This is a genomic window from Halorhabdus rudnickae (assembly GCF_900880625.1).
In the GTDB taxonomy this organism is placed as follows: Archaea; Halobacteriota; Halobacteria; order Halobacteriales; family Haloarculaceae; genus Halorhabdus; species Halorhabdus rudnickae.
Window position 1 is genome coordinate 55719 of the sequence record NZ_CAAHFB010000002.1, and the last position, 57671, is coordinate 113389.

Here is a 57671-nt window from a genome sequence, read left to right on the forward strand (position 1 = left end):
GCTTGTGCCTCGGCCTCGATGGTGTGGTCGAGTGCGCCTTCGGCGACCGGGTGGTCGTCGCCAAAGAGCTCTGCCGCCGTGTCAGCGTCGTCGGGGACAGCGAGATACTCGACGCTCCCGGTCAGTCCCTCGATGTCTTCGACACGGTCGCGCTGCGTGGTCAACTCCTGCGGTGGTGCTTCGTACGGTTCGTGCGTATCCCCTTCCGGCTGGAACAGGTACTCGAAGAGCTCGTTCAGGAACGATAGCGGCTCGTCCAGTGTCCGGAAGTTCCCGGAGAGTTCGAGTGCGGTCGGACTCTCGGCCTCGCTGTCGGGGACGTCGTCGACAGCACGGGCTTCGTTGACGGTCTGGAGTTCTCTGCGTGCATCCCCAAACGTCGTCACATCGGCGCCACGGAACCCGTAGATACTCTGTTTCTCATCGCCGACCAGGAAGACGTTCGACGCCGTCCCCTCGTCGACGCCCGTGAGGAGTTTGACTAACTCCCACTGGCGCGGGTCCGTGTCCTGGAACTCGTCGACCATCACGGCCGCGAACTGCTCTCGTAGCCGCTCTGTGACGGCATCATTAGCTCCCAAGAACTCGAGCGTCGTCTCGATCACGTCAGGAAAGTCCAGCGTATCGCGGCGGTCCTTCTCGGCAGTGTAGGCTGCGAGGACATCGTCGAAGACTCGCATCAGGGCGAGCGCGTAGTGAGCGCTATTCGCTTCCAGTTCCCCCGGCGTCGTCTCGACTGCATCCGCGTGTGGTTCGACGGCCGCGATGACCGCGTCGATGGCGTCCTTGAGATCGTCGTAGACGTCACCGTACTCACCCCAATCGTCCCGGTCACCGACGACGTACCCCGAACTGCTGTACAGGCCGCCGTTCTTCTTCTCACAGGCCTCGTATAGCTCGAGGATTGCCCGCTGACAGTCGCGGGGATCGCTTTCCTGGGAATTGTCAGGGAGTGTCGTCGCGACCTCGGTGAGGGTCCGGTAGGCCCGAAGGCCGTCCCCGTCGTCGATAGCGCCCTCGCGGTCGACGCGGTCCGCGACCGTGCGTAGCTGTTCAAGGAGTCCCTCCGCATACAGCGTCTGTCGAGCGTCGGCAACGTCGAGATCGCAGACGACCTCCCAGCAGATATCGACGTAGTCGTCGACGTCGGCGTCACGCCACGCCTCGAGAACGGACTCGCTCTGGGGGCGCTCATCGAGTAATCCAGCGAGTACATCGACCAACTGGTCGCGACCCCAGAGCTGGGCAAGGAGCGCAACATCGTCATCGTCCTGATTGCGTTCGAGGAACTCCGTCACGACTTCGCGCTGGAGTGTCGCGGCGCCGTCTTCATCGAGCACGTCGAAGCCGAGCGGGACCGGAGCCTCGACGGCCCGTTCTCGCAAGAGTCGCGTACAGAACGCGTGAATTGTGTGGACGTAGCCGTCCTCCAGGTCGTCAAGGACGTTTCGCCAGCGGTTGTAGGCCTCTGGTGAGTCGACAGCCTCGAGCCGGTCGTACACCTCTTCCCGAACGCGCTCGGTCAGTTCGGCAGCCGCCTTTCGCGTGAAGGTGATCGTGACGATGTTCTCCGGCGTGAGCGATGGGTTTTCGGCCAGGATCGTCACGTAGCGCTCGGTGAGTGTTGTCGTCTTCCCCGTCCCGGCGCCGGCAGTGATCGCGACGTTCCGGCCTTGGACGAGCGCGTCCTCCTGTTCCTCCGTGAGCTGAATCTCCTCGGGGTCCTCAGTCATCGCTCATCACCGCCTCGATGTCCTCGTCGTCGCGAACACGGAGCGGGACGTACGCACCATCGTCCTCGTGAACCTCGTCGACGAACTCCCGCTTGCGGTGGTGGCGGACATCGCACGCCCGTCGGTAGTCACAGTATCGGCAGTTCGCACCACGGGCCGACAAGAGCGTCGTATGGAACCGTCCGTTGGCGATTGCCTCGTCGATCTGTCCCAGCCACTCCGGAACGACGTCATTCAGGAAGCGACGAAGGTCGACCTCTGAATCAAACTTCGACTCGACCCCGCGTGGAACCTTGAGGTCGTTGGGGGGTCGCACCTGGTAGTACGTCGCTGAGAGCGAGCCCTGCTCGAATAGGTCACCGTCGACAATCTCGGCGGCAGCGAGTAAATAAATGGGGAGCTGGAACTTCGTGCCGCCGGTCGTCTTCGTCATATACGGTGCTCGACCAGTCTTGTAGTCGTACAGCGTGAGCGTCGGTTGCTCACCGTCACGGCTCACGTCAACGCGGTCGATGTACCCACGAATCGAGACAGTCGAGCCGTCCGGTCGCACAACCGTGAACGGCCCAGCATCCGAGTCGGGAAGTCCCTCGCCGAACGGGGCTTCGAACAGGTGTGGGCGGCCGGCGCCATCCCGTGAGAGTTCGTTGTTGAGGAAGGTAGCGAACAATCCTTGTTCCGGTGCGTCGTGGGGTTTGCTCCCGGCATCGTACGGGGCGGTCTCATCGTCAGTGAGGCCCGCGAACAACTCCGCTTTCCACCGTTCGTAGAACAGGCCGTCGTACTCAAAGTCAGTATCCCGGAGTTCCTCGACAGCGATCTCGCGAAGGTGCGTCGCCAGGTCGTCCCGGTCGAACGCAGCGAGATCGACACCATCCTCAGTCTCGTCCTGCAGATCCGCGAAGAATCGTTCGAGGACATCGTGGACATACGACCCGGTTTCGAGGGGCGTGGGGACAACTTCGACGTCGTCGGGGTCCTCGATTCCGAGTACCTTGTCGGCGTAGAACTTGAACCCACACTCGACATATCGCTCGATTCGACTCGCGCTGTAGGGTTCCCGTTCTGACGAAGGGTATACCTCATCGACTGTCTCGGGTTCTAACACGCCATCGTGTTCGGAGAGGCTAGCCGTTCCCCTGTTGTCCGCACAGTGGAGTCCACGATCTGTACGCTTGGTCTGCTCGGGGGAGAGGTCACCTCGGTCGCCGGCGCGGCTGACTGCCCCACGCCGGTCGTCCGTCGTAGCGACGCGCCGCTGGAGATCTTCGCGGGAGCCCACGCGGTCGTCGACGCCGTCTTCGGGGTCGATGCCAGTCACGCGCTGGAGTTCGTCGAGGACCGGCGACCGCACGACGGCTGATTCGTCGTCGCCTGTCTCCGGTGTGGTGATCGTGAGCTCGTCGACGTTCGCGAGGAGCGTCGCGAAGAGATAGCGGCCACGGAGGCGCTCGTCGCCAGTGTCGAACCGTGGGTGGGCGTCGGTCATCTCCTCGAAGAAGGCCGGGCGTTCCGGCGTCACCGGGAAGTGCTCGCTCGTCAGGCCCACGAGGAACACCTTCTCGAACGACCGCATCCGGGCGTCGAGCAACCCCATCACTTCGACGTGGCCGCCAGCAGCACGCTGCGGAACCCGGATCGGCACGCCGTCGAACGCACGGGTGAACAGTGCCAGCGGAGAGAGATCACTATTGACCGCCGCCAGCGACTCGAACGAGGAGAGAACCTCGTCCACGATGTCGTAGGCTCGCTGTTCGACGGCTTGCTCGGCGCCGCTGGCGTAGTCCTCCGTCGCCGCCTCCAAGTCGAAGCGGTCGTCAATCAGCCGTCGGAGAATCTCGGTTGCGTCCTCGACGTCGCCCGTTCGGAGGGTCTCCAGCGTGGCCAGCAGCTCTTCCACCAGTGACGTGACCTCGCCGTCGACGTCGTCGAGCAGGGGCGACACAGAAACGGTGTCGCGCCGACGAGCAGCTGCCGTGACGGCGTTGGCCTGGTCGGTGTCGACGATGTCGACCAGCGGATTCGCCAACAAGGATGTGAGATCCTCAGCACGCGGATCAGGTTCGGCCAGATTCAGCAGATCGTGAACGACGCTCCCGGTAAACGTCTGGTTCAGCTGTGATGCGGCTGTCGTGACGTGGGGAATGTCGAACGTATCGAACGTGTCCTCGACGTACCCCGAATAGGCCTCCGTCCCTGGGACAACGACAGCCAGGTCGTCGGGATCGCGACCATTAGCCAACTCAGTCCGTAGCTCGCGAGCGACGAAGCGAATCTCGCGCTCGGGCGTCGGGAGTTCCCGCCACCGGAGACCGTCTGGAACAGAGACGGTGGCGGGATCCGGGCGGTAGAGTGACTCGGTGATCGTACCGAAGGCCCGCCCGGACTCGTTGACGGGCTCAATATCCACTCTCTCAAAGTCAAGTGCTTCGTAGACTTCCAAGGCGTCCTCCGCAACAGTGTCGACTCCGCCCCGACCATCCTGGTGGAGTGGCAGCAGCGCAATCACCGGGAGTTCGTCGACGATGCGTTCGATGAGGCGGCGTTCGACAGGACGGAATTCATGATACCCCGATAGGACCACGACGTCCAGTTCCGGAGAGAGGGCTGAGAGTGGCTTCTCTGTCGTCGCGACTGCAGCGAACATCTCTCCCCGGGTACAGACCCACTCATCAATGTAGTCAGCATTGAGGTCCTGGTAGTAGCGGTACGCGTCGACGGTAGCTGTCGCGATACGGTCATCGAGGGGTGAGCCCTCGAACTCCGCCGCCAGTGCGTCGGCAGTCCCGACACCGGCGTCATCGAAGAGTGAGAAACGGCTACTGAACGAATCGGCGAGAGCAGCCGAGGCGGGTTCGCCGACGAGAGCCCCATCTGTATCGGCTGTCGTTCTATCGAGCGCGTACTCCGCCAGCCGGCGATTCAACTGCCCGGAGAGTGGTTGGACCGGGCCCAGGAGATCCTCGTACCACTCTCGAACGACCGCATCGAGCGTTTCGGCACGAAGACGGAGCGGATCGTGCGACGCGGCCCAATTGTCCTCAACTTCACTCCTACGAGCGTCATTCCGGGTAATATATAGAACTGAACCAAGAATGTCATCAGCCACCTGGTCCGCCCGTTCAAAAGCAGCTTGTTCCAAACGTGAATGTTGGGGACCAGTTAGAAGCGTTTTGTGCATCGAATACAATCCAACAAGAGGTTCGCCCCACTTCACTTTTAGCGAGACAATTCATGAAAGCGTGGCGGCATCCGCGGTGATACGAGAGGAGGGACAGTACTCGGAAGCAGTCATCTTTCAAGGCTGGCGGAGACAACGATCCGGCAACGGTTGTACGGACTTTTTAAGTTCGCCGGTTCCAAATCCACCGTTGAATGCCGGACGGCGAGAAAATTTATTCGGTCGACAGGGTTGCCGGGGGATTCCGGAGGAGTGGGTATTCGATATTTGAGGACAACCGCGAGAAAGACATTGTGCTGTGGCAGCCCGGGACAGTCGTCGAAAACATCCGGTCGCTACCCAGACCAAAGGGGGCAAAACAGAGGGCGGAGTCGTTCCTAAGTCTGGCTGGCGACTCCGACCTCGCGGTTGCCCCCGAGTGGAGTTACAGCGTGGAGTGGGTGTGCGAGCACGACGAACTGTTCGCCGACGAGAGCCCATTGTTCGTCCTCGGCTGTCGCCCGGTGGAGATCGAAACGATGCAAGAGACAGTTACGGACCTCCGCGAAGACTTCCGCGTGATCGGGGAAGACGTCCCAAACGACCACAACAAAGAATTCGTCACCCCGACAATCGTCCCGCTGCGAGCGGACGCACTGGCCGACATCGACAAGCCGACAGTCGTGATCCAATATAAGACCCACCCGATGAGTGAGGGGGCGAACCCGAACGAAGCCGACAACCTCGCGACGGGCGACCAGATACACCATATCGGGCCATCAAGCGGAACCGGAATCGTCGTCTGGACTTGTTCGGACCTACTGGACGAGGACCTCCAGGATCAAGTTGTCACCTACGCCCGGAGAGGGAACGTCGTCGTTCACCCACAGTGTAACCCGAAGCCGTTTCACTCCGAGTGGACTGACTTCCGCTCACGCATCTTCAGTAATAGGAATGACGTGACGTACGTTTGTGCCAACTGGGGTGCTATCCCTGGAGTGAGCGGAGAGGATGTACTGTGGGGGTACTCTGGCGTGTACACGAAGGCGAGAAAATGGTCATCCCTCGAGAACTACAACAGTACATACAACAACAGTGGCCTACAGGGTGTGAGCCCGTCTTATTGCGCTGAGTACGTCTGGACACTGGTCGACGACGGGGTGAGTAGACTGCGTGTGCGACGCAAGGGGAATGGTCCCGCCCCGGCACAGGGACTTAGACCGGAACCACAGATCCTAAGTACACGTGTCTGGGGCGATTCCACGTATGACAAATCGCCGGAAGGGATAAACGAATGCGGATGTGGGGTTTGCGATGACTGCGACTGCCAAATGTGCTCAAACTGCAGGCGTGTGGAAAGGCAGAGTCGACTTCCCGACAAGCCTCGTGACGCGGAGCTAGTCACTGCGGTCACACTTTGGCGCCTCGAAGTAGACGAGATGGACGGTCTCGATACAAGATGGGACGTGCCGCTGGCGGCACTCAAGAATCTCCGGGGGAACAGAGATGAGGAACTGGGGCACTCGTTCGCGGTTCACGAACACCGCCGCGGCAACAGTGTGGAAAAGAACTCGAAACGACTCATTGAGACGTTCCAAGCAGCCAGCAACGGATATGATCGTTCCATTGATCCAGCAGACCAATGTGGACCATTAGATATCCCGATTAATGCCACCGACAACGGTGAACGTGGCGTCGATATTTCGCTCTCGCGACTTGACGATCCGACAGCTGGGGCACGCCGACAACGTCTCACTGACATCGCTAAGTTAAGAATTAGTCAAGAGAAGAGGAGTTTCAAACCGCTTGTTTTGATGGTATCGGCCACTGAAACTCAACTGAAAGGAATAGACGGACTAGAGGACGTGACAAATGGCAAAGTTGAACCAGAAGACGTCACTGCGAATGGTTCGCAGGTCGAATTTGTAGAGGTGAATCGATGACCGATGTCCCTGCGGAGCTGGGAGAGATTGGAGAAGTAACCCCAGTCCACCCAACGAAAGACAGCGATGGCGAGCCAAAACGTGCTGAGAGCACGGACTCGCTGTACCGGATAGAACGGACTCGCGAAAAGGGGTTCGATGATGAGGTGTTTTTCGTCCGGCTGCTGGGGAGTAGCGATCACGACTGGGAGGCGCTACTGGAGACCGACACCCGACAGCTCGAACTGGAGTTCTACGACGACGACACGCCGAACCAGTGGAATATTCAGCTATTTTGGGCTTACGAAGACGAGAGTGAGCCAGACGACAAGATTCGTCGCGAACTCGAAAAAGAGACGAAGTTCGCAATCCGGCGGTGTGTTCCTCGCGAGTCGCTAGGGCAGTTCCTCCGCCCGTTGGAACGCAGCCGCAAGACGCTGTCCGAAGTAAATGCCGAGTTCGGGCGCGACACGCTTGTCGAGCGGGTAACAGGTAACGGTTTGGGATTCCTGTTCGATCAGAGTAGCAACCGCGACCAGAAGTTAAACCGACTACTGGAGATAGATGTAGATGATTCCGGTGGCGCTCGCGGCCGGTCGTCGCCGACGACCAATGACCGCCCACCAGCCGTCGAAACTGTCGAACTAGGAGACTTCCGAAAGGGCGCATCCAGAAGGCACCTCGACACGTCACAGTTCACACTCCTGTACGGCCGTAACGGGACCGGAAAGACGAGTATCCTCGACGGGATCACGATGGGACTCGTCGGCCAGACCCGACGTGACGACGACCGTGTCTACTCCTACGACGGTCTGGGTGTCACACTGGAGGGCGATGACGAACCGCTGCCTACGGACTCGAAGTCGATCAACGACAGAATTGCCGACTGGTTCGGATTCCGGCCGCAGGGGCGAGCGAGACGGCACGTCGAGTTCTACCGGGTCAACTACCACGAGGCCGGCGAGACGACACGACTGCTTGAACCATCGACCGACTTGGAGATCGAGCGGGTATTCAAGAACTTTCTCTACGGCGAAGACCTCGCGTACGCCACGAAAGAGAAGGACAAACTTCTAGACCTGCTTGATGGAAAGGTCAAAGATGCAAAAGAGAATATCGAGAAGTTCAAATCGGATCGAGAGGAGCTCATAGATCGACGAAACAAGGTGAAAGAAGCACTCTCAACGCTCGGAAGCGCCCGACGTGACCTTTCGCCGGCTGCATCTGCGCTCGTGGAGAACGACGATTCGAGAGACGGAGAAGAATGGAAAGACGAGGAGCCGCCACATGAACAGATCTCACGGTGGCGAGACTGGATGCGACGGTTCGGACGACTTGAGATGGCACTTGACGCCACGATATCAGACTTGACCTGGGAAACTGCCCGCGACCTGCGGTCGGAGCTTCACAACGAGATTGACATCCTTGAGCAGGGCAAGAGAGACCTCAAGGATCTTCGGGAGCTGAAAGACGAACATCGCCGGGTCTTCGAAGTTTCGAAACACGTCAGGTCTGAAACGATGACAGAACTGCCGTTCTCGACGTTCTTCACGGGACTCCTCTTCGTCGCCAACGGAATCGGGCGCCAAGACGTACGTCGACTCGTCCGGGGAATCGGGGAAGCAAATCTCAAGGTCGACGAGATCGAGTCGGTACAGTCTGCCGAGTCTTGGTACGCGGCTGTCGAAGCGGCATTGCGCGAACGACACGAAGACTTAGAGGAGACTCGAAACCGACTGGCTGAACTCGGTGATCTGGAGGAACGTCGGCAAGAACTCCGTGAACAGATCCGTTCGGATACGGAAGAGTACCTCAAGATCACCAACGACGAAGACGTTCAACACTGCCCAGCCTGTTACGTCGAACAGTCTGCCGAGGACATCCGGACACGCAAGGAGCCCGAGCACACACACGACGCGGGCGGCGTTCCGGAGAATCTCATCGAGTCGCTAGAGAATATTGAGCAGGCACTGGAGGTAATCGAGAATTCCGACCTGAGGGCTATCGACGATGACATTCGTCGGTATGACGACAACCTGTGTGGCCTCGACGACATTTCGCAGCTGTTCGGTCTCGTGGCGGACGGTAAGGAGGAGTTTCTGTCCTCCGATGTGACTCTTGAGATGGTGGCGGGGGTCGCCAGGCTAGGACAGAGTCAGACTGTTCACAATCGGTCAGCCGATGCAGTGCTATCGACGATGATGGAGAAGATCGAGGGCGACATCGAAGAGCAGACCTCAAAGATATGTGAATTCGATCCCAGCACAGAGGTATGGCGACAAATCGACGACTACGAGGACCGACTGTCAGCCGTTCAGCGGGGACTCGACGTACTAGATGATCAGTGGCCGGAAGAGCTGCTCGACACCAGTCTCGCGGTCGATTCCGACCGTCGGATGCTCAAGTTCGCAGTTGAAGAGGCAGCGGATGGGGCCGTGTCGAAGCCTGCCTCGAAGTTGTCGACCGAAATCGACACAAAGACGGACGAGATCGACCGTCTGAAAGATCATATAGAGCAGCTGGAAGAGGCCCGCGATCACCTCAGAGGGACGTTCGAAGGTGTTGAGGAAAGTCTCGACGAGGTGCTCGGAGAGTACACAGAGATTGTCACGACACTGTTCAAAGTGTTCCAGCGACCCTACGAGTTCAAGCGCGTAGAACTTACCGACGACAACGAGGAACTCCAAGTCATCCGGCGAGAAGGTGAGAAAGTGGCAGGAATCGATGAAATGAGTTCCGGCCAGCGGACGGCGCTCGTGCTGGCAATCTTCGTCACGAATAATCTCGCTCACGACTCTGCGCCACCGCTGATGCTACTAGACGAGCCGTTCGCGCACTTAGACGAACTCAATACGCTGTCATTTTTCAATCTCGTGATTGAGCTTGCGGTCCGAGGAGACCGACAGATCATATTCTCTACCGCGAACGACAATCTCGCCTCGCTTCTAGAGCGCAAGGTTGGCGAGACCGAGTCTTTCAAGCGGATCAATCTGGAGAGCCGTCCGAGTTAGGTGTGGAGCCTCGCTGATAGCCAGCAGATTGCAGAAATTCACGAATATGCTCAACCCCCTGCTTCCCCTCAGAAGAGCTCGCGCCGAGTAGTTCTTCAACCACCTGCTCTCCATCCTCGCAGAGAGTGATTGATTCGCTGAAGAGAGTATCCTCAAGGGGATGTCGTCGCTCATCGACAAGGATCGGCTGCCGACCACCTTGGTACTGGTATCGATAGAGGGTGATCGTACGGACGGTATCATCGTCGACGAAGAAGCGTGTTTGTTCACGTTTGCTGGCGACTGCGAGCTTCCCGCTTTCGAGATCTTTAGCGAACTCTTCATAGTTGTGGAACTCAGCAGGAACCGGTCCATCGATGACGTGGGTGATAATACCCGGCCAAGTGAAACCGTAGACACGTTCAAAGAAGTTGACAGCATTGTCGTCGGGAGGATCAAACATCAGGAGAAGATCACCAAGCTGGAGTTCAGTACCGTCTACGCTGATATGCGACGAATAGGGATATGCTTCGCCGTCGTCAAGGACTTCAATGTCCGGCTTCGGCATACTGTTCGTGTCTAAACGAAGCTACATAGAGCTGGCTAAAAGGCACATAAATTAGAGATGGGACGATACAGAGGGACAATACTACCGTTTATTCATAGGATGGTCATGGAAAAGTCATTTTAACATACCAAATCACTAAGTCAACTGTCTGTATACATCGTGATAAGCTACTGTGCGCGAAGCCCAGTGGACCGGACATTTCGTGATACAATTATGCCGATGATACGGGTACAGGACTGGACGAAAGAACAGCTAGAGGAGATCAAGGACGAAGAAGACCACACGTCCCTCGATTCAGTAATCAAGACGCTCCTTAAAGAACGCGCCAACGAAACCACATTTACCAACGAATGAGCGATACGCCCACAACCACTGGCACGACGAATCGGACGCCGAGTATTTTCGACACCTGTGAACCTCGTCAGGACGTTCTCACCGGAGAACTTGCCGAGGACCAATTCGCAGCCAGTCTCGCGGACGTCGCCCACAGCGACGACGCTCCTGATGTCTACGCTGACCCTCGGCTCTTCTTCGAGAAAACCTACCCCACTAGCGGTCTACAGGAGCTTCTCACACGTCTCGCAACCCGTTTCATCGGCGCGCATAACGACGACTATACCGGCACCAACGGGATTCTCCGGCTCGATACCAGCTTCGGCGGCGGGAAAACCCACAACCAAATCGCCGCATATCACCTCGCAGAATCGCCGAGTGCCGTCCCCGATCTGTCTGACTTCATCCTCGACCAGGACATCGCTGACGAGTATACTGACGCCGCTGCACTCGGTCTCGACGTCAACTCGGCTGTCTTTGTGGGTACACACGTCGACGCCGAGGACGCCCGCTCGAACTACGACGACCCTGACGCCCCTGCGACGAAGACGATGTGGGGCGAAATGGCGTACCAGCTTTTCGGACGGGAAGGCTACGAGTTCCTGCGCGAAAACGACGAGAACCGAACGCCCCCGGGAACTACCAAACTCGAGCGTCTCTTCGAGCGGAACGACAATCCGTCGCTCATCCTTATCGACGAGATCGCCGCATATCTCGAGCAAGCTGCCGCTGTCGAAATCGGAGATTCGACTCTCGCAAAGCAGACGAATACCTTCCTGATGTCGCTGCTGTCCGCGACACAGAACAACGACAAGGTTACTGTTGTCCTCAGTATCGCGGATACCGCCTTCGCCGACCAAGCCGAAGACGTCCGCGGTCTCGTCTCCGAGACCATCTCTGAGTTCAACAGTATCAGCGACCGTGTCGAGAGCTCCATCACACCGACGGAGGACAACGAAATTGCAGCTGTCCTACGACACCGCTTGTTCGAGAGGGTCGCAGAAGATGGGCGCGATGCGACCGTAGATGCCTATATGTCCCTCTATACGGGTGATCGTGACTCCTTCCCCGATAGTGCGACAAACCCGGAGCATCGAGACCGCCTCGAAGACAGCTATCCGATTCATCCGACGGTCATCGATACACTCACAGAGGAACTGGATTCCCTCCCGTCGTTCCAGCGCACTCGTGGCGCGCTTAAACTCCTCTCTCGCGCCGTCTATCGCCTCTGGCAGCACCAGAGCGACTACCAAGAACGTCACTTCGTCCGTCTATTTGATATGCATCCCTCCGATGGGGACGTTCGTTCGACCCTTCTCCGACTATTCTCGTCGGTTGACATGGACTTCGAGGCCGCAATCAAAGCCGACATCTTCTCGGAAGATGGCACGGCAAACGCAGAGGAAGAGGACCGGAATTGGGTCAAGAACGGACACCCCCCACTCGGAACACATCTGACGACGGCAATCCTCTGGAAAAGCATCGTAAAGGGGGCCGACGGTCGCGGCACTACACGCCGGCCTCTTCGGCACGCGATTGCCAACACCGAGGTCGAGTTGGCGCACTACGACGATGCGCTGAATAACCTTCTTGGAGAGGGGCGCCGGTCTGCGTGTTTCTACCTGCACGGAGACAGCGGTGAGAAAATACAGTTCAAGTCAGAGCCGAACCTCACGAAACTCATCGATTCCGTCGTCGAACAGCTGCAAGACGGGCTCGCTCGCCGGCATCTCGAAGAAGCCCTCGACGAAGCGCTCGGTCAGGGTAGTCTGAGCGTGATTGTCGGTCCGGAGGAGCCGCACGAGATTCCGGATACAGCCGACGAAGCGCATCTGTGCGTGATGGACTTCGATACGGTCACCATCACGGACTACGAGACCGTCCCTGAGGCAATCCAAACGCTGTTCAAGAATACAGCATCGTCGAGCGGAGGGCAGAAGACGCCACGGGTGTTCAAGAACAACGTCGTCTTCCTCGCAGCGAGCGCGAACGACGTGACTGACGCAAAGCGGACCGCAGAGCGCGTTGCCGCCATCAAACACATCCAGAATAATCTCGACGACCAGTACGAACTCAACACTGAACAGCAAGACAAGCTCGAAGAGCGTCTCCATAGCGCAAAGGGCACGCTCGATCAGGACATCAAAAAGGCGTATACGCATCTTTACTTCCCGACCGAAAGTGGACTCGGCCATCGGAATGTTACCACCGACAGCACCATCCATCAGAGTGTCATCGAGAAGCTCGATGAAGCAGGTGCGATCATCCCCGAAGGAGAGGACGCCTACGGTGTTGATTGGTTTGAGGCGACGATCTGGAACGTCGGTTCGGCCTCAATGACGACGCGAGCGATAGAAGAACAGTTCGGGAAGCGTCAGGATGCAGAGATTCTCCTGTCACCGATTCCCCTGCGAAAGACGATCGCCCAGCTCGTCCGTGAAGACGGGTACGCATACTGGGACGAGGAACAGAAGACCGGCTATTACACGCCTGAGACGACACTCACGTCGACCGATCACGAACTCGACGACGCGAAGAATCTGCACGCGGGCCTCAGCTATCAGGACGTGAAACTCTCTCAGTCGCACACACTCTATACCTCGCTCGATGAGCTGGTCGACGACGTCGGGAGTGAGATCGACTGGGAGGAACCCGACGAAGACGAAGAGCAAGAGGACGAGACTACTGACGACGATGATGAGCCCACTGGCGGGGGTGGGGGCATTTCAGGTGGTGATGACGAGCCTGAACCGTTCAGTAAACTCATCGAAGTTCGCACCTCCGAGCCTGCACACGTCTCCCGAGCCCTTCAGGAAATGCGGGCTGACATCGCAGACGAACTTACCAGCGCTCGTGAGGAATACGGCGGACACCCTGACGAACTGACGCCTATCGTCGAATGCGTCTGGATTCATCTGGACGGGGCTGATGCGTGGAAAGGTACGTGGTTCACTGCGAACAAGCTCAGCAACTCAGATGATTTCGCAGACGACACCACAATGGACTTCGATTATGAAGCCAACGACGGTGCTGAATCGAAATCGGAGTTCGAAGTCGATTTCGAAGGCAGCCCGGACGTCTTCGCGAACCATCTCCGGTTCAATATGGAGCCAGAGGACCTCGCGAATCCGGATGGTGGTCGTACCGCAGAGGCCGAGTTTGCCATCGACTTCAAAAGGGATGACGACCGAATTTATGGGGAAATGTTCGATGCGCTCGACGAACTCCTCGCTGTCGACAACGCGTTCACCGTCACGATGCACACCCAGATCCGTGTGATCGAATCCAGCGAGGTCACCAAAGTATGAGCCAGGGGATCGCTGAGGGGAATTCGTTCGCCTTTACCACTGGCGCGTACGGGAATCGACCGACGTTCGTGTTGACGCGTGATCGAGTCGATGACCAGCACGAAATCACGCTCTACGAGCTGGCGCCCCGTGATATCGCAACGGCTCGGCGAGAACGGTTCGAGAGAACCCAAAAAGCAGTAAGCGTCCCAGTACACGAACTGGAAGAAGCCATTATCGGCGACCGTTCTCCGTCCGAGCTCCCCGGGGCAGATGACGCGGCATACGACTGGGATGACTGGTGTGCGATTCGTATCGCGACGTTACGCGGTGGGGCGTTCAACGAGGTGAGCTTCCTCATCGAATCCACCTTCCGGGAGCTAAGTCTTGATCCTGAAACCGTCTGTACAGGAGAGCCAGCAAGCGTGAGTCTCCCCGAAGCTGCCGGTGTTCGGCTTTCGATCGCGTTCCGAGCGATGAAGCCGATGCGACGCCGGGATCGTCTCCGTGAAGTCGCAAAGGGAATCGATCAGATGAGCCTGGGCGAATGCTACTACTGGCACGCCAAGGCTCGCTCGCCGTCCTCACCCAACGGTACGAAAGCACTTCGCGTCCTACTTGCCGACCACATCTAAAGTTACCAATGTCTGAGAAATCATTCCTAGACGAAGCAGAGGTTCCTGAGAACGTTGCAATCGAGTCACAGCTCCCCCTCAATGCAATCGACATTGAGAGTCAGAAAGATATGGAATCCGGGCGCTATCACGCGCTTCGGAGCCTCCACAAATGGTTTGCTGCGCGACCTACACCAGCAGTCAGACTGGCCGTATTGGCTTCTGTCTACCCCGGGGAAATCGACTCTGACGAACTCCTTCGTCTGATGAAAATTGGGCCGAAGGAGATGGACACCGGTATTGCGGACTACGTCGAAGAGAAATTCACCGAAAAGAAGGGAAACGGCACTCTCGACGACCATTACGATTATCCGAACCCCAATACCCAATCTCCGACAGAGGCTGAAATCAAGAATCTCCAGTCGAAGCTTCGAGAAGCGTGGGGTGGAGAACTACCAACAATTCTTGATCCGACCACAGGTCGAGGGATTATTCCATTTGAAGCGATTCGGTACGGAATTCCGGCGAAAGCGAACGAGCTGAACCCAGTTCCATCGCTTATTCTGAAGGCGGGTCTGGAATACGCACCAGAGGTGGGTTCGCTCGATCCAGCCATCCGTGAATGGCGAGACAAGATTCTCGATACTGCCAGAGAGAATATTGAGCCCTACTATCCCACAGAAGATCCGGGTCGCCAAATCCTCAACTCGGCGATGACCTATGTCATACAATGTGAATCCTGTGGGGGAGAGATACCTCTCGTCTCCAAGTGGTGGCTGAATAAAGACTCGGACGGTGGCGATGCGATACTTCCCGTGTACGAAGACGGAGAGGTGCGATACACATACACCCGAGTAGAGGATGCGCCAGACACCTATGACCCAGAAGATGGCCCACTACGAGGGGAGAGCGCTGAATGTCCCCACTGTGACGTTGTTAACGAACAAGAAGATGTACAGGAGAAAATCCATGATGGGGATTTTGAATTCAGTATATACGGAGTGAACTACGAAACATCGACCGGTGAACGAAAGTATCGAGCGGGTAATGAATACGACCAGAAGGGAATGGAAAAGGCCAAGCAACGTGTGGAATCTGATTTTGACCTCCTAACATTCCTCAGCGAACCTGTTGATGTGAGTAGTCGAATAAGTGATCCCAGTAGTTACGGGATGCATGAGTGGCGAGATATTTTCACACCCCGCCAACTCGTTGTTCAGTACGAGTTTCTCCAAGCATTTGAGGAATACAAACCAAAGATAACGGATGAGTATGAAGAACAACGGGCGACTGCAATTCTAACAGTATTATCTCTGGCAGCGAGCCGTGCGATGAACTACAATTCTCGACTAAATCAATGGCGTGATTCTAGGGGATATGGCAGTCATATATTCACAGATAACAATCTAATTATGAAAAAAATGTCTGTTGACAATAACTTATCTGCTCCTCGTAGAGGATACCGCAAACACTCAGAACATGTTATTGATGCGTACGAAAAACTGGTGAACTATCTTCCAGACACAAATTCGGCAGAAGTTGTATCTATGGATGCTGGTCAGTTAACGACTGAATTTGAATCCGGATCTGTTGATGCAGCGATTGTTGATCCTCCGTATTATAGCAGTATTATGTACGCAGAACTCTCAGATGTGTTCTACGTCACCCAGAAAGAGTATCTGGAGGATATCCATCCCGACATTTACAGCTCAAGTCTAACGGACAAAGATAACGAAGCAGTTGCGAACCCTTATCGATTCGAGGAAATCGCAGACGACGAACAATCGAAGGACGATCTTGCCGACCAGCATTACGAGAGTAAGATGGAGGAGATTTTCGCAGAGGTCCAGAAACTCCTCAGTTCCGGTGGGGTGATGACGGTGATGTTCACCCACCGAGAAATGGATGCTTGGGACACTCTCACCTCTGCCCTCATCAGTGCGGGATTCACCATCACGGCGACGCACCCAATCAAGACAGAAATGTCGGATCGGATTGGCGTACAAGGTAAAGCAAGTGCGGATAGCTCCATCTTCCTAGTGGCGCGTAAGCAGGATACGGAGTCACCAGAACGGACACTTTGGGAGGATGTCCAAGATGGGATCCGACAAGCAGCACGTAACCAAGCCGAAGAGATTCTTGATTCTGGATATAACATTTCTAAAACCGACACGGCGATTGCTGCATATGGCCCAACGCTTCAGAAATACGCAGAAGCCTTCCCAGTAGTGAATAAGAAGGGGGAAGAGATTCGCCCCCGAGAAGCTCTTAGTCAGGCGCGGGAAGCAGTGACGGGCGTTCTTGCTGAACGCTTCCTCAAAACTGAGGGGCTTGAGCAACTTGACTCTCTCACACGTTGGTATATCCTCTCTTGGCTAATCTACGAAAACGATACTATCCCCTATGACGAAGCCCGGCAGCTAGGTGTCGCAGCAAACGTTGATATTGACAACATCAAGCGTACGACGAAAATCTGGGGAAAGAGTCAGAAAGATATCGTCCTGAAGGACCATACCGACCGAGTGCAGGATATCGTCTTGCTGAAGAGCGATAGCGCCGATAACCCCTCTTCTCGCAAGTACCCCGTAGATCCGACTGATACGAGGTTTACCTACACAATTGACACGGTCCACGGAGCGATCCATGTATACGAGCGTGAAGGCCCTCGATCTGCCTGGGAGTGGCTTTCCGACAGGGATCTCAAGTCGAATCAAGAGTTCGAAGCCACGGTTACGGCCCTTTTGGAGGTCCTCCCGACCGATTCGGATATGCGAGAAGTCCTGGTGAACCTTGTCTCCGGTGAAACCGGGGATTATCTGGACATCAATCTTGACCACATCGATATGTCCGGCGAAGACAGGCAAACCGAACTCGGTGATCACCAGTAATGTCGCTACAGGACGTCTCCTGGGAGCCGGTGTACGAGAGCGAGTTCCGGACCAACCGGACGCTCATGGAGACGTTCTACCGGCCATTCCTCAACAGGGTCATCCGCTACGATCGACTCGCCGGCTATCTCAGTCTTCGGAGTCTCGCACACGCTCTCGAAGGGATTGACTCTGTCCTCGAAACTGATGGAACAGTGCGTGTCATCGCTGGAGCCGACCTCCAGAAGCGCGAGAAGGGAGCGATGTTCCCTGACGCAGATGAACCCCTCGAACCCTGGGTTGAGTCCCAACTCACCATCATCGCGACTCTCCTCGACCGCGGCGACCTCCAGATCAAGGTCGGCGATCCCAAAGGCGGTGACGGACTCTTTCACCCGAAGCTCGGGATCGGTGTCGATCGCGAGGGCAACAAGATCAGCTTCGAAGGGAGCATCAACGAGACGCTCAGCGCGTGGCAGTACAACTACGAACGCTTCAAAGTCCATCGCTCCTGGACCCGCGGCGAAGCGAAGTACGTCGAGGAAGACGTCTCGACGTTCAACGCACTCTGGAACGGCTTCCACCCCTCTGTTGATGTCTTCGAACTCGATGAAGCTGCACGCCAGGACCTCATCGACTGGAAGGACACCGATGGAACGCTCGAGGAACACGTCGAACGCGTCAAGAATCACAATCCCCAGACGACGGTACCCGAAGACGATACCGCCGGCGTCGTCTCGATTGCCGGACGAACACCGGGAGGAATCCACCTCGCAGAGGAGATCAGCACTGTCACACCCTGGCCCCACCAGCGAACGATCTCCGATACCGCAGTCAGTGTCTACCCGAATAACCTCCTGTTTTGTGACGAGGTAGGGCTCGGCAAAACCATCGAGGCAGGCCTGACACTCTCACGCCTGATGCAGGTCGGGGAAGTTGAGCAAGCGCTGTTTCTTGTTCCCGCAGGGTTAGTCCAGCAGTGGCAGGGCGAACTCCTCGACCGTTTCAATATCCACGCATACTATCACGAACGGTCCTACGATGGCGATTACATGATCGGCCCTCTCGGAGACGCAGAGAATCACCGCATCCCCACATCTGGAGCGGTCGACGCCGACGCGTGGGAGAAGACGCCGATTGGTTCGTTCGTTACGGCGAGGGATGAGCCAACCGTTGTAATCGAGTCGTGGCATACCGCCCGTCGTGAAGGTAACCAAGCACACGTCGCCCCCCGCATCGACGAAAACATGTGGGACCTCACGGTCGTCGACGAGGCTCACAGTGCTCGCGAGGAGACAAAACTCTACGACCTGCTCGGACAGGCGGAAGAGGCCTCCCAGTGTCTCTACGCTCTCACAGCGACGCCCATGCAGCTGAATGTTGGCGAGCTCTACGATCTCCTTCGACTGTGCGATCTCCCAGAGGGGTGGGACGACAAAGATCGATTCGTCGAGTTCTTCGAAACACGGCAAGTACTCGAGGAGAGCCTCAGTACCGTCGGGTCTCGCTATCAAAATGTCACTGATGGACAGCAACAAGTCCTCCAGCAATTTCAGAAAGAGTTAGATCTTGAAAAGGACGAAGGTCGGCCAAGAATCGAACGGTTCGGGAAGCTCATTCACGAGCATCTCACCTCGAATCCGGGCTACGACAAGCAAGCGAAGGCGCTAGTCGAAGCGACGGACACGGAATCGATTCAACAGCGGAAAGCCCTCGAGAAACTTGTCGGTGTGCGCGAAACCTCGCCTCGGTTTGACGATCCGCGCTCGCTCATTTTCGACTGTGGGCCAACGGAGTGGAGCGCACTAGTGGAGGCTTCTCAGTGGGCGACACCGGTTCAGTCCCGGATCTTCCGGAATACTCGGGCGGTCTTGGAGCAGTGTCAGGATCTCGGACTGCTCGACGATACGGTTCCGACTCGGGATGTCGAGACAAAACGTATCGAACTGGGTGACGCAGCCCCGCTGTACGATCAGGTAGAGCAGTATATTGATGAGACGTACAAGCAGTCGCAGAAAGTCCTGACCGGGAAGGAGAAGCTCGCGTTGGGCTTCGTGATGACCACGTATCGTCAGCGGCTGACGAGCAGTCTCCACGCCATCAAGCAGAGCCTCCAGCGCCGGATGGAGAAACTCGACCAAAAGGTGGAGGACATGACCGAAGAGGTCTCCGAGCTTAGTAGGGACGCTGGAGTGACGGAGGCGACCATCGACGAGGCGATCGGCCAAGCATCTCTCGACGCCTATCAGCCGAGTAGTCGTGGCGCGGCTGACGTGATTCAAGCGGAGCGGACGGCCCTCCAAGAGTTCGTGGACGATCTCAGGCAGGCCCACACCGACCCGAAGGTAGCGCAGCTGCGCCGCGACATTCGTTCACTCCGTCAGAGCGCCCGAGATAACATCATCATCTTCACGCAGTATCACGACACCCTCGAGCATATTCGTGAGACCCTGACAGACACGCATCCGAACGTCGGTACGTACAGTGGTGGTGGCGGAATGCAGTACGACGAAACGTCCGGGGAGTGGGTGAACGTCGGTAAAGAGGCGATCAAGCGAGATTTCACTGACGGAGACACCAATATCCTGATCTGTACAGATAGCGCGAGTGAGGGGCTGAACCTCCAGACTGCGGATGCGCTGATCAATTTCGATCTGCCGTGGAATCCGATGCGGGTTGAACAACGCATCGGTCGAATCGACCGTATTGGCCAGAAGAACGAGGTCGTGAAGATCATCAACTACGCCTACAAGGACAGCATCGACGGCGACATCTACGAGGAACTGGAGGGAAGGTTACAGCTGTTCGAGAACGTGGTTGGGCCGATGCGTCCGGTACTGAACAGCATCGAGCAGGACATCAAAGACGCCGTTATGGGTAGTTCCGGGTCGGATGACACCAGAGAGCCCAGTGAGCAAGTCGTCGAAGAAGCAGATTCACGGGCAAAACGTGCCCAGGAGAAAGCCGAGAAGACTGGGCTAGCAGGTGAGCCAGAAGAGGTATCGACGAAAGAGACGATAATCGAGAGTGCCGGACTTGACGGATGGGAACCCTATTGCTATCCTGCATTCGATGAGATCGGGACCGGTGAGCGGTCGTATGAACCGTTGGTGAGCTTGGAGACGATCGAGACACAGCTTACGCAAAGTGAACGCCTCGAGGAGACGGAGTGGTCGTTTACTGCCCTCCGAAACCATGCCCGCGCCGACGACTTTGAAGACATCGTCAACGATGCATACGTTCTAGAACTCCCGGAAGAGGATGCAGTAGCAATGCCAGAATCCCTCGGGGAGACAGCTCAGGCAGAGCTTGGAGGGGGTGGCGGTGTTGTCGTGACGTTCAACCCAGAGATTGCTGAGCAGTTCCCGTCGATTCGGCTACTCCTACCTGGAGATCCACTATTCGAAGCGCTCGTCCGCGAAGCGGCCCCAGCAGAAGTCGATAATGTGGAGTTCGTTTGTGGTCAGCGTGGAGAGAGTGGATCGTCTGTTACCCGGAGTGGTCAGGTCGCCGAAGCCAAACAAGCGACTGTTGTAGAACCAGCTGTAACGAGTGAGAGTGTGAAAAATCTCCTCGGTGGGCCAAGCTCGATTTCAGATATCGACGATGCTGAGCAAACTGTCCTGACCTGGTTATCCCAGCTTCCATCTGCAGAGTAGAAGCACTTTCCATAAGCAGAGGGCTTTCCGGAAGTTCCCGGAAGTGCGAATCTTCCGCAAACAAAACCACAAAACGTCACCGTGATCGAGGTAGCGATGAGGCCATCCAATGGCGCATTTCCGGAAGCAACCCGGTCACGTTTTTAGTACTAGCCAGAAAACCAGTCTATCAAGTAAAGATGATCCGCGATGCTCGCGTCCTCCGTGCCGGGTTCGTCCCTCGTGAAGTCGAGCATCGCGACGCCGAAGTCAATCACCTATCCAGTATTCTTGAACCGATTACGAACGGGGAACCCGCCGAGACGGCTATCGTCACTGGGCCCAGCGGCACTGGCAAGATATGTATCTCGAAATTTGTCACCGAACGCATGCGTGAAGAGGTCCTCGACGTTGAGACCTCCTACGTCAACTGCTGGCGCAACTACAACCGATTCCGGGCGCTCTACCAGATTCTCGACGATCTCGGCGCAACCATCGACATCCACCGGCAGTCGACACCCCACGACGAACTCGTCGAACGCCTCCAAAAATACGACGGCCCGCGAACAGTCATCATCCTCGATGAGGTGGACCAGCTTGAAGATCCAAGCGTCATTTACGACCTCCACAGCCTGCCTCAGTTTGCGATTATCTGTATCGCGAACAAAGAAGAAGAGCTGTTCAGCCGCGTCGACGACCGTCTCGTGAGTCGACTCCGTTCAAGTGAACACGTCCGAATGGACAAGTACCACGACGATCAGTTGTTTGACATTCTTAGCGCCCGCGCCAAGTGGGGTCTCGATGAGGACATCATCACTGACGATCACCTCTATCGGATCGCCGATGCAGCCGCCGGCGACGCCCGCCTCGCTATCGGTATCCTCCGAACAGCGGCCAGCAAGGCCGATCGCGAGAACTGCGAGAGAATTACCGATAACATCCTCCAGAATGCCGCTGAAGACGCTCGAGCCCAAATCAAACAGAAGAGCCTCGATTCACTCACCCCACACCAGCAGGTCGTCTACGATATCGTACGCGATCACGGCCCGGTCGATCCAAGCGAGATTCATGAGCGTTATACCGAGGATGTCGACGACCCCCGGACAAAACGAACTGTCCGAACGTACCTTTCCAAGATGGTCCAATACAACCTCCTCGAGGCAGAAGGCACGAGTCGGGATCGAAAGTACCTGCTCGTCGATTCGGCAGCTGCGTCGCCGATGCAGTGACGACGTAAACCCGATAGCTACCCCGAACTGAAGTCACCGAGCCCTGATTGCTGGTGGTCCAGCGGCTCGATAACCGGTGGATTGTCGTTGGCAGGATTGTTGACCCGCTCGAGATCTCGTGGGCGTCCAAATCATTCCCGGGGTACGGCTGGCACAGGCCCTTTCGAGTGTCCGGGCCGCCGGAAAGCCACTGGGACTCGGCATCCCGTGACAGGACGACTGGCATCCGGTCGTGAATGGACTCCATCAGGTTGTTCGGGTCGTCGTCAAGATCGTCACGCACGAGATTGTCTCGTCGTTTCCCCCCCCCAAACGTCCAGAGCCCAGCCATCGTGAAGGCCAGATCATCTGTTCGGTAGATCCGATACGACTGTTTCGGCCCACCGTTCGGTGCTTTCCACTCAAGAGCCCTGAGGACCAGACAGGGGCGGGATTCCTACGCTTGCTCGAAGACGATTTTCTCGTCGGCGGTCTCGGAACGAGCGTTGATGATTCCCTCCTCGGGCTCGTCTGCCCAGAACGGAATCAGCCCCCAGTGGTAACGGTCGATCGCGTCGGGAGCTTCGTTCGTGATGATGTGTAAATCATCGCCGGGTGCGACATTGGATCGCTGTGTATACACTCCGTCCGCGACGAGCACAGCATCGAAGCGAGCCTTGAGGGCGGCTTGGTCGATGAAGAGAGAGTTTCGGCCACACATACGGAAGTGTTGGTTGGGTATTATTTTCAACATGGTCGCGTAGAAGCGTGATTGCCGACGGTGAATGTCATAGGTATTATTAATCACTGGTAGACCAAGTTTGTTGGTTGACGTAGTCAGTATAAATATCACACAATAACGTGATACAACGGTTCTACCTCAATCAAAGCAGGGTACAACGACACGTGATCGGTAATCAAAATCTTCTCTTCACGAGGACTCTTCTTGAAGAACTTCTCGAACTACGTACTTCGCTGGAAGATTGTGGGATCAAGTATACGTAGAATGTGTTTGATTATTATCACCAAGGGCAACCATCCCAACGAGCGTATTCTACTCTTTGAGGACCTTAGCGTGCAACTGTAACCGAGTGAAACCCACACCAGAGGCTGAACAGTGGGAGAAGATGTTCCAGTTAGAACTGCTTCAATTGTTCAACATCAGTGAACGACGCTCGATCCTTACGCCACCGTCGGGCACCATCTAGCTCTGCCAGCGATTCCTTCGATTGATCGATATTCTCTTTATAATCTTCTCGGCATTGCTGTAAACTATCGCTATTATCGAGACCGTGATTCAATACTCCACGAATTTCAGGTCTGGTGTATTCCCTCTGGAGGTCAAGAAGCTCATCAAGGGATCGATACAACATGTGCCGAAGTAGAAGTACATCACGCTCGTAAACAGGCGACTCAATCCCGCTATGCACGATATCGTTTCGCTTTTCAGCTAAGTCTTCGATGACATATTGCAAGATAGCGATGGGGAGGTAATCATGAACGAGTGGAAGACACCGTTCAAGAGCATTTTTTGAACTGTCACCTCGATCGTGGAATGTAATCTCTTCAAGACCACGCCAGAAGTAGAGGAACGCGCTCTCGTTGTGAGTTGCTGTCAGGCCAGCATGAAGTGCTCGAAACCCCCGACTCAGTTCTCTATCACAGGGGCCAGTATCACCGGCTAATGGAAACCGACGAATTCTCTCAAAATCGGTTTTGAAACCTCGGGGGAGGCGGAAACCAGTTCGCTTTAGCTCTCTATTCGGTGTCTTAAACGAGTCATACTCCCCTTCCTGACAAATCAAAAATATCTGTGGACGGTTGATGACGTTTTGACGGGTGCGATCAACGGACCGTAATTCATCCATCGAAGTTTCCTCCAGCACCCAATCAAAGGCTGTGAAATTGAGTTTCCCGAGTATAATATCAAGATCTGCTTGGAGTGATGAATAAGCCACTTCCGACTCTTGCGACTCTATCTCAAAGAGATAGAACGTATACTCACGTTGAGATAGTCGTATCTCTGTACTATTTTGCAGAAGATCCGGAATATCTTTGGTAGCTGTTTGCTGGTTTACCGCCGCTTGAGCGTCCTCAATAACGCTTTCCCAGTCGTCAGACTCAATTTTTCGAATGGTGGTTTCATTAGCTTCGATTGTCGCTGGTGGTGACGCATTTCGTCCACTCCGGATATTAAGTGGAAAATATATTTTATATAGAGATTCCTCACCAGCTTTCGATAATTTGCCAAACTCCCGCTCGAAAGCAGTGAAGACATCTGACTCTCCTTGAGCGCGGCTGAGCGCTTGATCGACAAGACCAGAAATATGACCTTCCTCAAGATCGGTCAAACTTCCGTTGGACTGTTTTTGTGCACAGATCCGACGAACAAGGAGGGCGTATTCGTCGGTCCCCGTACTAACTACTGGTTCGTCGTCTGATGGTAGTAACTCAATTGCACGTGCCACATAGTCTGATAACCCCGGTTCGTCGTCTGCCATTAGAATTTACCCCGCTGCTGGCTGAATACTCGGACGACACGCTCGAAATACGATTCATCGAGAACCCGGGGAGAGCGAACTCTAGGGAGAGAATCGAGCATGGACCAAACAACGTCTCGATCTTCGAAGCCGTATGCAAGAAACACCGCTGCATCTATCTCTGCTTGAGCTGCCGCCCGTTTTTCAACGTCTCGAATAGGATTGATGTTTAATTCTTTTTGAAGTAAATTAAAACTGTCTCCGTAACAGGTTAGCCGCGCTGCGAGCGCCCATATAGTTTCACCCAGATCACTGACTGGCGAGAGACGGGGTGCCTGGGATTCATTGATTAAATAGTCTGATAGATGTGTCGAGATTTTCGATCGCATCAAATAGTCGAATGGCGTGCTATTGAGGATGCCAAGAAGGCAAAATATCTCTTGAGGGGTATAGCGCGGTTCGAAGAGATTATCCGGTGAATGTGTGGTGTTTGCCGGATCGGTAGTTTTCCAACTGAATGGATGAATCGTGTGAATTGTGTTTACAGTGAGGACATCCGGAGGGATGACAGTTGCAATAACGGCGCGCTCGTTAGATAGTCCGGCGATGTCACGGTAGGCAATTCGGTATTCCTCATATGGCATCGGAACTTCAGAACGCGGTATTGTTTCACCGTTCTCGAAGTGTAGGCTATGATCGTCAATTTCGATTGGACGGTCTCCTGTCAGATTCCGGAGTTCACGCTTCCGGATGACGTGTTTGGCACTTTGGTCGCCAGCAGATTCATCAAGCCCCCAGTAGCTCGGCGGAGCTACATCATAATAGGTGGAGTCATGCGTGTACTGGTAAATATTTCGGCCACGATAGATTGGGTAGTCGCCTGGCTCATCAAAGAGGGTATTTGCCTGGCGCGTTTGGTGGAGGCCTCGCGAGGGCGCGATCTGCCACCCATCTTCATCATCCAAATGATTGTGGCCTACAAGCGTCTCGAGCGCTCTTACATCGTCTTCATTTTCAACGGGAGGGAAGGCAAGAATAGAGCGTGAATACGATTCGAGGAGACTTCGGGTAAGAACTGGCAGCTCCGTTTCGGTCCTGGTAAGTAGGTCCAGTGATGTTAGGCGGAATTGGGCGTGTAGCTCATTTGTTGGCCCAGTATTTCGAAATTCGAGGATACCAAACTCATATCGACGGTCAAAGTCTTCGAAGATTCCATGATTTTCGAAGCCCAGAATCCGATGGAGATCGGTCTCTTCCAGAATTTTTCGGCGGAGTGTTTCATGCTTAGACCCTCGGAACAGGACCCCAGGCGCTAAGATAGAGACCATCGCCTGTGGAGTAGCAATCTTCATTGCACGTTCGATGAACAGTTCGCTCAGATTGGGATCCGCATGAGTTGCGGTCTGATAGTGCTTGGTTAGGTATGCACACTGAATTTCGAAAAGCCCACCGTTCGACGATTCATGTTTTTCGTAGTTAGTGCGACGTTCGCTGGGGCCACTCTTTGATGAAGTTTTTTCTTTCTGGCTTCTCAGAGTGCCCCAAGGCGGATTGGTGATGACGGCGTCAAACCCACCATCCAGCATGATATTGGGGAACTCAACCATCCAATGAAACGGTGAAAGTTCATCAATGATATGATCCACTTGAGAGTCCGCTGTAATCGTTCTGTCAAGACTCTCTAACCCTTCAAATTGAGTCAATGTGAGTTGGCGACTCAGTGTTTCAGTCTGCTCAGAAATATTTTCCTTCAGGTCTGAAATATCGTCTCGTGACGATTGGCGATATTCCTGAATCAGATCCCGATAATTATTGGTAATATGGTCGAAGTCTTCGCGTGATTGTTGATCCTTAACAGTATCCGGATGGGATCGTTGACTGAGCCCGATCAGACTGTTGCCAGTGAAGAAATTACGTTCCGTATGATATTCGAGTGCTTGCAGCCCCTCAATTCGGCCGCCACGTGGATTCTCGAACGTCGAAAGGAGAAGGCGAAACCGTGTCAACTCGATCGCTTCCGGATTTAGATCTACTCCGTACAAATTGTGTTGCGCTGCTAGAAGCCGGGTCTGGTAACTCTCCGCACCTGAACGCTCCATTAACGGCGTATTTTCAAGCAGACTCCTCTGATCAGGATCTAGGTGCTCCAGGCACTCTGTGTAAATGTCTGCAAGAAATTCTTGCGCCCTGCTTATAAATGAGCCGCTGCCAACCGCAGGATCGACCACCCGAAAATTTGGGAGCACCTCGTTCCAAAGACAATCTATAGCGTCTAGCGCTGGCTCCCCTGTGGATGTACTTGCGTCTGTCCCAAACACCGCACTAAGTGACTCAAAGTCAGCATCAACCTCATCATTTAGGGCATTCAGTAGCGATTTCCTTAGCGTTCGTGTAACCAGAGAATTCTGAAGCTGGTCTGGAGTATGATACGCCGCTGTATGCTGCTTATTAATATACCGTTCCAGCGCATGCCCTACCACCCGTGGCGTCACTTTAGTCGTATGCTGAATATCATACGGCCCGCCAAGTTCCCAATCAAAGTCTCGCAGCAGCCCAACAATATTCCATAGTAACTCGTTGGCATTGGACTCTGAAGAAGGCGGGGAAACCCGATTGTCTGCTTCGGCCTTCGTTTTCTCGAACAAGAAACTTTGTAAATACGGACCTAGGTCCCTCGCCACCTTATTGGACGGCTCCCCTGCGAAGAGCGGCGCGTAGATTTCTTCGTAGGCATGTGTTCCCTTCAAACTCGCCTGACCCTGTTGCTTTTCTAAAAACGAGTCAGGCAACACCTCTGCTTCTTGTAGAAGATAGAGATATAAGAATCGATTAACCAGACGCTGTGCGTATCGCTGCCGAGTTTCAGAATCGACATCTGGGTTCGCTTGAATGGCCTCCACGACGGTATTGACCATCTCCTCGTAGCGGGTCGTGACCCTCTCGATAAGCGGCTCATCATCAAAGAGAGTTGGCAGCGAGCTTGGATCATAACCATCGATTTGATTTAAACGTTCTACTACTCTGCGTACTTCACCCGTCTCTGGTTTGATGTCTGCTCTATTGAAGCCAAAATGAACGATTAGTGGCTTTCCAAGCCCAGTCTCAGTTGGATGTCGAGCGTACAAATCAAATTGCGTCCAGTCTCGGGCCACTGCAATCACGAGCTCGTGTCGATCTGTGAATCGATCTAATGATAACCCGACTTCAGGTGATTCACCCTCCGGTACGGTCTTCAGCAATACCGAGGATCCAGTCTGAAACGCCAGTTCGATCTCGTCGTCTGATTGTTCGCATTTTTCGAGCCCGCGACCGACGAGTGAGTCTGCAATAGCACTGAGAGAGTTCCAAGAGCGAACATCCGCAGCGGAGATCTGTTGCGTAACCACGATACCCTAACCCTCATCCTCCACTGGTATCAAAATTCGGGCAGCATCTCAGAGACCAGTTTCCCGCGCTAGAATTATTATGACCGGGTGTTGATTGAGATATTCACTTGGTTGGTCCCGAAATTAAAACCCAATGAGAAGTCTGGCGAACTGATCGAGTCGGTTGTCTAGCTGATCCCCATCGTAGATCGTCGCTTCCCGTTCGTAATATACGGCGAGTTCTGAGGCATCAGCCGATAGATTCTCTGTCTGAGTGTCAATGACAACCATGAGAGAACAGATTGGGGCGGGGATTCTCGAATCTGTTCGACGACATCGTCGACGCCACCGGATTATCTCCTTGACGGCGAAGAACCAGATTGGGATCGACTCAAACAGTACAATAGCGACGATGTCACCACGCTGAGAACCATCGTCGACCACATCAAATCCTAGGTCGGTATGACGATTTGCGGAGACAGACTCTGTGAACTTGTACTGGAGTACAGCGATATCATATATGAGAGCCTGCTCTGGGTCAACTCTTGGGATGTTCAGAGGCCGTCAACAGCAGAGTCGTGTGGAGGCGACATCAGCGGTTGATCATAGTGTATTAACCAACAAATTACCTCAACTCTCCCAGTTCGTTGGTTAAACCTGAGGTTGCTGACCGATTTCGACTCTGGAAATGTTCTCGGAAACAGTCGAACAATGCCAGAAATTCCGCGATTGAGTCCGATTCTATATTTTGTCCAACCCTTCTCTGAAACGCGGAAGCACCACGCTGCGGCTTATCGGGGTTGTGGACATTTAGTCAAGTATGGGAGAACACATACCGTCGAACCGACTGGCGGTGGACCAGCCGACACGGGGCGCTGACCGCAATCGGACCCTTGCTGACCAGGCCGATCCGGCTACGGACGAGATGTTGTTGCCGTCACTCAGCGACGGCATCACGCTGCTCGACGTCGAGGGAGGCCGCGGCGTGCCGATCCTACAGTCGCTTGTGCTCGACCACCTCCTCCTCAACGACGGGCCCGCCTTTTGGGTTGACGCAAACGGGCACGCGACGACGACGACACTCGCCCAGATCGCGCCCAGTCAACGGTTGCTCAACCGAATCCACGTGGCACGCGGATTTACCGCCTACCAGCACTACGGCGCCGTCTGTGATCTCCCGACGGCAGTGAACAAGTCGATCCAGATATCCACCACCGACGCCGGGGCGGCCGGTCGAGGAGAACCGAGTCGTGACGAGGACACGTCGCCCCACACACCCGCCCTCATCGTCGCGCCGGCCATCGACGTCCAGTACCGCGCCGACGATACCCTCGGCGAATCCCACGCGAAAACCCTCCAGGCCCGAACTCTCGCCCGGTTGGCGACCTACGGTGATGGGTACGACATCCCGGTGCTCGTTACTCGAAACGAACGAAACGAATTCACCGAGCCAGTTGCGACGGTCGCCGACCACCACCTGGAGTGCGAGCAAACTCGGATGGGCCACAGGTCGTCGGCAAGGACTTCGAGACGGTCATCTATCACGTCGACGACGGCGAATACTACCAGACTACGTTCGCGTACTGGCGGCAGCTGCTCGCGACGCTAGCACGGAGGTCGGCGTGGAACCTCTATACCTTGCACGGCGTTCTTAACGGATAGCAGACACTCAGCGGGATGATCGGTAAGAGAGTGTCCTGTACTTAGCGTCTTCTCCCAGAATCTGTATTAGTTGAGGATTCAATAGAGCCGAAAAGGACTCATTATAGTATCTACGGTGGGTTACGGCCTTTGTTGAGCGGTTCATACAAGTCCGTGTGATAGGCAACGCGCCAGAGTTTGAGAACGGCGCGAGTGACCAATTCTTCTGGGGACTGTGTAATACAGGACTCTTCGACTTCGTCTGGATCTGAACTCGCATTGGGTGGTGGATGATAGTGTTCAAATCCGGAAACATGAATATAGTCTCCGCTGTGTGGGTGCTTGCCCCATCGGAAGTTCACCCCTTCCGTGTCCGTGTAGTAGAACTTGTAATCATCTCGTGTCGTCCACTGGATGTCAAGTCGAGCTTCGTCGGCCGCACACAGCCCGTCGTCAAGCGTGACTTCAAGGACGGATGGATGTAAGTAATCGTCCAGTTCGGCTGTCGCAAGCGGTTCCATTTCCTCGACGACATCGCGAATCGTCAGTAGCGCCGGCCGATCCGTAGCCCCACGGAGAGTATGCGTTTCCGCTTGGTCAAAAGTATCCTGCATTGCTCAGACAGGGACGCTGTCGTCAGTCGAGCGACGGTCGCTATCGACGAACTGCTCGGCGTTGCCGATCGAGAGGGCAGCGTTCGCGAACGCGAGGTTTCGTCGGAGCGTCTTCCACTCACGAATCGTCTCTGGGTCGATCTTGTCCTGTGGAGATCCGGATTTTGAGAGAGCCTGATTCGTCTGGTTAACGGCTAAATCTTCAGGAGAGTCGACACCGAATTCAGCCTGATACTTAGTGAGTTGCTCACGCATCTCCTGGATTCGCGTGACAAGTTCGTCCGTCGAGACGTGCTCGAGGATGTCGGCAGCCTGTTCGACGACGAGTGATTCGGGCGAGCGGCGATAGAGCGTGCCGCCCTGCTCGCCGGGTGTCGTCTCGACAAATCCCTCATCCGCGAGTGTGTTTAAGTGCTTTCGAGCGGTCTTCGGAGTGGTCCGTGCATCGTCAGCTACTGTATCAGCTGAGACAGGGCTGTACGTATGTGCAATGACGTGTCGAATGCGCTCATAGGGCGTCGTTTCAGATTCCCATTCCTCTCCGACCGCTTCGTTGATGTCTGCAAACTCCTCTGGCGGACTTCGGTCGTTCATGTGGAAACGCACGGTTCAAAGTAATATAGTTCTTTGGCTTGGTTCTATATTCCTTCTAACCGAGCAATCGTTCTTCAAACAGTACGATAACCCGTGTGTGATCGGTGAGCGCGATGACTCGGTCGTCGAGGAGGCCGGGAAATCCGTCTATTACAGCGTGTATCCGACGACGGATCCGATCGGTCCCGGACTGGTCGGTGAGGTAGACAATTCGCTTGGTCGCTGCCCCGATATCAAGTCACACGAAGTACTCACTGACGATGATCCAGGCACAGCCCCGTTGGTCGGCGGTTCGCATCACGGTCGCGAGCTTCGGAAACTCCCCTGCAACCCAGCTATAGCGATTGAATTAGTTGGTACTCAATCGCAGAACAATTATTATTCTGGTGGATAGAGGAGTGGTGTGAAGGCGTCTTCTAGCCAAGTGTCAAAAGAGAAGGCACAACATCTCCTCAAGCGTAGTATCGGACCTGACGCTGAATTCCGTCCCCAACAGTGGGAAGCGATAGATGGGCTTGTAAATGAGAGGGAACGGCTGTTGCTGGTTCAGCGGACTGGGTGGGGAAAAAGTACGGTCTACTTCATCGCGACAAAACTCCTGAGAGATCAAGGTGAAGGGCCGACACTCATCATCAGTCCGTTGCTGGCGTTGATGCACAACCAGATACAGGATGCGGAGGAGCAGCTTGGGCTGGAGGCTTGGACGATTAACTCTAACAATACGGAAGAGTGGGAAGAAGCCAAACAGAGCGTTATTGACGGGACCTGTGACGTCCTATTGATTTCTCCGGAGCGACTGGCAAATCAGGAGTTTCAGGATGATGTTTTGCTCGAGATGGAAGACAAATTTGGTCTTCTCGTCGTCGACGAAGCGCATTGTATCTCCGATTGGGGACACGACTTTCGACCGGACTATCGGCGGATCAAACGAATTCTCCAAGAGCTTCCTCAGCGCATTCCTGTCGCTGCGACGACCGCTACGGCGAACGACCGCGTTATTGAGGACGTGACCCAACAAGTCCCAAATCTCCGTGTTATTCGCGGCAATCTCGTTAGAGAGTCACTTCGCATTCAGACTACCCAAATCGGGTCGAGAGCCGAACGCCTGGCATGGCTAGCGGAAAACATTCAGGAAGTGCCGTCAGCGGGGATTATCTACTGCTTGACTACGGACGAGGTTGAAATTGTAGCTGATTGGCTCACCAAGCAAGGACTCAATATCAAGCCGTATCACGGCGGGAGAGAAGGTGATCGGCGACGTGAACTCGAGGACCAACTTATGGCGAACGACGTTGATGCGCTGGTAGCAACCAATGCACTCGGGATGGGATTCAACAAACCGGATCTTGGATGGGTAATACACTTTCAGCGCCCACCAAACCTCATCAGGTACTATCAGGAGATCGGGCGCGCCGGACGAGGGCTCGATGAGGCGTTCGCGATTTTGCTTTCAGGAGAGGAGGATGACGACATAGCGGAATACTTCATCGAACAAGCGTTTCCCACGCCAAGTGAGTTCGACGCTGTCCTCAAAACGATTGAGGAGAGCGACGAGCCACTGTACAAGTACGAGATTCTGAAGCGTGTAGATGTCTCATGGAAAGCAGCTACGAAGTGTTTGAATATCCTGCGAGTCGAGAACGCAGTGATTCGGGTCGATGATGGATTCGAACGAACAGCTAAAGATTGGAGTTATGATCATGAACGATTCGAGTCAATCACTGAGCAGCGGTGGGAGGAATTAGCACAGATTCAGGAGTTCGTCGAGACCGATACGTGCTTGACGAAATTCATCGACGATGTTCTAGACGGGACTCTAGAATCGCCCTGCGGCCAATGTGCTAATTGTACTGATGACTTTCTTCCGTCCACCGTTCGAAATGAGAATCTCGTTCAAGCGGCTGTTGAGCACTATCGCGCCGAATCGTGGGACGAAATATCGGCACGCTACTTCATGCCCGAACGGGACGGTGGCAAATCGAAAATTTCTGAATCCCGAAAACCAGAAGACGGTCGCGTCCTCTCTGTGTACGGAGATCCTGGTCTCGGTAAACTGGTACAGGAACAGAAAGACAACGAGGATGGGTATAGCGACCAGTTGGTTGATACGGCTGTTGAGCACATTAAGAAGGACTGGGGACCGGACCCTGAGCCAATCTGGGTGACCGCTGTACCCTCGTACTCTGGAAACGACCAAGTCGCCGACCTAGCAGAGCGGATTGCAGACGGATTAGATCTCGCGTATGAGAATCCGCTTCGGAAGACCGAAGAAACTAGACCTCAGCATGAGTTATCGAACTCATACCAGAAACGGTGGAATATCGAGGACGTCTTCGAAACCACGGAGTCCGTTCGCCAAGAACCGGTCCTGCTAGTTGACGATACAGTCAACTCTCGTTGGACGCTTACAGAAGCGGGAATGACACTTCGAGATGCGGACAGTGGAACAGTCTACCCATTTGCACTTGCCAAGCGTACAAGATAGCAATTTGCGGATCTCATCTTGAAGCAATATGTGAACTAAATTCGCCACTTTACTATCAAGACCACCAAGATTACTGAATACTATATTCCAGGATTTGCTCAGGATGGTCAGTCCCGACGTTCGAGCGGCCCGTAAAGCTCTGCGCTCTGAATGTGGGTACAGAACTGTACGCAGAGACGACAACAATCTGCGGCATCGTTGAACGCCCGGACACTGGCGTCCCAGCGTGTGTGAACGGCACCGAGCACCGCACTCCGAACCGACAGTTGAGTCGCGACCATTGGACGTACCGAGTCATTGGGGCGATTCGAAGTTCTGCACTCGATCAAGCGTATCGCCCAGTGATATGGAACACTTCTACTGTTACCGTCGTGTTCACTGACGATGCCCTCTTCCAGCTCCATAGAGACGATTATTGCGTGTACCTCGAAGATGGCTTCATCAAGAATAACGCACGGCTACTGTTCGTCCCCGAATCGATAGCGCTTCAACTTGCAATAAATGACGATTCGCGAGTTATCATTGCTCCGTCTCCCTCAACCGGAGCAACAGTAGCCAAGTCTACAGCTCTCGAATCATCCAACTTTCATATCATCAAATGGGCGGTAGAGTTGTTCAACGAATATATCAAATTTTCTTGACCTCCTTTCGCGTATTTCAGGAACACACAGCAAGCGTCATCGGAGGAGAACAAAGTTACGAACCTCAATTTCGATCCGGTCTGCTCTGCCTATAGATATACAGGCAGGGGTCGATTTTTACACTTCGACGGCAGGGGGTGGTATGTGCGAAAAATTCCAGGCAACAAATTCGAGAGATGGGTGAGTTACACATCGATGACGGGGAGTGTTACTGATAGATAGTTTGAATTATTTAGCCATGGGATAATCTACATTGGACCGAGTCAGACGCTGTTACACATCGAACACGGGGAGCGGATCAATATCAATGTACTTCGTTACCGGTTCAAATCCAATAGATGCGAGAGTGTCGAAATATGGGCGTTAAGCCAAATAAAGCGGAGTGATATACATCGATTTGGGTTAACCTTTTAACACCTCCGTCACACAGGAAACGTATGGCCGGCAGCAATCAGGGGGGGACGGATCAATCTACGATGGAAGGTGAAGCAGCACAATCAGAGACTGAAAACAATCCCGACGTCACCCAAGATAATACCGCTACCGACGGTGCGTCACTTGATCTTTCTGAAGACGACTCTACCGAGAGTACACAGCAGTCGATTCGGGATATGCTCAACGAGGACGGCGACGGGTCAGTGTTCGTTAACCGCGATCTCGTCGAGCCCGACACGATCATCGACGAAGAGCGGATCGTTGGTCGCGATGACCAACTCGAATCGGTCGTGTCATTCTTGAGGCCGACACTGCAAGGAAATCGGCCGCCGAATATGCTCCTCTATGGCCCTGCCGGAACTGGAAAGTCGCTCATCATCGGCGCCGTGACACAGCAGATCATCGAACTCTGCAAATCGAACGGCGAGAGCTTCGGTGTCGTCGACATCAACTGCCAACCGATCAACACCCTCGACCAGGCGGTCTACGAGCTCGTCCAGACAGTCGCGCAAGACGTCGATACGGAAGTGGGCGTACCTGAAACAGGCGTATCAACTAAACGCAAATACCGACGTCTCTACGAACTCATCAACGACCACTATGATTCGGTTATCTTCATCCTCGACGAGATCGACCTGCTGGTCGGGCGACGCGCCAACGACGAGCCCGCATACTCGAAGTTGCTTTACCAGCTCTCGCGAGCCAGCAACACGAACGAGATCGAAGGTCGTGTCTCTGTCGCGGCGCTGACGAATGATCCGAAGTTCATGGAGGACATCGACGGCCGAGCCGAGAGTTCGTTCAACCCACGAGACGTCTACTTCCCGGACTACGATGCCAACCAGCTGCGAGAGATACTCCAAAATCGTCGCGATGCCTTCCAACCGAATGCACTCTCTGATGACGTAATCCCACTCGTCGCTGCCTTCGCAGCGCAGAGCCACGGTGATGCTCGAAAGGCCATTGACCTGTTCCGTGGCGCCGGCGATTTAGCTGACGAGCGTGGTGACAACAATGTCGAAGAACACCACGTCCGAGAGTCCCAAGAGGAGATCGACAAAGACCGATCGCTCAAACTCGTCGAGGGGCTAACAACTCAGAAGAAGATCTCACTGTATGCTACTGCCGCCGTTGCCCATTATTCGAAGCACTCAGGAAGCTCTGTTCCGAGTCCTGTCGGTTTCAAAGTGTATCAGTGGGTAACTGACGAGCTTGACGCGGACCAAATGACTCGTGAGACATACGTCAAGTACGTCAAAGAGCTTTCCACGTACGGATTGATTTCGACATCGAGGAAGAGTCGAGGGCGTGGTGGTGGAATGTACATGGAATTCACCTTCACGGGAGATCCCACAGGCATCATGAAGCGGATCACGGAGGACATTCGTTTGGAGAGCATTTCTGAGCAGAAAGAACTTCTTCGAACGGTGGTCAACGCACAGCTGAAGGAATTCCACCAAGATTGAGATCAGTAATTCTTGCAAGGTAGAATGGAGACACGCCCCGTCGTCGATGTGTAAGTTTCTAACCTCTCCCCCCGTCATCGAAGTGTAAATGATGAAGATGAGGTGGCTGGTTTGACGAAATTAAGTAATGGTACTCCCCCAATAGTGAACGCGGAGTTCAATACAACAATGAGTACAAGGGTAAGATCGTATCCATTGCGTGTAGCGGTTAACTTCGTCCAAACGAAATGAGCTGCAGTGAATTCCTAAGTCCATGATCAAACACCCTCCCCCCGCCATCGATGTGTAAATCATCGATAGAGCATAGGTAGAGACGATCGAGCGAATGATTCTAATCAGGGAGAGAAGGTCCAACAACAGTAATATCAAGAGAAGATGGACATAGAGAAGCGGTCTACAATGACGATCGATCTCGTTCAATCAAGTTGAGTGGTGCTTAGATTGATAGTTACTCTAGATCTAGTACGGTTACTGTTCTAACTAGGCCTACATAAAACTTCGTCAGACTAGAGCTATAATTCCTATAGAAGTTATTCTTTGGGTATTGAGACTTCTCACCTGTCTTTACGGCTGTTCCGACTATCCATCCACGCTTTCGTTTTCTATACCCCTTCACTTCTTACGGTTTTACACATCGATGACGGGGGGAGAGGGTCCCCTCTGATCTGAATGGAATTCTCTTCATTTCAGGTTTACAGGGGCGATATATTCGTTCTTTCTGGGGTCTCCGTCACCCCACTGGAGTAATAATAGCGATACCCAGGCTTCCTCTCTTTCACTGTTAATCTAGGTCCCACTTGCAGGAGTAACGTCGTAATCCTCGGGATCCGTTGAGATCTCGCGTTCTTCCAGTTCCTCAAGTTCCTCCGCAATAACTTCCTCTTCAGCGCGTCGACGCTAGAGTTCATAAGCGTCCTGATCGAAGCATCACTGGATCGATCGATCCGTAGCTCTAACAACGATGGCAGCTCGATCATCCGCTGTGAGGTGTACCAGCAGTTCGCTGGTGATCTTCCTACAGAGACTCCACTTGACCGAGATCTGAACTATCAAGGCTTGTTTGGCGTATCTATAGGTTGTTTACACTCTCATACCTCCCGTCCGACCAATTCGCTCATTCGAACTCACGGAGATGAGATGTCCGAATTCTTGAGCAAGGATTATCTTGGCAATCCCATCATTCACCGCACCCTTTCGTTTTCTCGGCTGTCTCACAGTCTTATACTCGAGTCCGTGCTTTTCCTGTTGGAAATGATAGTCCCCCTCCGGTAGTTACACTTCGATGACGGGGTGTGTGAACTGGGGTTCTTCCGAGTGCTTCAAAAATCGCACACGGGGTGTGGTGACCCCATAACCGGACGTATCGCCTTCTCAATCGTCCGGATTGACTGGTCCTTTATATTTGGAGGTCACCGTTTCTCCTTCCCGCCACTGCCAGTAGTAGTAGCGGTTGTCGTTGATCTCCTTGACCGTGATCGTGGCTTTCGCCGGGACGTCGTCCGGGAGGTCATCGGGCCGCTCGTCGATCTCGTCCCCATCCGACTCTTCCTCAATGCGGGCTTCGCGAGCTTTGTGCTCTGCCATCACCTCGGCATAGCGTGCGATCTGCTGGAGCCGGTCTGGAGAGTATTTGTTGAGTGTGTTGACGATATCTGTCGGGAGTTCCGCTGGCGGTGTCGGTGGCTCGAAGGACATCGGCTGACCCTGTGTTAACCAACACCTCGGCTACGCCATAGTTTTGTTGGTTAACACTCCCCTGCACGGACACAATTGGATATCTGTATACCAATAGCTCAACTCCCGAAATGCGGGACAAGACTAATATTGTTGTATGCGATACCGATAACTAGTGATGATGGAGTACGTCGATGAAACGGCGGCGAAAATCATGTTAGCGGTGCGACCGGGCGACTCGATTCGGCGGATCGCCCAGAAGATCGACGGCTCCTACTCGTGGGTTTACGACTGGATCGAACGGTTGGAAGAGGCGGGCCTCGTCCGACGTGACAACGGGGTCTATATCGAGGATTACACCATCCGAGATCGCTATCACGAGATGGTCGCGACCATCTCTCGATCGATACCTCCCTCAATCGATGAGGCCTACGTCATTCCTCATTTCGCTGGGATGCCATTCGCGTATACGAAGATCGATAGCGTCTACGTCTGGACGAATGGCGGCTATCAGATTGCTCGCGGTCACGACGACTATCCCATCTTCATTCAGGTCGCTGACCAAGATGTCGACCGATGGATGGCATTTTTCGATGAGTTCGGCGTCCCCTGTACGATCGAAGACCGGCCCGATCCGACCGACTATGACGCAACCGTCTCGTATGTCTTGTTTCCTACCACGAAACCGATCACTCGCGAGTGGGTCGACGGCAACCCGGTCATTGCGTTGGATGAAACGATCGATCACATGATGGAACACCGGGTGAACTACGAGCCGGCGTTGGAGATAATCGCTGACGAATACGACCGCGATATCGATGCGGTCCACGAAGACCCACGCTTGAAACCATGAGTCTTGGCGAACGCGAAGCCGAGTTGCTGGACACGTTAGAGGCAGTCGTCGACGCTGAGTTACCGTACGTCCTGGTCGGCGGCTGGGCGATCGCAGCGTTCAACCAACGGTTCACGACGGACGTTGACGTCGTCATTCCCGACCAGGCGATCGATGATTACAACGCTCTCCTCGCAAACCGCGGCTATAAGAAAACTGCCGACGTCGAACGGAATGATCTCTACGAGGGCCGTACTATCCGGTTCGAGAAAGATATTGGTAATCCCGTTCGATTCGACGCAATGGTCGATGCGTTGGGCTGTCGCCAGACGGAGGCCGAGTGGTCGTACCGCTATCTGGCAGAGCATTCAGTTACGGAGGACCTCCGAACAGGTCGCCCAATTTCAGCGAGGATTCCGGAGCGAGAATTGCTGTTCGCAGTGAAACTCCACAGTGGTCGCAAGGCGGACGCACGAGATTTGGTGGTGCTTGCTGCCAGCGCCGATTTCGACCGGATTGCGACCCATCTCCATCGCGGCGATCTGGAGAAACTTGCTGGCCGGATCGACACGGTCCTCGAACGACTCACTGCAGATGGATTCGAAGATGCGTTCAAAGGCGTCTTCGAACAACAGACTGTCCCAGAGCAAAATGTCGACACTGTCGTTGACTTCCTTCGCGACCAACGCCGTGATCTCGGCTCTTACTCGTAAGACGCCGGCTCAATTGTCGAGAATCTCGATGATCTCCTCACGAATCTGTGGCCAGTTCGAACCAAAGGGTACTGTCCCGATGTCCGACTGACGGTATGTTTCTAGATAGTCTGGAACGGCCGCCTGCAGTGCTGTTCGCCACGCTCCGAATACGCGCTGATACGGATCGGTGGTGAACGTTCTGTGTTCGTTTATCTCGGTCGTTGGTGGGTGGCCTAGTTTTTCAGCAATAGCCCAGGATTCGGCTAGTTCCATCGTAGGCGTCGGTAACCCTATGTCGGATATGTCGTCACCACGATTTTCACGATAGGACGTGTATGGGTCGTATGACTCGAACAGCAGTTATCGCAGGGGTCGGTCCGGGACTTGGTGAATCGCTCGCCCGAAAGTTTGCAGCTGAGGGCTGTCACGTCGCACTTTTCGCTCGATCGGAAGACTATCTCGAAGAACTCGCTGAGGAGATGCCGGAACCCGGCGAGGGGCTTGCCGTCCAAACAGATCTCACAGATGTCGAGCAGATACAGGAGGGGTTCGAGGCGGTCCGCGAAGCGTTCGGCTCGGTCGACGTTCTCGTAAACCACGCGAGCGCCGCCTCCTGGAAGGGTCTTATGGACGTGAGTGTCGAGGAATTTGAACAGGCGTGGGCGGTCAATGGACGAGGCGCGTTCGTCTGCTCGCAAGAGGCTGTTGGCGACATGCTCGAGACGGGCGGCGGGACGGTCATCTTTACTGGTGCCACCTCTGCGGTGCGGAGCCTCGGCGGCGCGATTGGATTCACGGCCGCGAAGTTCGCTGCCCGTGGGATGGCGATGGATATCGCTCAGGAGTTCGGCCCCGAGGGGATTCACGTTGCTCATGTCGTCATCGACGGCCAGATCGATACGCCGGGCGTCCGCGAGCGATTTGCCGACCGCGACGACGAGACGTTCCTCGACCCCGACGAGATGGCCGAGACATACTGGCACCTGGTCGAACAGGATGATGTCAGTACTCAGCCGTTCGAGGTTCATATCACGAACGGCCCGCAGAACTCCGAATTCATCTGACTGCGTTGGTAGCGGAGCCACCTATCGGCTGTGTTCGGTGGATACGACTGAGCAGCAGGACTCTGACTTCTCCCAGGACTGAAGTCGTGGGGTTGTGCTGGCCACAGACCAGCAGCCGTCCAGACGGGCATCCCCACGTGGGAGTTTGCCGGTCGGATGCTGGGATTGTGGGCCGAGCCAGTACGGCTCCCGACGGAGACAGTGGCTTTGGTGGGCTTGCTTCGGACTCGACATCCAGCAATGCGGAAGAATGCCAACTAAAGCGTACGCGCTTCATCCCACGAGTGAACTCGTGGTTTTTCGCGTTGTTTCCGCTGTAATGCTCTGCGACGCACTCCGTTTCTGCCAGAACGGCTCTGAGATGTCGCTCTGTCATAATTCGGTGAGGCTGGAATGTACCTCCGCCCCTCGGCGGGCGGTCAAAACTTAACCAACACACTGGCTAGAGTTCCTGACTTGTTGGTTAATCGTTGGAGATCCCGATGCGGCACCCCTCGCCATCGACACCGATATCGACCGTTTCCTACGACGATCCCTGTTGGGCGATCGCCGTGTCCAATCGATTCCAGACCATCTCGAACGCCGGCGGATCACCGGTCAGGTCCGGCAGCGTGGTCTCCCACTGGTCGCAGATTGTCTCTTGTTGCTCGGCGGGGAGCTCGCCCGTCAGATCAACGGTGAGCCCATTGTGATCGCACTTTGCCTCGAAGGCAGGTTGGACGTCGACAAAGTCGATCGTGATTGAATCGGTTTCGAGCAGCTGATAGAGGTCGTAGTAGTCACGAGCGGCCCCGCGCTGGTAGATCGCACGGAGCTTTTCGGCGAAAATCTCCTCGACACTGTACGCCTGGAGGTCGAACTCGGGCACGTCTTCGTACGCGTGAGTATGATTCGAAGGCGACATGATCGTCGACCATCACGTCGATGCTGGTCGTGTTGGGGTGGTTGAGGACGGCCCGGTACTGAATGCTGATGTCGACGTAGTGGGTCGGGTAGTGGTCCTGCTGGGATTCGTGGTGCTCTCGAATCTCGAATTCAATGCCAGAGCGATCGGAAATCGTATCGAGAACTGTTCGGAGCTCTTGTTTGGATCCTTGGTACTCCCCTTCGACACCGAAATCGAGGTCCTCCGAGAATTGCCACGACTGCGGGAAATACAGTTTGGATAGCGCGGTCCCACCTTTGAACAGGAGGTTGTCGCCGTAGTCGCTTGTGAAGATGCCCCAGAGGAGCCACGAATTGACGTAGTTCTTTTCGGCGTACCCTTGCCGAACACCCAGTTCACGAGCGAGGATTCGGAGCCGATCCTGACTGATCATCGCGATCAGGACTCCGTCGGCTCCAGCATGGCTGGCTCGACGTTGATTCGGAGGCGATACGTGCTGTCGGTCGATCCGGTGGCGGGCCGCGTCGGGTCCAGCGGGGAATAGCCACTCGTGAACGACGCGACGAGTTCCTCGCGGGTAGGGAGGTCGATGCCGAGCTGGTCGGCGAGGTAGATGATCCGTTTGGTCGCAGCGCCGTTGTCGAGCCGCTTGAGGTACTCGCTGACGGTCTCCCAGTCGCAGCCCCGTTCGTCGGCAGTTCGCATCGCGGTCGCGAGCTCCCGGAGGCCACCGCAGAACTCGGGGTGGTCCGCACAATCGACCAGCGTCTTCTCCAGGTCGCTGACCTGAACGGTCGTGCCCTCGATCGATGTCGGCTCAAAGCCGAAGAATTTCCGCTCGGTGACTGTCGTGACGCGATACGGGACGCCGTGGATCTCTCGGCTTTGCGCCCGGGTCGGCGTGACGACGTACACCGTCCGAGGTACTTGTTCGGTCAGCCCGTGGTGGCTGAGGGCGCTGTAGTAGCCGATGTACATCGGCTCGGCGACGTGGGCGGCGATGAGGTACTCGTGGGTTGTGTACAGGGCCTCCTCGCCGGCCGAGAGTGGCACGATGAGATACGTGCCCGGGAAGAGCCGGTCGAGCCAGCCCTTCTCGGTGAGCCGGGAGGCGATCTCGCGGGCGGTGTTCGGGGGGACCTCCAGCGTCGTCTCGATGTCGTCGACAGAGATGATCTGGTGGCCCGCGCCAGCGAGTCGTGCAAGGAGTCGACTTTCTCGAGTCGAGAGGCCTTGCCGTATATTTTGTGACTGTTCTATTGTACTCACACTTGCGTTTCCTACATAGAGTATAAACACGGGCCTGCTTTAGCCTTGCGACTGCTACCGACGACGGAGATGAGCAGGCTTAACCAACGAAATCGGGGTGTAGAACCAAGCGTTGGTTAAGGACTCAAGCGCCGTCTTTGAGCACGTCGATGAGCTCTTCTGCTGTGGAACTGATCCGGTCGAGACGGTCGCGAACGACCTCGGGGTCGTCCGACTCCCACGCAGCGAGGTAGAACGCTGACCCACTGGTGTCGAGCCCGCAGTAGCGCCCGACGACGTACGCGACGGCTTCCGCCTCGACTTCGCGTTTCGCCCGCTCGGTGTCGTCGTCGACATCGAAGTGGAGCAGGGCGTGTGCGTACTCGTGAGTTAGCGTCCGCGCGAGGTCGGCCTCGTTCTCCCGATCACGCACTTCAACCCGCGGTTGCATATCGACGAGACTGAGCTGCTCGCAGATGCCCTTCGCCTCGCCGTGCGTCCACTCCGCTTCCGGCACGATCCGAACCGTCACACCGAGTTCATCCGCAGCATCGGTCAGCCGACCGACGAGATCGCCGGCGTCCCCAGTCGCTTCCGTGTCGAGTTCGGGAAGTGGCTCACCTTCAGTCTGGGAGATGTCGAACACCGGCGCCGGCTTGAACCCGACCAGCCCCTCCGACCACTCCTCGGGGGCTGTCTCGTCGTACTCACAGTCGCTGTCCTCGTGGTAGCTCGGCGAGTTCTCGCATTCCGGGCATTGCTTGGTGATGATCGGCGCCCAGATCCAAATGGCCGACTCACCCTCCTGGACATGCCTGTCGAACTCCTCATGCCATGTCCGGTAGCCCGCCACCCGGGTCGCCTCGGGGCACTGCCGCTTGATGAGGAGCGTGTTCCGGTAGGAGTAGTCATGGAAGCGACTCTGGACGTCGAGCCACTCTTGGAACTCGTCGCTGGCCTGCGCGTCGTCGACGCCGGCGACGAGGTCGTCGATCCACTGTTCGATGGTACTGTTCATCTCGTCTGATCGCGTGTCGGTCTGGTCGAAGGAGACCGACGAGTCTCTGGTCGTGGACATCGTGTTCACCGAATCAAATTCACGGCGACTGCGTCTGTTCAGACCGCGCCGCACCCCTCAGGGGCGTTCAAAAACCGCTCAGTCGGTCAGCGGAGCTCGTGGCGTTCGTCCGCAAACCCGACCGTGACGAGGTACTCGAGGAACTCGTCGAACCGCTCGACGTCGCTGGGCATGTCAGTCGCAAGGTGACGTGCCCACTCGATAGCCCATTGGAAGGCGGGATCCGTGCCGCCCTTGCCGTGTAGATACCACCAGCGAGCCGCTTTGAGAACCACTATTGGATTCGTTGGTGGCTGCTCACCGGCGAGCCCACGGGTGATGGACTCGATCTCCTCGGGAACGTCGCTTGCGTGGACGTCGCTGGACTGCGTGTTCGCGATATCGACGGGAATCTCGTCGATCGAGACATCTCTCGGTGACTGTTGTTGACTCACGGAGATCACCTGACTGCGAGGACTTCAGCTGAAGCCCTCACCCTCTCAGGGGGGCGAAAAACAACCCACGGTCGGTACGACGGTATCTTAGCGGCCGATGGTGCCTTGGCGCGTGATTGGCGCGTCGGGCTTGATGCTGAACGCGACGATGGTAGCATCCTCGGTTGCAGTGATGGTCACGTTGTCGTCGCCGGTCACGAGTGCGCTCTCGGTGAACCCGACCGTTTCATCGCCGACCTCGACGGCGCCGTCGAAGACGTACAGATAGGTGTGCCAGTCCGGCTGTGAGGGGAGCGTGGTTGTGGCCTCGGCGGCGAGTCGGCAGTCGTAGAAGTCGACGTCGTTCCGAACGTACAGCGGGGCGTCGGTTCCCTCGGGCCCGAACAGGTGGCGCCACTCACCGGCGACCGGGTCGGGGATCGGCTCGTGCTGGATGCCAGGTTCGAGGTCGAGGCTGTGTGGGCGGACGAAGATCTGGAGCATCCGCAGCGGGGGATCGTCGGCGAGCGTTTCCTCGGCGTGCCAGAAGCCGCTGCCGGCGTTCATCACCATCAGGTGGTCGGGATCGGTGACGAGTTCGTTGCCCTGGCGGTCGTCGTGGCGCATCACGCCCTCGGGGACCCAGGAAGTGATCTCCTCGTTACGGTGCTGGTGCATCCGGATGAGCGTGCCCGGATCCATGAACGACTCGACGACCGTCGCGAGCGGGCCGTAGCCGTGGTCGTCGTGGTCGGGGACGGCACGACCGGGGAAGTTGAAGTGGATCCGAAACTTCCCCTGATTCTGCGATACGTCCGTTCGCGGCGCCGTATAGATGCGCGACTGTGTCTGTGCGGAAGGCGAATCGTCCATTACCCGATATAGACGCTCACCCGCTAAATGGGTTCTGCGCAACGGTTCCTAGCTTCACGCTGGGTGAGCCGCGTCCCTCATACCGACGGGAAGTAGACGCTTTCCTCGCCGGCGATCTCTTCCAGGTTGTTCCGGTGACGGTGGCTGAAGTAGCACTCGTAGCTGCAGTATCCACAGATGGCGCCGGTATCGTATTCGACGACGTACGGGCCGCGGCGCGTTCGCCAGACGTTCGTCCCGCACTCGGCACAGGCGGCGTCCTCGATATCGGCAGGACTCGGTCCCTCGTACTCAACGTTGAGCCCCTCGTCTTGCGGTGTCGATTCGGGCCAGACTCCGTGAGTCTGCCAGAACTCGCGGATACGAGCGAGGCTGTGGCGCACCGTCTTTCGGACGGTGACGTGGTCGGCGTCGCGACCACTGTCGTCCCAGCCGTCGGCCGTCCAGAACTCACCGAACTGCGCGCCACGATGCAGCCCGTTCCAGTCGACGCCGACGATGTCGGCCGGTGGCTCGTCAGTGAGTGTCGGTCTGGTCAGCTGTCGAATGGCGTCGAGTTGCTTGGGCGGACTCCCGCCGAGGATGTGGACGCGCCGCCCTCTCCAGTCGGCTGGGTCGGAGAACTCGTGGGCCAGACGGTCGGCATATCCTCGTGAATACCCGAGGACGAGGTCCTGGGGAATCTCGTCGATCACCGCTTGGCACTTCGGGACGACGATGAGCTGGGCCTCGGGATGGCTCGCTTGGATCTCACGAGCAGCAGCGACGTGGGCGTCGACGTCAGCAGGTTCGTAGATGTCGCCAATGACTCCGACCTGTGGCTCGTACTCGAAGAATCGATCGACGAATCGATCCAGATCGGGATTCCGGAAGTCATTGTCGAGCATCCCGACAGGAATCTCGAGGTTCAGGTACTGGTCTGCCTGATACCCACAGTCTTCCCGAAACCCGGGAAGATATCCGAGTGCCAAGGCGTCAGCGACGAACGGAACTCGATGGAGGAACGCCACCTGGTCCGCTTGTCTGGCGGCAGCGATGTCGCTAGCCGTGCTGGAGTCCGTACTCAAATCGATGGACATGACTGAACTCGCGAGGCCGCCACTGGCCGCCCCGCGCCCATTCAGGGGCCCGAAAAACGGGATACTCTGACGCTAACCAACAAAAGGTGATAGATGATCCCGTATGTTGGTTAAGATCGATCGCTACTTCTCATCCTCACGCAACTCTTCCGCTTTCCACTGGAGGCGACGCAGAATCTGTGTCCGATTCTGGTGCGCGTTCTCGTATGCAACGCACTCCCGGAGTGTCTCCATATCGGGAATCGTCGCGATTCCAGCCTTGATCAGTCGATGGTTCGGTGATTCGAGGCGCTTTTCGGGTGGGAACTCGTCGTCAGCCCCGCTGTTGTCCGTGGACTTCTCCATCGCTATCGCCCTCCACCCCTCACGGGAGAGAAAGACAGAACAGCCGACTACCCCACCATGGCAGCGTCAGGCCATCGCGTCCTGGAACCGCTCGCGAAGCGCATCTTCACGCTCCTCGAACTGATTGACCTTCTCCTGCAGGTCGTCGCTGACGCGCTCGATACTCGCGAGCGCCCGCTCGCCGGCGAGCGACGCCTGCGACCCGTCGTCACCGTCCGTCTCCAGCTGCTCCTCGTAGGCTCGTTCGACGCGCTCGATGGTACCTTCCGGATTGAACAGAATGTCGTTGGCCGTGCGGACGTAGCCGTCCAGTGACGCACCCTCCTTGCCCTGGAAGAAGTGGGTGAGCGCGTACGTCGCGCCGGAATGCAGCGTCCACATGTCGATCTCGACGGGTGAGGCCGCGTTGGCCTCCGCATCGCTCGCAGCGCGCTCAGCGAGGTAATCCGGGAAGCCAAGTAGGCTGTAGAACTCCGTGACAGTGAACGGGAGCTCCGAGAAGTCGAGGTCGATGTCCTGCGCGTCCCGGATGAACTCGAAGAGATCGTTGGCGACGAGTTCAACCTGTGCGAGGAGCTCCTCCCACCAGGTCCGGAAGTTCCGCACGTCGCCGACGTGCTTGATGACCTCCTTGTCGGTGAGCGAGCGCATCGTGTTAGAGCAATACCCATCCTGGGCGAAGCCCTCCACGTAGACGGCGTGCTCGCCGAAGAAGTCGTAGCCCGACGTGACGCCCATCGTGATCGGGTCCGACCGGCCAGGAAGGCGCACCTCGAGGCCATCGAACATGATGTCCATGTGGACCTCGCCGCCGCCCCGGTAACGCCGAATCTCGCCGAACATCACATCGCCCAGCGGCGTCCCGTCGATGGTCTCTTCGCGGAGGACCTCCTCCAGCGGCCCGTACACGTCGACGGGATTGATGATCGCGTAGCTGTCCGTGGGAACATGAAATAGTGGATCCGTCTCCGCGCCCTCATCTCTGGCCTGCTCCCGAGCGCGACTCGGCTCGACGAGCGCGTTGAACCGCTCCGTCTCGACCCACTCGTCGGTGTAGGGGTTCTGGTAGGCCACGGTCGTCTCGACAGCCTGCGGGAGATCGCGGATCGCCTCGGCGAAGGACACGGGACTCTCGCCCCCGTGACGCTGTCGGTACCACTCGGGCAGTTCGGTGTCGGTACGTCCATCGACGCCAGCGAAGATGGTTCTCGACTCAGGGTCTTTCATCTCGGTCACCTCGACGCAGGAACGCTCATCGACGGCCGCCTGCATCGTCTCGCGCCCTGCGCCCCTCTGCCGGGCGCAACAACAACACCACGTTAACCAACACCGGGTCCAGGGGGTGGAAGGGCGTTGGTTAACAAGACCACCGGGAGAGGGAGGCCTGTTCTCGGTCGGACTCAGCAGGAATCTCACAGAGAAACCGCCACTTCGGGCGCTCTCGGATCTGTTTGTCGGGCCGGTTACCCGCCTGTCCGGGCTCCGTTTTCCCGGCACAGATCCAGCCCTTGTCTCTGAGCGCTTTGATCATCGAGCCGTCGAAGTCGGCTCGTACGAACGTCAGCAGAAGCCGAACGCCTCGCCGTCGGCCGTGACGCCGCACGAACCGCTCCATCGACCGGGCGAGGGCAGCGGAAGCGAGATTTGGGAAGTCGACGCCGATACAGATCCGCGCCGCCTCGACGATCTCGTCGCCCTCGTATCGAGTTCCATCGTACTTCAGCGAGCGAATCAGCGGATAGCGCCACGTAATCGCACCCAGTAGCTGGTCCTGGTAACAGAGCCCGTGATGAACGAGGTTCGTCCGCGGGACACTGTCCATATAGGAATGGTGGGCTTCGTAGATCGCGCCGGCGACGTGCCGTGGGATCGATTCGATATGGACGCGCTCTGCGAACCGCAACCCGAGCGGCGCCGTGACCGGCTGGCCCTCGCGATGGATGGGACACGAACACCCCTCCGGAGTGCGCGTGTACTGGAATCCGGTACTCCGCGGTTGGCCGGGAGAACGTGTCTGAGTCACGAGTCAGTGGCGTCAGTCTTCTCTTGCCGGTTATTGTACCGCTCCAGTTTGCGACCGGTTTTTTCGAGTGCCTCGACCCCGCGTTCGATCAGTTGGCGGGTGGCTCGCGACAGCCGAAGCGTCTCCATCAGCACTCCCCCTCCGGTGGCTCGATGAGGTCGTTGCTCTCGTCGACGAGGGCACGGATGGCCCGCTCGACATCGGCATCGTCCGATACCGTCCGGCTCGCCAGGGGTGCCGGATAGGCGCGATCGCCCTGACTACAGAGGACGGCCAGCCAGCCATCGGTTCCCTCCCCGAGCACGATGTAGTGGTCGCGATCAGCCCGCTGGAAGACTCGCCGGTCGGGTCGGGTGACCGTTCGCCAGTTCTCGGGGAGCGTCGGTGATGGCTTTCCGCCGTCGGGAAGGGCGACGACATCGTCGGTGATCGTCGCCATCGCCGCGTCGATCTGTTCGCCGGTGAGGTGCCAGCACGCCGCCGGACCATCACACTCGAGTTGGCTGATCACGCGATTCCGGAACGCGATGTAGTGTTCTCGCGCGACCTGGGCGTCATTGTAGTAGTCGAGGAGGAGGCCACAGGCGAGCTGTGCAGGTCCGCTTCCAGCATATCCCCACTCGAAGCCCGTTGGGCTGTGGTTGACCAGCTCGAGACTCTGATCGGGAGTGAGACGCTGGTGTTCGGAGAGATTCAGAACGACGGCTTGGCCGTCGACGCGAAAGCCGACGTATTCGATGGCGCCGTCACGACGGTGAGCGGGCGCTTCTGTCTGGACTGCGTTCGACGTGGGGCTTCGTGCGTTCCCGTTCATCGGTACGTCGCGGGAGTGGTAACCCCCGCACCCCTCTCGGGGGTTCTACAAACAGATCCGGAAACGCCGTCGCCGCCCCTACTGGCTAGCTGCGGGGAACTCGAAGCCGCCGGTGTCCGTGGGTGATTCCTCCGAATCGGTAGGCTCTGATCGAACTTCCTGGCGAGCGTCCTCCAGTTCTTCGCGGCGGTCGTCGACGCTCTGGTGAATATTGGTGTCGTGCTTCTCGCAGAGCGCTCGCTCGACCGCGAAGGTCATCTCGTCGAAATCGACCGCCGTGATATCAACGTCCTCTTGTGACGGCGTTTCATCAGCGACGTCGATGTCTTGCGACCAGGTATCGGCCGAAATGTCGCTGGACGGAAGTCGCCACTCGTCGCCTTCGAGCTCTTCACGCAGGTACTGAGCGAATTCCTTGTAGTGATCGAGCGCGATGTTTTTCGTTGCGGAGTCAGCCAGCAGCGCGATGGCGAGTTGATCGATGCGGGCCTCGTCGGCCTCCGGTCCCCAGTTGAACCCACCAGGGGCGCGGCGCAGAACGTGGAGGTGCTTGTCCAGCACGTCGCCATCGGGCGTGTACACCAGCTGTCCACCCATACAGCGTTCACCGCGGTACGCTCGGCCGCCTGTCATCGGAACTCACCCTCCCAGTGTCCCATACCTCGTGGTCGTTCCGGGGGCTGGCGGGGGAAGGAATCCGACGGCCGACGGGCGGTATCTGGACCGCGTCCGGCTCCCTGATTGCTCGTACTCGTGGCCCCGGTTGGTCGGGGACCGACGTACATCGGCTTTCGCGCTTGACTTCGCTCCGTGACGACCTCGCGATGGAGCATCGTACAGAGCCACATAACGCTCTCGGCGAGGTCGAACGCCGCTGCTCGCGACCGGAGGTCGTGCTGGCTGAAGAGGATCGTCCCATCGGCTCGATCGAGCCGGACCAGCCATTCCGAGGATTGCTGGACGTGGCAAAGGACGGATTTCGAGAACTCGTAGGCGAACACGAAATGATCGTCGTCTGTTCGTCGATGCAACCACCAGTTGTCGGGGGCGATCTCGCTGTTGCTCTCAGAACTCATCGCTGACCCGGGACGGTGATGACGTCCCGCACCCCTCGCGGGACGTGAAACAACAACTGCGGTCGCCTCACCCGCTTTTGTCGTCGAAGTCGGCAACGTATTTGGTTCTAGCAAGATACAGTCCAATTATATTCGGATGGCTGTACTGGACGACCTCTCGGGGTTCGAGTTTGAGGACCTGATGGAAGACGTGTTCCGTAACCTCGGCTACGAGAACGTCCGGCAGGCCGAGCGGACGGCTGACGAGGGCCGGGACGTCCTAATGGAGGAAGTCGTCGATGGGACGCGACGGGCGATAGTCGTCGAGTGCAAGCATACTGGGACGGTCGGCCGTCCGGTCGTCCAGAAGCTGCACTCGGCCATCGCGACGTTCGACTTTGACGGTCCAAAGCGTGGGATGGTCGCCACTACTGGTCGATTTACGAACCCTGCCGAGGAGTACGCAGATCGACTCCAGCAGAACGGTGATCCTCATCCCATCGAGCTGATCGACGGCGAGGACCTCCGGGAGATCGCCGACGAGATTGGTCTCGATCTCTACAACGGCCGCATCGAGATCCTCTGTGACGAGACGCTTCGACCTTACGACCCGGCGGCGGACGTCGACGCACCTGTCCAGGAGGCGTTCCGCGACATCGAGAATATCGAGGCCGCGGATCTCCCGGTGCCGCACTCGCAGGTGACGTTCCGACCGGTGGTTGCGATCACCGCCGACACGAATGCTGTCTTCGAGACCTCTGTCGGTGTCATCCACCGGATCAACGACCGCACACAGTTCGTTGTCCACGCTGAGCGCGGCCAGCCGAAGGTGGCCGACGACGATGTCGCGACGCTGGTCACCGAGAACTTCCACGCGACGGTTCCCCTCGACACCGAGCAGTTTACCGATGTATTCGACGACGTCGAGGAGCGCCGGTTCGGGCAGACCCAAACGGAGTACAAGGAGTGGGCTGTTGACCGTCTTCAGGACTACCACACGACGACGGTGACCTACACTGGCGACAACAACGTCACCTACAATAAGACGTGTGAGCCGAATCTCTCGGACATCTCAGTGCAATCGATCGAGCCGGTGTACCTCCCCGAAATTCGGCAGACGACGGAGATACTGGAGTATTCGTATCCGTACGAATACTATGCTGCTGGGCCCTCACGGGTTACGCTGGAGGACGGCATTCATCGGTGCGTCCACTGCGAGACGAGCGGCGTCGACGAGACCTACACGTACTGTCCGAACTGCGGGGCGATTGCCTGCGATAGCCACCGCAAGACCGAACGGCTCGAAGGGGAGCCGGTCTGTACCGGCTGTGCAGTGACTGAACGGTTCGCACTGAAGACGAAGTACTTCTACGACGAGGAGAACCTCGAGGCGTTCCGCAAGGAGTACGCCGAGATGACCCTCCACGAGAAGGCGATGGAGAACAAGCTACTGGCTGGCGGGAGTGTAGTTGCGACCCTGTTAATCGTCCTCGGCGTTCTCGTGATCGGCGGCATCATCTAACCTGAGCAACCTCTGCCTGCTGTGGGCGCAGCTGTTACCACACTCCGTACTGCTCTTTGAGCGCCATATATTCGCCCTTCTTCGGGAGGATGACGGGCAGATCATCTGTCCTGTCGAAGTCTCCCTGAAGTGGTCGATACAACGCGTCCACAGTCGGTTCCAGGTCGTACCACTGTGCGGTCTCGACGAGTGTCTCCTGATCGATATCCTCCGCCTCGATCAGCAGCATCGAATAGCTGACTCGCCGGGATCCGCTATCGAGAAGGAGCGTATGGCACACGATTTCAGCAGGCGTTAGGCCCTCGTCTGGAGCATACCAGAACGGAGGCTCGCCGGCGAGGAAAAACTGTAGACCATACGCTGCAAACCGGCCCAGTCCGGTCATCTCCCAGTCCGGAGCTGCTTGGAGTGCGCCCGTATCCTCACCGGTCTGCACGCGAACGAGTGCTCGCTTTGGATCACACCACGCGATCGTGGCGCTGGGGGCGACTTCCCGGACTCGGGCTCGATGTTCGTGTTCTACGGCGGCCCGAGCGAACGCCAACAGCGGCGAGACCTCGTCCCGGAGGGCGTATTTCGAATCGGATCTGGAGAGTAGTGCTCGGTGCTTGAGTGGTGATAACGCGCTATGGACACCTTGTCGAGTGATTCCGAGCCGATCTGCGATATCAGCGATGTGTCGTGGTCTATCGAGATACCAACACACGTGGAGTGTGGCTGGGGAGAGCAGTTCCGTCCAGTCTACGTGGCTGAACTCCGACTGAAGCGTGCGATACGCTTCGGTGACGGGATGTTCCGCGATGCGGACTCGACGCTGATTGCTGGGACCACGGGTTTCTGCGAGTAATCCCGCTGCGAGCAACTCATCGAGTACATCGTACAGATGTTCTCGTGAATACTCGGTTTCAGCCGCGAGTTCCTCCGGTGTCGCATCACGGCCGGTACTCAGCGCGTCAAGCACGGCGAGTCCGGCCTTCGTAATCATATAAGTCCTTCTAAATCCTAACTATATAAATACGATTTGGGATTTTACTTGACGACTGCTTCGCCCCGGACCAATTCTGTGAGCGCGTCCTCGAGCGACCCGTGGAATTGCCAGTTGGCCTGCTCGAAGGCCTCGTCGGTCGGGCCGTCCCAGCGGGGGAACGCGGAATGATCGCTCACTTTGACGGTCCACTCGGTCGGCTCGTCGAACGGGTTCTCCGTCGGGAGTTCCACGATGTAGAGGTACTCCTCGTCGCCGTGGATGCCGTCAGCCGGATTCTCGACGCCGTGGCCCAGCAGGAACAGCGGCTGGTCGAGGTGCTCCATGTTGGACGGCTCGAGAAGATCCGCTGGCTGAGCCGCGTCGATCGTTCGCTCTGGGTCGCCATCTAGATAGAGGCCGACCGTCGAGAGCTTATCGAGGAACACGAACGTCGCCGCCGTGTAGCCCGGTCCGCGTTCGGCCTGGGTCGCATCGAGAAGTTCTTTCAGCTGTGCGAGATCCCGGAGGACGCTCCCCGGGTAGCCATCCGAATGCCGGTACACCTGCGCGACGCGGTCGGCGCTGCCACCTATCTCATCGGTCTGTTCGACTCGTTGGACGAATCGGAGTTGACTCCGTGTCGACATCGGTACTCGCCGGCGCGTGTGCGCCGGCACCCATCGCCGGCGCAGAAACAACACCACACAGTCGTAGCGGGATTGCAATCCGCTATGCGAGATGTGACACCTCGTCTGGTTCCTCCATGTCGTCGAATTCACCACGCTCGACCGGCTCCCAATCCTCCCCAGGTGCTGGACTCCACCAGTCGACTTTGTAGGCCCCCGGTGCGCCGAGGACTTTCACCCGTGCCGAGCCGCCAGGTAGGTCGCGACGGAGCTTCTCATCGACGTGAAGGTTCCACGTCGAGTCGGTGTCGAAGCAAGCGAGCACAGCCTCCTCGTAGCCACGATCTTCTCGGGACTCTCGGAGGACGACCTGCGTGTTACAGTTCTTGCAGAACACTCCCTCGAAGGGAATGTGGGTGAACACTTCTTGCCCGCAGACGGGACACCAGAGGAACTCGAACAGTGCCTCGCTGTGTCGGTCGAGTACTTCGAGACTCATTGTTGGGCCGACCCGGTTCGACCGGGTCACTCTCTCCGCCCCGGCCGAAAAACATCCTGCGTGTGTACGTTCTCAGCGTTCAGAGCCGTAGACGATGCGCGAGGGGGCTTCGTACCCACAGTCCGGGCAGTCGTACCAGCGCTGTACCTTCGCTCCATCAGCTGCCTTCTCACCGACGAGGACGTCGTCATTCGGACACTCCGGACAGTTTAGTTCCGGCGCTGGCCGCTCCCGAAGCGCATCCCGAAATGCGGTCGCCTCTTTTGCCTCGTAGCCCCGCGACCAGATCGGGTAGCCGTCGACGAGGATCGCCCCGCGCCATTTGTACCGGTACGACTCCGGAGCCTGATGGAGGACGGCTCGGGCCCCGGTCTCGGTGTTTCGATACGCGAGTGTTGGAGTACGACTTTCCCGGGACCAGTTGGTGATTCGTGGCATCGTCAGTCAGAAGTGGACGTCTGCGGGGACGATCCAGAGCGTCTGGCTGTCTTCCTCTTCCTCGAGGACACGATCGAGCTGATCGCGGTGGCGAATCCCCATCGCGTGCTGGTCGTACATCGGTACTGATGGCCCCTCGTAGGCGCCGACCTGATGGAAGGCGTGTCGGGCGAGGTCCTCATCACGCATAATCTCCTCATCGCTGAGCTCGTCGAGCGCCTCTTTCACGCGGTCGAGATTCCGCTGGAACTCTTCCTTTGTGGCGTTCCAGGCTCGATCGAGCAGTTCACCGCCCGCCTCTGAATTGATGGGTGCTGCCGTCGGTAGGTCTCCCCAGCGAGCCTTCCCGGCGACCGTCGTATCCTCTTCGTCGAAGGTGCAGTAGTAGTCAAACACGGCGCAGCCGTGGGGGTTCGCCCCGACGAGACGGTCGAAGACTGCTTTCCCCTCGACCAGGGCGTCGTGCTGTGTCGGTGCCTCGACCAACGCGTAGATGACCATATGCATCTTTGTTCACCTCGAAGCGCCGACTCACCGGGCACTGCTCGGCTTTGTCTGCTCGGTGCGCCGGCACCCCTCGCCGGCGTTCGAAAAAACTCGCTTCGCGAGATCGCGTTCAGGAATCGCCTGTCCGCTCGACGGTGATCGTCAGGTCGCCCGACTCGTAGTCGGCCTCGAAGTCGACGCTGAACGCGCCGGATTCGTAGGCGGCGTGGTAGGCACGGTGTCGTTCGAGCGATCCGGTCGCCTTGAAGTGGAAGAACGCAGCTGAGGTGTAGGGCTTGCTCTGGGTTTCGACCTGCGACTCGACGGATGCGGGGAGCGCGATTTGTGGTGTGTCCGTATCGATGCTCGCAGCGAACGCCTTTGCTTCCTGGACGGTGGCCTGCGAATGTGCGGGCGTCTCGCCGGTTAGCACGTTCACCGGGGTTTCTGTGTCGTCGGTGAACAGGACATCGTGGAAGGTGCGCGTCCCGAGGACTGCATCGGGACCTAACTCGCAATCGTGGAATGGATCGTCGTCTGGTTTTTCGGGCATCAAATCACGAGCCTACGGTGGGCCTCAGTCCTTTCTGGCCCAGAAAACCACTTTCTGCTTCGACGCAGATCGACCTACGTCCGGCTGAGTGTCGCGTCCGGAGACGGTGTTTCACCGCTCGGGATGCGCAACTCTTGGCGCTTCCCGACCCACTCGCCGAGCTTCTGCTTGAGGTACTGGCGAGCCGTCGACTGGGTGAACACACCCTTGTCGACCATATCGCCAACGACGTCTTTCAGCGCCTGGAACTTCCCCTTCAGGTGGCCGTCGCCGACCGGCTCGCCGTCGTGCCACCGGACGGTGGCCAGCGCGCCGTTCCCAACTGTCTCGCCGTGGTCGATCGTCTCCGAATCGTACTGAAGGCCGAACCATAGCGTCCGGTAGGCGGTCACCTCGAAGGTCGGCGACACAACGTAGAACGCCTCGTGATGGAGGTAGTCGAGATGGTCAGTGATGATCTCCTCGAGTGTGAGTCCGGTGGCGCGGGGTTTTGGCTCGACGACCGTCGACGGCCGATCTTCGTTGGCGAGGTAGCCGTCGACGCCATCTGCCTCGAGGCCATCGGCCAGCTCTGCGAGGAGCTGTTTCGCCCACTTGGAGTCGGTGTCGTCGCCACCGAACGGTGACTCAGCGGAAATCCGGTGCTTGAGCTTCAGGTTCGCAGCGCCCCAATGAGAGTAGTGGAGCGTGTACTGTCCGTCTGCCCGTTCGTACGCAACGAGTGCGCGGTGACCCATTTGTACAATCACCTCGCAGGGCGACCCACTACTGGATCGCCCCGCACCCCTCCCGGGGGATGAACAACTCTACTCGTCGATCGGTTCAGGGGAATCGAGGTCCGCGTGGAGGACTTCGCCGTCGCGAACCACGTACCGCTTCGCCAGCACTGGGAAGCGGCACTTCGTGAACCCCGCTGTCTGGATGTCGAGTTTTTCGTCGGCTTCGAGGTGGTCGGCAAGGGTTCGAAGGAACTCGTGGGTCACGATACCGCCCTCATAGTCAGGGAGCCCGTTCTCTCGCGCCTCGTACACTTCGAAATCGTCGAATCCCCAGATGGTGAGTTCGCCTTCGTCGGTTACCTCCCAGTCGAGCGTTCCGAAGCAGTAGCTCTCACAGAGTTCCCGGACTGCCTGTGGATCCGATACAATTGCACCGGTCGACGTCGTCGCAGCTTGTAGTGTCGCCATGTCTGGACTTACGGGGAAGCCCCGCACTCCTCTTGGGGGCGATAAACCGACCCTGGAAGTACCCCTGGCGTGGACGGCGACATCGGTTAGGAGTCTGTTGGGGCGTCTGGCCCGTTTTCGTCCTCTCGTTGTGTGAGGAGACTCACGTCTTCCAGGAGGTCTCTCGCAGTCTCGACTCGCTCTTGATCCGCGTCGTCTAACCGGTCAACGTCGAGCCGGCTGAGATTGCTGAGTACACGATGCATCCGGTAGCCTTGTTCTACTTGTTGATCCATCGGAACGCCTCACCACTTGCTGGCGCGCACAGACACCCCACCGTGACTGTCATCGGTCTTGAGGGTACTCGCCGCGTTAACCAACAAGGCCCATCCCAAGCAGGGTATGTTGGTTAACCGGCGATCTTCTTCCTGCCCTATTCTGGGGCAGGCCCGTAGCGAGGTGTGCCACACACCTGGCACTCCCAGATTGGTTGGCCTGTCCAGGTCTCGTCGGGGATCGACTCGCGTGTACTGAACCGATGCTCTGCTTCGCTCGTACAATGCTGGCACTCGAGGGTTGTAACGGTCGGAATTTCGGCTCCGCAACTGGTGGATTCCGTTTCGCGGGGCATTGTTTCCACAGCGATTGCTGGGACGATCCACAGCTGGTCGCCGCCGTCAAGAGTGTGATCGAGGGACGACTCATCACCGACTCCCTGGCCACGCTCGTCATAGACGCGTGGTATCTCCATCTGAGGGCGCTCGCTCCTCCCGTCCTCTTCCCACGCTATCCGCTCGCGGGCCGCTGTTAGCAACGCGTCGCCGGCCGCTGAGGTCGCCTCGACAGCAGCGGGGAGCGTGGGCCAGTGCTCGGTTAACTGGGGTGCGGGCTCGTCGTCGAGATCGTAGATGAGCGTACAGTCGTCGACGGGCTCGTCGTGGGTTGATGTGAGGAGTGTCGCTGCAGCTGCTCCTTTCGCGACAGCCCCATAGAACGTCCCAGATTCGACGAGGAACTGAATTACACCACAGAGCGCCTGTTCGGAACTCACAGCACCCGATTCTGACGCGGCGTCGAGTCTGTGTTCGAGGCAGAACCGGCATTTTCGCTGCGAAGCCGGGATCGATGCGCCACAGGAGACACAGGTCCGGTCTGTGTCGGTTGTTCCATCCGGATAGCCGCCCGAATGCGAGGCTTCGCGCTGACGGGTTGGCTGGGCGTCTGCTGGCTGATCCAGCACCGGGTCAGTAACGAGAGCGCCCTCCCCGACAGGTTGGAACGCGTCTCGGTCAGG

Annotated in this window: 47 protein-coding genes and 3 pseudogenes (2 of these 50 cut by a window edge); 16 read left to right on the forward strand and 34 right to left on the reverse strand. The window is 56.8% G+C overall.

From position 1 onward, the window contains the following. A protein-coding gene (locus BN2694_RS11725) for a UvrD-helicase domain-containing protein (protein WP_135665710.1) crosses the window boundary here: on the reverse strand, positions 1-1733 show its start. Its footprint begins 1903 nt before the window's first position; 1733 of the gene's 3636 nt are visible here — the first part of the coding sequence; the start codon lies at positions 1731-1733; its stop codon lies beyond the left edge, outside the window. Next, positions 1726-4914, reverse strand: a complete 3189-nt coding sequence (locus tag BN2694_RS11730) for a PD-(D/E)XK nuclease family protein (protein WP_394346586.1) — start codon at positions 4912-4914, stop codon at positions 1726-1728. Before BN2694_RS11730 ends, BN2694_RS11725 begins: the two co-directional genes overlap by 8 nt. 194 nt (positions 4915-5108) lie before the next feature. On the opposite strand from BN2694_RS11730, the gene BN2694_RS11735 reads away from it, so the two are divergent. Further along, complete coding sequence (locus BN2694_RS11735; protein ID WP_135665712.1) at positions 5109-6836, forward strand: hypothetical protein; 1728 nt, start codon at positions 5109-5111, stop codon at positions 6834-6836. After that, positions 6833-9826 carry an AAA family ATPase gene (locus BN2694_RS11740; protein WP_135665714.1) on the forward strand — a complete coding sequence of 998 codons (2994 nt, stop codon included), beginning with the start codon at positions 6833-6835 and terminating at the stop codon, positions 9824-9826. Before BN2694_RS11735 ends, BN2694_RS11740 begins: the two co-directional genes overlap by 4 nt. Here the strand turns inward: BN2694_RS11740 and BN2694_RS11745 are convergent. Continuing rightward, positions 9801-10373 carry a hypothetical protein gene (locus tag BN2694_RS11745; RefSeq protein WP_135665716.1) on the reverse strand — a complete coding sequence of 191 codons (573 nt, stop codon included), beginning with the start codon at positions 10371-10373 and terminating at the stop codon, positions 9801-9803. The two genes, BN2694_RS11740 and BN2694_RS11745, sit on opposite strands and share 26 nt — an antisense overlap. Positions 10374-10592: 219 nt before the next feature. Here BN2694_RS11745 and BN2694_RS17955 point away from each other — a divergent pair, with 219 nt between their 5' ends. The 6 genes from BN2694_RS17955 (at position 10593) to BN2694_RS11770 (ending at position 22341) form a co-directional block, all read left to right on the forward strand. Next, complete coding sequence (locus BN2694_RS17955) at positions 10593-10727, forward strand: hypothetical protein (protein WP_280176682.1); 135 nt, start codon at positions 10593-10595, stop codon at positions 10725-10727. After that, the gene (locus BN2694_RS11750) at positions 10724-14014 is read left to right on the forward strand and encodes an ATP-binding protein (RefSeq protein WP_135665718.1); all 3291 of its coding nucleotides are present in this window, start codon (positions 10724-10726) and stop codon (positions 14012-14014) included. Before BN2694_RS17955 ends, BN2694_RS11750 begins: the two co-directional genes overlap by 4 nt. After that, positions 14011-14628, forward strand: a complete 618-nt coding sequence (locus tag BN2694_RS11755) for a DUF7680 family protein (protein WP_135665721.1) — start codon at positions 14011-14013, stop codon at positions 14626-14628. The genes BN2694_RS11750 and BN2694_RS11755 overlap by 4 nt, the downstream gene beginning before the upstream one ends. Positions 14629-14636: 8 nt before the next feature. Beyond that, entirely contained in the window at positions 14637-17495 is a 2859-nt protein-coding gene (locus tag BN2694_RS11760) for a DUF1156 domain-containing protein (protein ID WP_135665723.1), read from the forward strand. Beyond that, positions 17495-21133 carry a DEAD/DEAH box helicase gene (locus BN2694_RS11765; RefSeq protein ID WP_135665725.1) on the forward strand — a complete coding sequence of 1213 codons (3639 nt, stop codon included), beginning with the start codon at positions 17495-17497 and terminating at the stop codon, positions 21131-21133. Before BN2694_RS11760 ends, BN2694_RS11765 begins: the two co-directional genes overlap by 1 nt. A 179-nt stretch (positions 21134-21312) precedes the next feature. Continuing rightward, positions 21313-22341, forward strand: coding sequence for a Cdc6/Cdc18 family protein (locus BN2694_RS11770; RefSeq protein ID WP_135665727.1), 1029 nt, complete (start codon positions 21313-21315; stop codon positions 22339-22341). A 166-nt stretch (positions 22342-22507) separates the two neighbouring features. Here the strand turns inward: BN2694_RS11770 and BN2694_RS11775 are convergent. The 3 genes and pseudogenes from BN2694_RS11775 to BN2694_RS11785 all read right to left on the reverse strand — a co-directional run. After that, positions 22508-23074 (reverse strand): annotated as a pseudogene (locus BN2694_RS11775) (SOS response-associated peptidase); the annotation flags it as partial. 382 nt (positions 23075-23456) lie between these two features. Next, positions 23457-24821 (reverse strand): hypothetical protein, encoded by a 1365-nt coding sequence (locus tag BN2694_RS11780; RefSeq protein WP_135665729.1) that lies wholly within the window; start codon positions 24819-24821, stop codon positions 23457-23459. Further along, positions 24821-28186: an Eco57I restriction-modification methylase domain-containing protein gene (locus BN2694_RS11785; protein ID WP_135665731.1), complete on the reverse strand. Its 3366-nt coding sequence runs from the start codon at positions 28184-28186 to the stop codon at positions 24821-24823. Before BN2694_RS11785 ends, BN2694_RS11780 begins: the two co-directional genes overlap by 1 nt. Before the next feature lie 904 nt (positions 28187-29090). On the opposite strand from BN2694_RS11785, the pseudogene BN2694_RS11790 reads away from it, so the two are divergent. Then, positions 29091-29796: pseudogene (locus tag BN2694_RS11790) on the forward strand (hypothetical protein); the annotation flags it as partial. Between the two features lie 141 nt (positions 29797-29937). Here the strand turns inward: BN2694_RS11790 and BN2694_RS11795 are convergent. Continuing rightward, positions 29938-30420, reverse strand: coding sequence for a hypothetical protein (locus BN2694_RS11795; protein WP_135665734.1), 483 nt, complete (start codon positions 30418-30420; stop codon positions 29938-29940). A 3-nt stretch (positions 30421-30423) separates the two neighbouring features. After that, positions 30424-31014, reverse strand: coding sequence for a DUF7342 family protein (locus BN2694_RS11800; protein ID WP_135665736.1), 591 nt, complete (start codon positions 31012-31014; stop codon positions 30424-30426). 403 nt (positions 31015-31417) lie between these two features. Here BN2694_RS11800 and BN2694_RS11810 point away from each other — a divergent pair, with 403 nt between their 5' ends. Then, on the forward strand, positions 31418-33499 hold the full coding sequence (locus tag BN2694_RS11810; RefSeq protein WP_210408968.1) for a RecQ family ATP-dependent DNA helicase: 2082 nt from the start codon (positions 31418-31420) through the stop codon (positions 33497-33499). Between the two features lie 107 nt (positions 33500-33606). Here the strand turns inward: BN2694_RS11810 and BN2694_RS18155 are convergent, their stop codons facing one another. After that, a complete protein-coding gene (locus tag BN2694_RS18155) occupies positions 33607-33828 on the reverse strand; it encodes a DUF7509 family protein (protein ID WP_449272219.1) in 222 nt (73 codons plus the stop codon). On the opposite strand from BN2694_RS18155, the gene BN2694_RS18250 reads away from it, so the two are divergent. Together BN2694_RS18250 and BN2694_RS11820 are read left to right on the forward strand one after the other, a co-directional pair. Then, complete coding sequence (locus BN2694_RS18250) at positions 33730-34140, forward strand: transcriptional regulator FilR1 domain-containing protein (RefSeq protein WP_449272220.1); 411 nt, start codon at positions 33730-33732, stop codon at positions 34138-34140. The genes BN2694_RS18155 and BN2694_RS18250 overlap by 99 nt on opposite strands. A gap of 611 nt (positions 34141-34751) precedes the next feature. Next, complete coding sequence (locus BN2694_RS11820) at positions 34752-36041, forward strand: orc1/cdc6 family replication initiation protein (protein WP_135665854.1); 1290 nt, start codon at positions 34752-34754, stop codon at positions 36039-36041. Positions 36042-37412: 1371 nt separating this feature from the next. Here the strand turns inward: BN2694_RS11820 and BN2694_RS11825 are convergent. Continuing rightward, positions 37413-37736 (reverse strand): hypothetical protein, encoded by a 324-nt coding sequence (locus BN2694_RS11825; RefSeq protein WP_135665738.1) that lies wholly within the window; start codon positions 37734-37736, stop codon positions 37413-37415. A 160-nt stretch (positions 37737-37896) separates the two neighbouring features. Here BN2694_RS11825 and BN2694_RS11830 point away from each other — a divergent pair, with 160 nt between their 5' ends. Further along, on the forward strand, positions 37897-38568 hold the full coding sequence (locus BN2694_RS11830) for a helix-turn-helix domain-containing protein (RefSeq protein ID WP_135665740.1): 672 nt from the start codon (positions 37897-37899) through the stop codon (positions 38566-38568). Continuing rightward, complete coding sequence (locus tag BN2694_RS11835; protein ID WP_135665742.1) at positions 38565-39260, forward strand: hypothetical protein; 696 nt, start codon at positions 38565-38567, stop codon at positions 39258-39260. The genes BN2694_RS11830 and BN2694_RS11835 overlap by 4 nt, the downstream gene beginning before the upstream one ends. Before the next feature lie 9 nt (positions 39261-39269). Here BN2694_RS11835 and BN2694_RS11840 read toward each other — a convergent pair whose 3' ends face one another. Continuing rightward, on the reverse strand, positions 39270-39515 hold the full coding sequence (locus BN2694_RS11840) for a homing endonuclease associated repeat-containing protein (protein WP_135665744.1): 246 nt from the start codon (positions 39513-39515) through the stop codon (positions 39270-39272). A 71-nt stretch (positions 39516-39586) separates the two neighbouring features. Here BN2694_RS11840 and BN2694_RS11845 point away from each other — a divergent pair, with 71 nt between their 5' ends. Then, entirely contained in the window at positions 39587-40306 is a 720-nt protein-coding gene (locus BN2694_RS11845) for an SDR family NAD(P)-dependent oxidoreductase (RefSeq protein ID WP_135665746.1), read from the forward strand. Positions 40307-40829: 523 nt separating this feature from the next. Here BN2694_RS11845 and BN2694_RS18160 read toward each other — a convergent pair. The 13 genes and pseudogenes from BN2694_RS18160 to BN2694_RS11905 form a co-directional block, all read right to left on the reverse strand. After that, positions 40830-41625: pseudogene (locus BN2694_RS18160) on the reverse strand (nucleotidyl transferase AbiEii/AbiGii toxin family protein). Positions 41626-41630: 5 nt separating this feature from the next. Next, positions 41631-42461: a type IV toxin-antitoxin system AbiEi family antitoxin domain-containing protein gene (locus BN2694_RS11855; RefSeq protein ID WP_135665748.1), complete on the reverse strand. Its 831-nt coding sequence runs from the start codon at positions 42459-42461 to the stop codon at positions 41631-41633. A 124-nt stretch (positions 42462-42585) separates the two neighbouring features. After that, entirely contained in the window at positions 42586-43518 is a 933-nt protein-coding gene (locus tag BN2694_RS11860) for an ArdC-like ssDNA-binding domain-containing protein (RefSeq protein ID WP_135665750.1), read from the reverse strand. 86 nt (positions 43519-43604) lie between these two features. After that, positions 43605-43952: a hypothetical protein gene (locus BN2694_RS11865; protein WP_135665752.1), complete on the reverse strand. Its 348-nt coding sequence runs from the start codon at positions 43950-43952 to the stop codon at positions 43605-43607. Between the two features lie 87 nt (positions 43953-44039). Beyond that, entirely contained in the window at positions 44040-44804 is a 765-nt protein-coding gene (locus BN2694_RS11870; RefSeq protein ID WP_135665754.1) for a pirin family protein, read from the reverse strand. A gap of 77 nt (positions 44805-44881) precedes the next feature. After that, a complete protein-coding gene (locus BN2694_RS11875; protein WP_135665756.1) occupies positions 44882-45883 on the reverse strand; it encodes a DUF6610 family protein in 1002 nt (333 codons plus the stop codon). 123 nt (positions 45884-46006) lie between these two features. Continuing rightward, the gene (locus BN2694_RS11880) at positions 46007-46228 is read right to left on the reverse strand and encodes a hypothetical protein (RefSeq protein ID WP_135665758.1); all 222 of its coding nucleotides are present in this window, start codon (positions 46226-46228) and stop codon (positions 46007-46009) included. Positions 46229-46294: 66 nt separating this feature from the next. Further along, positions 46295-47500 (reverse strand): hypothetical protein, encoded by a 1206-nt coding sequence (locus BN2694_RS11885; RefSeq protein ID WP_210408969.1) that lies wholly within the window; start codon positions 47498-47500, stop codon positions 46295-46297. 85 nt (positions 47501-47585) lie between these two features. Then, positions 47586-48251 carry a hypothetical protein gene (locus BN2694_RS11890; RefSeq protein WP_135665760.1) on the reverse strand — a complete coding sequence of 222 codons (666 nt, stop codon included), beginning with the start codon at positions 48249-48251 and terminating at the stop codon, positions 47586-47588. After that, positions 48248-48379: a hypothetical protein gene (locus tag BN2694_RS17970; protein ID WP_280176685.1), complete on the reverse strand. Its 132-nt coding sequence runs from the start codon at positions 48377-48379 to the stop codon at positions 48248-48250. Before BN2694_RS17970 ends, BN2694_RS11890 begins: the two co-directional genes overlap by 4 nt. Then, positions 48379-49065 (reverse strand): DUF6166 domain-containing protein, encoded by a 687-nt coding sequence (locus BN2694_RS11895; RefSeq protein ID WP_135665762.1) that lies wholly within the window; start codon positions 49063-49065, stop codon positions 48379-48381. The genes BN2694_RS17970 and BN2694_RS11895 overlap by 1 nt, the downstream gene beginning before the upstream one ends. 78 nt (positions 49066-49143) lie before the next feature. Further along, positions 49144-49698 carry a DUF6166 domain-containing protein gene (locus tag BN2694_RS11900; RefSeq protein ID WP_135665764.1) on the reverse strand — a complete coding sequence of 185 codons (555 nt, stop codon included), beginning with the start codon at positions 49696-49698 and terminating at the stop codon, positions 49144-49146. Continuing rightward, a complete protein-coding gene (locus BN2694_RS11905) occupies positions 49695-50141 on the reverse strand; it encodes a hypothetical protein (RefSeq protein ID WP_135665766.1) in 447 nt (148 codons plus the stop codon). Before BN2694_RS11905 ends, BN2694_RS11900 begins: the two co-directional genes overlap by 4 nt. A 136-nt stretch (positions 50142-50277) precedes the next feature. On the opposite strand from BN2694_RS11905, the gene BN2694_RS11910 reads away from it, so the two are divergent. Continuing rightward, positions 50278-51642, forward strand: coding sequence for a restriction endonuclease (locus BN2694_RS11910; RefSeq protein WP_135665768.1), 1365 nt, complete (start codon positions 50278-50280; stop codon positions 51640-51642). 34 nt (positions 51643-51676) lie between these two features. Here BN2694_RS11910 and BN2694_RS11915 read toward each other — a convergent pair whose 3' ends face one another. The 10 genes from BN2694_RS11915 to BN2694_RS11960 form a co-directional block, all read right to left on the reverse strand. Beyond that, positions 51677-52627: a MarR family winged helix-turn-helix transcriptional regulator gene (locus tag BN2694_RS11915; RefSeq protein WP_135665770.1), complete on the reverse strand. Its 951-nt coding sequence runs from the start codon at positions 52625-52627 to the stop codon at positions 51677-51679. A gap of 44 nt (positions 52628-52671) precedes the next feature. Further along, the gene (locus BN2694_RS11920; protein WP_135665772.1) at positions 52672-53256 is read right to left on the reverse strand and encodes a hypothetical protein; all 585 of its coding nucleotides are present in this window, start codon (positions 53254-53256) and stop codon (positions 52672-52674) included. Between the two features lie 82 nt (positions 53257-53338). Beyond that, positions 53339-53734: a DUF7567 family protein gene (locus tag BN2694_RS11925; RefSeq protein ID WP_135665774.1), complete on the reverse strand. Its 396-nt coding sequence runs from the start codon at positions 53732-53734 to the stop codon at positions 53339-53341. A 72-nt stretch (positions 53735-53806) separates the two neighbouring features. Next, entirely contained in the window at positions 53807-54172 is a 366-nt protein-coding gene (locus BN2694_RS11930) for a DUF7568 family protein (RefSeq protein WP_135665775.1), read from the reverse strand. A gap of 6 nt (positions 54173-54178) precedes the next feature. Next, positions 54179-54679, reverse strand: a complete 501-nt coding sequence (locus BN2694_RS11935; RefSeq protein ID WP_135665777.1) for a hypothetical protein — start codon at positions 54677-54679, stop codon at positions 54179-54181. A 109-nt stretch (positions 54680-54788) separates the two neighbouring features. Continuing rightward, positions 54789-55211, reverse strand: a complete 423-nt coding sequence (locus tag BN2694_RS11940; RefSeq protein WP_135665779.1) for a hypothetical protein — start codon at positions 55209-55211, stop codon at positions 54789-54791. A gap of 74 nt (positions 55212-55285) precedes the next feature. Further along, the gene (locus tag BN2694_RS11945) at positions 55286-55948 is read right to left on the reverse strand and encodes a DUF6735 family protein (protein WP_135665781.1); all 663 of its coding nucleotides are present in this window, start codon (positions 55946-55948) and stop codon (positions 55286-55288) included. A 69-nt stretch (positions 55949-56017) separates the two neighbouring features. Continuing rightward, on the reverse strand, positions 56018-56398 hold the full coding sequence (locus BN2694_RS11950) for a hypothetical protein (RefSeq protein WP_135665783.1): 381 nt from the start codon (positions 56396-56398) through the stop codon (positions 56018-56020). An 86-nt stretch (positions 56399-56484) separates the two neighbouring features. After that, positions 56485-56673, reverse strand: a complete 189-nt coding sequence (locus BN2694_RS11955) for a hypothetical protein (protein WP_135665785.1) — start codon at positions 56671-56673, stop codon at positions 56485-56487. 137 nt (positions 56674-56810) lie between these two features. Further along, positions 56811-57671, reverse strand: the 3' portion of a protein-coding gene (locus tag BN2694_RS11960; RefSeq protein ID WP_135665787.1) for a biosurfactant protein 1. The gene runs 15 nt beyond the window's last position; the window shows 861 of its 876 coding nt (coding positions 16-876); the start codon falls outside the window, past its right edge; its stop codon occupies positions 56811-56813.

Bases quoted from the DNA above. Each gene is read 5' to 3' on its own strand.
- BN2694_RS11730 (WP_394346586.1), bottom strand. From the start codon at position 4,914: ATGCACAAAACGCTTCTAACTGGTCCCCAACATTCACGTTTGGAACAA.
- BN2694_RS11735 (WP_135665712.1), top strand. From the start codon at position 5,109: ATGCCGGACGGCGAGAAAATTTATTCGGTCGACAGGGTTGCCGGGGGA.
- BN2694_RS11740 (WP_135665714.1), top strand. From the start codon at position 6,833: ATGACCGATGTCCCTGCGGAGCTGGGAGAGATTGGAGAAGTAACCCCA.
- BN2694_RS11745 (WP_135665716.1), bottom strand. From the start codon at position 10,373: ATGCCGAAGCCGGACATTGAAGTCCTTGACGACGGCGAAGCATATCCC.
- BN2694_RS17955 (WP_280176682.1), top strand. From the start codon at position 10,593: ATGATACGGGTACAGGACTGGACGAAAGAACAGCTAGAGGAGATCAAG.
- BN2694_RS11750 (WP_135665718.1), top strand. From the start codon at position 10,724: ATGAGCGATACGCCCACAACCACTGGCACGACGAATCGGACGCCGAGT.
- BN2694_RS11755 (WP_135665721.1), top strand. From the start codon at position 14,011: ATGAGCCAGGGGATCGCTGAGGGGAATTCGTTCGCCTTTACCACTGGC.
- BN2694_RS11760 (WP_135665723.1), top strand. From the start codon at position 14,637: ATGTCTGAGAAATCATTCCTAGACGAAGCAGAGGTTCCTGAGAACGTT.
- BN2694_RS11765 (WP_135665725.1), top strand. From the start codon at position 17,495: ATGTCGCTACAGGACGTCTCCTGGGAGCCGGTGTACGAGAGCGAGTTC.
- BN2694_RS11770 (WP_135665727.1), top strand. From the start codon at position 21,313: ATGATCCGCGATGCTCGCGTCCTCCGTGCCGGGTTCGTCCCTCGTGAA.
- BN2694_RS11780 (WP_135665729.1), bottom strand. From the start codon at position 24,821: ATGGCAGACGACGAACCGGGGTTATCAGACTATGTGGCACGTGCAATT.
- BN2694_RS11795 (WP_135665734.1), bottom strand. From the start codon at position 30,420: ATGCAGGATACTTTTGACCAAGCGGAAACGCATACTCTCCGTGGGGCT.
- BN2694_RS11800 (WP_135665736.1), bottom strand. From the start codon at position 31,014: ATGAACGACCGAAGTCCGCCAGAGGAGTTTGCAGACATCAACGAAGCG.
- BN2694_RS11820 (WP_135665854.1), top strand. From the start codon at position 34,752: ATGCTCAACGAGGACGGCGACGGGTCAGTGTTCGTTAACCGCGATCTC.
- BN2694_RS11825 (WP_135665738.1), bottom strand. From the start codon at position 37,736: ATGTCCTTCGAGCCACCGACACCGCCAGCGGAACTCCCGACAGATATC.
- BN2694_RS11830 (WP_135665740.1), top strand. From the start codon at position 37,897: ATGGAGTACGTCGATGAAACGGCGGCGAAAATCATGTTAGCGGTGCGA.
- BN2694_RS11835 (WP_135665742.1), top strand. From the start codon at position 38,565: ATGAGTCTTGGCGAACGCGAAGCCGAGTTGCTGGACACGTTAGAGGCA.
- BN2694_RS11840 (WP_135665744.1), bottom strand. From the start codon at position 39,515: ATGGAACTAGCCGAATCCTGGGCTATTGCTGAAAAACTAGGCCACCCA.
- BN2694_RS11845 (WP_135665746.1), top strand. From the start codon at position 39,587: ATGACTCGAACAGCAGTTATCGCAGGGGTCGGTCCGGGACTTGGTGAA.
- BN2694_RS11860 (WP_135665750.1), bottom strand. From the start codon at position 43,518: ATGTCCACGACCAGAGACTCGTCGGTCTCCTTCGACCAGACCGACACG.
- BN2694_RS11870 (WP_135665754.1), bottom strand. From the start codon at position 44,804: ATGGACGATTCGCCTTCCGCACAGACACAGTCGCGCATCTATACGGCG.
- BN2694_RS11875 (WP_135665756.1), bottom strand. From the start codon at position 45,883: ATGTCCATCGATTTGAGTACGGACTCCAGCACGGCTAGCGACATCGCT.
- BN2694_RS11880 (WP_135665758.1), bottom strand. From the start codon at position 46,228: ATGGAGAAGTCCACGGACAACAGCGGGGCTGACGACGAGTTCCCACCC.
- BN2694_RS11885 (WP_210408969.1), bottom strand. From the start codon at position 47,500: ATGCAGGCGGCCGTCGATGAGCGTTCCTGCGTCGAGGTGACCGAGATG.
- BN2694_RS17970 (WP_280176685.1), bottom strand. From the start codon at position 48,379: ATGGAGACGCTTCGGCTGTCGCGAGCCACCCGCCAACTGATCGAACGC.
- BN2694_RS11895 (WP_135665762.1), bottom strand. From the start codon at position 49,065: ATGAACGGGAACGCACGAAGCCCCACGTCGAACGCAGTCCAGACAGAA.
- BN2694_RS11900 (WP_135665764.1), bottom strand. From the start codon at position 49,698: ATGACAGGCGGCCGAGCGTACCGCGGTGAACGCTGTATGGGTGGACAG.
- BN2694_RS11905 (WP_135665766.1), bottom strand. From the start codon at position 50,141: ATGAGTTCTGAGAGCAACAGCGAGATCGCCCCCGACAACTGGTGGTTG.
- BN2694_RS11910 (WP_135665768.1), top strand. From the start codon at position 50,278: ATGGCTGTACTGGACGACCTCTCGGGGTTCGAGTTTGAGGACCTGATG.
- BN2694_RS11915 (WP_135665770.1), bottom strand. From the start codon at position 52,627: ATGATTACGAAGGCCGGACTCGCCGTGCTTGACGCGCTGAGTACCGGC.
- BN2694_RS11920 (WP_135665772.1), bottom strand. From the start codon at position 53,256: ATGTCGACACGGAGTCAACTCCGATTCGTCCAACGAGTCGAACAGACC.
- BN2694_RS11925 (WP_135665774.1), bottom strand. From the start codon at position 53,734: ATGAGTCTCGAAGTACTCGACCGACACAGCGAGGCACTGTTCGAGTTC.
- BN2694_RS11930 (WP_135665775.1), bottom strand. From the start codon at position 54,172: ATGCCACGAATCACCAACTGGTCCCGGGAAAGTCGTACTCCAACACTC.
- BN2694_RS11935 (WP_135665777.1), bottom strand. From the start codon at position 54,679: ATGCATATGGTCATCTACGCGTTGGTCGAGGCACCGACACAGCACGAC.
- BN2694_RS11940 (WP_135665779.1), bottom strand. From the start codon at position 55,211: ATGCCCGAAAAACCAGACGACGATCCATTCCACGATTGCGAGTTAGGT.
- BN2694_RS11945 (WP_135665781.1), bottom strand. From the start codon at position 55,948: ATGGGTCACCGCGCACTCGTTGCGTACGAACGGGCAGACGGACAGTAC.
- BN2694_RS11950 (WP_135665783.1), bottom strand. From the start codon at position 56,398: ATGGCGACACTACAAGCTGCGACGACGTCGACCGGTGCAATTGTATCG.
- BN2694_RS11955 (WP_135665785.1), bottom strand. From the start codon at position 56,673: ATGGATCAACAAGTAGAACAAGGCTACCGGATGCATCGTGTACTCAGC.